Genomic DNA, 57,671 nt, shown 5'->3' on the forward strand with positions numbered 1-57,671 from the left:
ATATTTCTAGAATAAAGAATAAGTTAAAAGAATTAGGCCTCGAACATGTCATCACAACCAAAAGGGGATTAGGTTATGTCCTTCATTCAACTGATTACTAATGTGATACAAGATAAGAAAGTAATCATCTTTGTTTACATCATTAATACTTTCCTAATCGTATCTTTCTATGTGCTATTACTAGGCACTGAAGAGTTTTTATATCCGATTCTATTGAGTAGTGTCCTATTCATCCTTTATTTAGGATACGAAATTTATAATTATCATAAATTTGCAAACGATATCGAGGATGGTCGGAAAAGTCCTAACTATACCACTAATTTTATGAATAACAAAGCCAAACTTGTCTTTACTACCCTTCGCGAAGTCCATCAGGAATATAACAGAAAGCTCTATGACAATAAAGTGAAACAGAACCATAAGAATGCCCTATTTTCTCAATGGATTCACAATATGAAAACCTCTGTATCCGTCATTCACCTTGCTTGTGAAGTAAGCCTCTCCGAAAGAGAAAATGATGAATATATGGAAGATATCAAAGATGAAAATGATATTTTAAAAAAGAATTTGGAGGAAGCGTTAAATTTACTTAGAATTGAAGAATTTTCAAGTGATTTTATTGCTCAACAATTGCCATTAAAAGAGCTTGTCTATCAAGCGCTGAATGAAAGAAGAAGAGAAATGAGGTATAAAGGTATTCATCCTCTGGTATATATTCCAGATGCATTGGAAATCTTAACGGATAAAAAATGGGCTCAATATATGATTGAACAAATTTTATCAAATGCTATTAAGTATTCTATTGCAGAGAAAAACCAACCAATCGTTATTCAAGCAATAGAAGAAGAAGACTACGTCATTCTTTCAATTAGGGACGAGGGAATTGGTATAGATGAGAAGGATATCAACCGTGTATTTGATCCTTTTTTTACTGGCGAAGGTGGAAGACGCGACAGAAATGCTACAGGAATTGGGCTTTATATGGTGAAACTTATTTCTGACCGATTAGGACATAAAATAAAAATTCAATCACAAAAAGACAAAGGAACTACTGTGCAAATTACTTTTCTTGCAAAACTGTAAGATTGCGAGATGAAAATCGATTTTAACTTCCTGCTTCTCCCTATATACTTTAGGTAATCAATCTTTGAATTATTGGAGGATTTTACTATGGAAGTTTTAAAAGTAAATGATCTATCAAAAGTGTATAACTCATTTAAAGGAGCAAAAGAAGTTACTGCCTTAAATGGAATAAATCTTTGTGTGCATAGTGGAGATTTTGTTGGAATTATGGGACCCAGCGGAAGTGGAAAGACTACCCTGTTAAATTTATTATCGGGAATTGATCAATCCACTTCTGGAGAAGTCTTTATAGAAGATAAAAATATAACTGAATTATCAATGGAGGAAATGGCTTTATTTAGAAGACAAAGTGTTGGCTATATATTTCAAGACTTTAACTTACTTGATAGCCTTACTATTTCTGAAAATATTGCTCTACCTTTAATATTAGATAAAGTTGACCCCAATAAAATCAACATAAAGCTTAAAGAGCTTGTAGCCTTTTTTGAAATCGAACATATTCAAAATAAATATCCTTATCATATTTCTGGGGGACAAAAACAAAGAGCTGCCGCGGCAAGAGCACTAATTAATGATCCGGCGATAGTATTCGCCGATGAACCAACGGGAAATCTCGATTCGAAGTCTTCAAAAAACATTATGAACACATTAAAAAAAATTAATGAGGAAAAAAACAGCACGGTTTTGATGGTTAGCCATGACCCCTTCGCCGCATCTTTTTGCAAAAGAATCATTTTTATAAAAGATGGAGCTATTAAGATGGAAATTGCATCGAATGGAGACAGAAAGGAATTTTTCGATCGAATTTTAGAAGCAGAAAGTATGATTGGGGGAGGAAATGAATGAATTTCTCTTCCATCGTTTATAAAAATTTAAAATACAATTTAACCCGTTATATTTCTTTTTACCTAGTAAACAGCTTTATTGTAGCCGTTTTATTTATGTATGGGACTTTGTATTTTAACGATAGTATCCCTGTTAATATAAAAAACATTCTTAATTTTACATTTGTTGCTCTTGTGCTGTTTTGTATTATCTTTATTTCATATACACAAACCTATTTTGTGAAATTCAGAGGAAAAGAGTTCGGGGTATACTTGACATTGGGAATGACGACACGAGATCTCAAAAAAATGATTCGCCGAGAAAATATTATTATTATTTCTATCTCATTGTCAACAGGAATTGCAGCTGGTTTGCTTTTTTCTAGGATGTTTTATTTAATACTAAGTAAAGTGTTAGTAAATATTGAATATAGCATCAGCTTTAATACTTTTTTTCTTACAATCACTGTCTTCTTACCTATTTTTATTATCAGTACATTTTTTACAGAGAGATATTTGACGAAACTTTCAATTATTGAAGTTATTCAATCGAGCTCGAAAAAAGAGATAGCTACTGCTTCCAATCCTATTATAGGTTTTATATCCATTATCGTTTTTGCTATAGCATTATATCTCTTGCCGAAAATATACACAGGTGACATCTTTGATGGAAAGAAAGTGATTTTTACATTTTGTGCCATAGCGACATTAGTTGGACCATTCTTTATTATCGGTACGCTGATCAGTACACTTCGTTCGGTCATCCGTAAATACCCAAGCAGTTACAATAATAATTTGTTGGTTCTTTCCAATTTGGAGCACCGTTTTTTATCATACCGGACGATTCTTTATGTCGTTACTCTGATGGTGTCTATCGGCATTTTTTTGATTGGAACCGGTTATACGATTCATAAAAATACGGTTACATTTAATGATTTGGAAAGGCCATATGACTTTATGTTCGTCGAAAACGATAAATATAATCATATTTCGCAGGAAGAGATACGGAAAGTAATCGAAGATAATGGAGGAGAGATTAAGGATTATACTGTCTTAAACTATCTTTCATTACCGATATACAAAATGAAGGATCATAAAGTGCAGACGGGTGAACGCACGTATTCTAACAGTGTGATTATTAGTGAAAGCAATTACAACAAGCATATGGGGACAAACAAAGACATACAAAGAGGATACATGTTAGATGTTTTTCTTGATGGTGGAGAGATTCAAACAAAACCTACTGAAGATATAATGTTTTTAATGAATAGAAAAAGTATTCAAAGCCCAGGTAAACAATTTAATGATACAAATATTACGATGGATTCTTCAGACTTCTTTCATCGTGTTCCTGCTTCGGATCTATTTATTGTCCCTAAAGAACATATATTGAATGAAAAAGCTCAATTGACAAATTTAGAGTATACCAATGCCTATTCAACATATCACGCTTATGTAGTAAATGATAAAGACTATGAAATGATCAAAAGAAAAAGCGATTATAGCGATCCTTCTAAGTATCATTTAATAAATCTTTCTAACGGTGATAACTACAAAGTTTTCTCTGGAATACTCGATGCATTACGAAAAGTAAATCATGCTGATGAAGAAATATGGAAGAACAAATCTTTTTTAGGCGGACCGATAAATGAAAAGACCATGCTGGAAGCATATCGACCTTTCTCTAAAATGGAAAAAGTAGAAAGAGATAAAGAAGTAAATGGCGTTTTTTATTTCTCGATGGCCTTTTTAGGCTCATTACTTCTAATTTCTTCAAGTATTGTGCTACTTTATAAAATTGTAACAGATATAGCCGAAGAAAAGTTGCAAATCACTATTCTGAGAAAAATCGGAATCACCAACCGTGAGATGAAAAAGCATTTGACCAAACAGTTGAAACTTATATTTTTTGTGCCAACCCTGTTTGGTATCACTATGGCAATGTATTATATTGCATTAATTAATACCAACTACTCAAAAATCAATTATACGATGATGCAGGCATTATTAGTGGTAGGAATGTATATTTTGTTGCAGATCCTATTTTACTTTGGATTAAGGAGGCAGTATCTTTCTAATTTAAACGAATAGCAAATTCTTAAAAAAGTAATTCTCATATCAAGCCTACAGTAATAATCTTACTCAATCGAGCCCTTTCCTGGAGTAACGAAAAAAGCCCAATTTACAATTTTACCTGAGAAATTGGGCTTTTAATATAGGAATCGAGTTTCATTATTAGAAGCAGCTGAAGATATTGATATTATTATTCATTGTGCGGCTTATTTAGGCGAGGATATAGAGAAAGCGATGAATTCAAATGTAATTGGTTGGAAAATTTAGCGAGTGTAGCAATAGAAGCAGGTATAAAGAGATTTGTACCTATATCAACTTTATCCGTTTACGGCGAGCCAATAGTGGGATATTTTGATGAAAATTCACCAATTAAAGAAAGTCATCCGGAAGTATACATTAAGACTAAAGCCCCATCTGAAAGAATTCTAAATAACTATAAAGAGAAGGGACTCAACTTAATCATTTTAAGACCGGGAGCGATTTGAGCAGAGAAAAACTCCGATTGGGGAGATAAACAAGTTGAATGGATGATAAATTCCGACATTGTTAACTGGGTAAATCCAGATGACCTTATACCAATTTTCTAACAATATAAATACAATCTGAATATATAGTTTTATTAATATTCATATGGAAATTGTTACAGGCTGCGCAAAGCTATTACTAGAAGATTCTAAAAACAATTTACAAACCGATGGTCGGTATGTTATATTCGATATATTGATTTTACATTACGGAGGGTTGATTTTGAAGCAAGATGAGCGAAGACTGCAAACAACAAGACTTCTGCTTGAGAAGACTAAAGAGCTGATACGGGAAAAAGGCTGCGATTCGATTACGATGAAGGACATCATGGACAGATCAGGCTTGTCGAAGGGGGCCATTTTCCATTATGTGAAGAGCAAAGACGAACTTTTTGTGTGGGTGCTACAAGAGCGGTTAGAAGAAACGAATGAACTTTTTATGAACGTGGTGGAGCATGGAAACCGATCATTTGACGAGCCATATCAAAAAATATTTGAGAGTATTTTGGCCTATGCAGATGCGGATGTAACGAACAATCTGCTGATGTATTTGTTTGGAAAGGAAGAGAAGCCGGTTATTTCAGAAGCGCTCAAGAGGTATTATGAACGTTCTGTATTCTTATCTAGACAGTGGATTGAGACAGGTCAAAGGCATGGCGTTATTTTGGAATCAGTTGATGCAGGCAAAACAGCTGAAATGTTCGTTCTTCTGACAATTGGGCTTCGTGTCCGGTCCACGATACCATCTGTTTCCTCTGTTTTTAGCGCCGCAGATTTCTCATCGTTTATTATCGATATCTTAAAATCCCCATAAAGGGAGTGAAGGGATGATCAAGATGAGCTTATGGTTAACGGTGCACTAACGGGAGTCGTATTGATGGTTGGAAATATAATTATGGCTGCCTGTTGGAAATTAGGGAGAATTTGACGAAGAATAGAGTTGAAACTCATAGCGCAGTCAAAAACGTACTGCTGACCAATTATATATTTACGGTTCTAGCTCTTCCACTCCTTAGTGGCTCGGGGAGTATAATGGCTGCACGCTCAGGAAAGCCATTGCCAGGGTTAACTGACTTATATTGTCGCTCTTATTTATTAGTTTTAACAGGGATAATTTGGGCTGAATTCTTATTCTTCAGCAGCTTAAAATGACTCATTCCGTGAGGAATGCACCGAAAACGGCATTCTCTCTAAGGCATATCAGGATGCTTCTTACTTATAGCCGTCTGCGGTTTTATTACAACGCTAATGCACTCGTTACTTTATATCTTATAATAACTAAAGGATTCTAAGGGGGATTTACATGATACCATTTTATGTACTTGTCGCAGCTTTTTTGCTGTTCAAGGCTATGGGCTTGATTGGAGTACTCTATTTCGAAGGATGGCATGCCTCGCTTCAAGGGGCAGTTGCCGTCATGCTGCTAGTTACCGCATCTGCTCATTGGGGGACAAAGCGTCCGGATTTAATCCGTATGGTACCGCCTGTTTTTCCCAGACCGGATTGGATTGTGACGGCTACAGGACTGCTTGAAATAGCCGGAGCAATCGGGATTTTGTTTCCGGCCACATCCAAAGTAGCATCTTTAGGATTAGCGGTGCTGCTATTGGCAATGTTCCCCGCAAACTTCCGGGCGGCCAGAGACAAATTAACGATAGGGGGGAGACCTGTACCTAAGCTGATTCCCCGAACGGTTCTTCAAATCATTTTTCTTACGGCCGTCCTTTTGGCAGGTTGAACCTACTATGTGAAAAAACAGCTCCATTTGAAGGGTCTAAAAAACAGCTATAGACATAGAACTCCTTCTTTCACTAGTGTGGAATAGTTAAAATCCAGCTCCAATTTGGCTGCCTATTCTTATTCGCTAAAGGGAACTTAGTTTTATAAGAGATGACATAAAATTAAACTGGCTGTAATATAACAAGACTGCTGTTATGTAGTCTTGTTTTTATGAAATAAAGGATGGATTTCCAAAATTATATTAAAAATTATGCTTAAATCACTTACGGACACTGTAATAGATGAAAAAAGCCTTCTTGTATCACAAACGGAGGTTAGTTTAAGCTGGTATAATAAAGAAATCTAAATTATTTTAAGGAGCTTTAATAATTTTGAATGCGAAATGTATTAAATTCTACGAATTCGGCAGTCCTAAAAAAGTGTTAAAAGTTGAATATAAAAGCATACAACCACTAAAAGATAAAGAAATCCTTGTACGGATGCTAGCGCGACCTATAAATCCTTCTGACTTAATTCCAATTAGAGGAGCATATTCACATCGAATTTCTTTGCCTAATATTCCCGGTTATGAGGGAATTGGGATTGTAGAAGAAGTAGGTCCTTTAGTTTCCAAAAATTATATTGGGAAACGTGTTTTACCATTACGAGGGGAAGGTACTTGGCAAGAACTTGTAAGGACGTCTGCAGAATTTGCAGTTCCAATACCTGATTCCATTGATCATTTTACCGCATCACAAATGTATATAAATCCCATTACAGCGTGGGTGACTTGTACGGAAATTTTAAAACTAAATTCCAATGATGTTTTGCTGGTTAATGCTTGTGGGTCTTCTATTGGGCATATTTTTGCCCAATTATCCAAGATATTAGGTTTTCGATTAATTGCTGTGACTAGAAATAATAAACATACAGAAGACCTACTACAACTTGGTGCATCATATGTTATTAATACTTCTAAAGTTCCACTTTATAGTACAATTATGGAGTTAACAAATGGAATTGGTGCGGATGCTGCCATTGACTGTGTTGGAGGTTCATCTGGAAACGATTTGGCTTTTTGTGTACATCCTAATGGGAATTTTTTAAGCATAGGGCTTTTATCTGGAATACAAGTAAACTGGGCAGAAATTGTAAATAAAGCTAAAGTGAATGCTAATATGTTTCATTTGCGTAATTGGAATAAGAATGTCCCTACAAAAAAATGGCACGAGACCTTTAGTCACTTGATAAGACTATTGGATCAGAGAAAATTACATTTTAAGAAGGTAGATTCTATGCACGACTTTCTGGATATAAAAACGGCTATTGACGTTGTTGAATCTTCCAAAGAAAGAAAGGGGAAAGTATTTTTAACAAGCTTCTAAGTTAATTCTTCTTCAATTAAGGGGGCTTTGTAATTAGAGAAAAGGCTTTTTTCTTATTAAAATAATGGCAGGATACTCTAACTAAATATATCCACAAAGTACCTATAGCATTAAATATTAGAGATATTTGAAACCTTATATGTTATTATTCCGTATACTACTTATAGGAAGGACATTTCCTTTTTATATCACAAAAGTAGCTTTATTAACGTTTGATTCCATTACACTGACGATACGGATTGTAACAGTTTAACAATCGAGTCTGTTAATTGAGAGTTTTCTAGTGGGAGGTGTTAATAGTATGTCTAGGTCCATTACAAAATTATTTCTTCACCCAATGTTTCGTTTTTTCTTTTGGTCAGCAGCTGCTTTCTGGCTAATTTTTCTAGGAATATCGTCAAGCGGCTTGAATCGTTGGATAGATTTTTTATTATCTTTAATTTTCCTTGGTACAGCAATTGAATATGCAGTAAAAAGTGTTGCGTATTATAAAAAAGAACAATTAAATAATTGAACATTTTTATAAAAATTATAAGTGTTTCATAAAGAATCAATTCGTTTTGAAATCTTTTTTCAAAACAAGTTCATTTAATTTAACTTAAAAAGTGAATTTGTAAATAGTTTTTGAGCCAACAATATTTGAAAGCTACAACAAACTGTTTTCAATAATTTTAATAATTAAAAGTGTGATAAAATGAAAATTATTGTTGATTGGGGGAGTAACTTGCGTAAGGTAGAAGTATTGTCATATGATGAGAAATGGAAGCAAATGTTTAAAGAGGAAGCGGCAAAATTACAAACAATTTTCGGAAATGAAATTGTAGATATACATCACATAGGCAGTACCTCTGTTCCAGGGTTAAAGGCAAAACCAATAATAGACATAATGCCTGTCGTTAGAGATATTAACACCGTTGATAAATATAAAATTTTTATGCAAGAAATTGGCTATGAGCCGAAAGGAGAAAACGGTATACCTAAACGGAGATATTTTCAAAAAGGTGGGGAAAATCGCACTCATCACGTTCACATTTATCAAACTGGAAGTTATGAAATAAAAAGACACTTGGCTTTTCGTGATTATTTAGTCTTACATACAGACGAAATGGAGAAATATGCTGACAGAAAAGAAGAATTGGCTCAACAATTCCCCTATGATATTGAATCATACATAAATGGAAAGAATTATCTTGTTAAGGAAATTGAACGAAAATCATTGAATTGGTATGAGACAAACCAAAAATTAATAAAATAGCTAGAAATAAGCTAAGTTGCTACCTAATTTAGCATTTAATATCACAATGGATATACGTATTACGCTTATACTAACCGGTGTGTTCGCTTTATAAGGTTAACCAGTTTTTGCTGGTTGACCTTTTTTAATAGAGTCTATTTTATCAGTAGGTAGTTGTAAGGTGTACGAGGGTCATTGATCCATCAACTAAACTGTCCGCCTCCGACTTGTAGAAACATGTTGGACTAGTTGGGACGAAGAACTAGTTTAACAAGCAAAGCTATGATACTTCAAAAAGGAATAAGGGTCACTGGTGAGTAATTGGTGAGAGGAAAATAAACAATTAATCCATGAGTTGGTCTGGATGTTTAGTTCATAAAGAAGATAATTATTTTTATTAAGGAAAATAAGGATTTATAGAGACTGATACAACCAGTCATCTTCATTTCGTGAATATAAGAAAGATTTTCAACTATAAAAGAGATTAAAATTTTATATATTGCTCTTAGTAGTGACATAAATAGTTTTTATGATCTTGGCAAAAATAAGGGAGGAAATAAAAAGGAGAGAATGAATAAATGCCAGAATTGCCAGAAATGGAAAACTATAAAATCTTATTGAATAAATTGATTACCACCCAAACCATTACCTCGATAGCCGTTAACCGAGAAAAGTCCATTAATATTACGAAACAATCCTTTGAGAATCAATTAGTGAATACTACTATTCTTCGCGTGGAAAGGCGTGCGAAACATCTACTCTTTTACTTATCCAATCAAAAGGTTCTGCTATTGCATTTAATGTTAGGTGGATGGATGTTTTTTGGAACCGAAAAAGAAAAACCAAATAGAACCATTCAAATCCAACTAACATTCGGAGAAAGACACTTATATTTTATTGGACTCCGATTAGGTTATCTACATTTACTAACTCTTGAAGAATGTAAAGAAAGGCTGAACGACTTAGGTCCAGATCCTTTTGAACCTCTTTTTACTGAAAACAGCTTTCAAAACATGATTAACTCTAGGAAGGGGACAATAAAGCTTAAATTAGTTGATCAACATTTTATCTCAGGTATTGGCAATTGTTACTCCGATGAAATTTGTTTTGATGCGCAAATCTTACCAACTCGAAAATTAGAGGATTTAAAAGAAATGGAGCAAAAAAAGCTCTATAATTCTATTCTGCAAATATTAAGAGCGGCTACTAATATGGGTGGCTATATGGAGCATCCCCTTTATGCAGGAGATAAAAAAACCGGAGGATATGATGAGCTTTGCAAAGTATATGATAGAGAAGGAGAAATATGTCCAAGGTGTCAGCACAAAATAGTATTTATAAAGGTATCTTCTAAAAAGTGTTTTTATTGTCCAGGTTGTCAGTTTTAATTAATTATGCGGATAATTCTGCAATTCCTGGAGATAATATACATTTAGCAACTCAATGCACTTTTATCAAGGAGAAATATAAGGAGTGAGAAGATGACTTTATGGAAAAAGGGAATAGTAGTAGTAATGTTATTCTCTATATTCTTGTCTGGAAGCACACCTAACACATTTTCACCGAAAGTATTCGCAGCAGAAGACCATAAAAAAGCAACATTAGCCACGGCACTTGAATCACTGTTAAATATAGAACCAGAACTAAAAGGAAGTTTAGCAGGAATCAGTATTCGCGAACAAGAAACAGGAAAAATTATTTTTGAACATATGGCTGATTTGCGACTAACGCCTGCTTCTAATATGAAGTTACTAACTTCAGCAGCAGCATTGAACATTTTAGGAGAAGACTATCAATTTATTACGGAAATTTATGGAGATGGAAGAGTAGAAGATGGTCATTTAAAAGGAAACTTATACATAAAAGGGAATGGGGATACAAGCCTTTTAGCTTCTGATTTAGAAAAACTCTCAAAAGAAATTAAAAGAAAAGGGATTAGTTATATAGATGGAGACATAATAGGCGATGACTCCTGGTATGACAACATCCCTTTTTCAAGTGATTTGGCATGGAGTGATGAAGCTGCCTATTATGGGGCCAAAATTTCCGCTTTAACACTATCACCAGATAAAGAATATGACGCAGGGACTGTATTGCTTGAAATAAAACCTGGTAAGAAAAAAAATGAACCAGTAATAATCAATACTTTGCCAAGAACAAGCGAAATTAAAATTGTCAATAATGCTATTACAGCAGATAAAGAATCTGCTGCAAGTTTAAAAGTTAACAGAGAACATAACAGTAAAGTAGTAACAATAACAGGAAACCTGCCAATTGACACTCCCTTAAAAAAAGAGTGGGTATCTGTTGATGATCCTACAAGCTATACATTAGATGTGTTTCAACAGGCATTAAAGAAAGAAGGAATACAATGGAAAGGGGTTGTCAAAAAAGGAAGAACACCACAAATCGCTTCTATCCTTACTACTCATTCTTCTATTCCTCTCCGGGAATTACTACTTCCTTTACTGAAATTAAGTAATAATACAATTGCTGAGACATTAATCAAGGAATTGGGAGTAGTCAAAAAAGGGGAAGGAAGCTTTGCAAAAGGGATCGAGGCTCTAGAAGAAGAATTAGCGGCTTTTCATCTTGATCCAACTAAGATGCTTATCCGTGATGGATCAGGTATATCACCAATAGATTTTATTTCAGCAACCGACTTAAGTTTGTTTTTATATGAAGTACAAGCACAACCATGGTTCTCCACATTTTGTCAATCATTACCTGTATCAGGTCACGAAGAAAAAATGATTGGCGGAACACTGCGCCATCGATTGAATTCTGAGAATACTAAAGGAAAAATACTCGCTAAAACGGGGACTCTTACCTCTGTAAGTTCATTATCTGGCTACATGGAAAGCAAATCAGGTAATAAATATATTTTTTCCATTTTATTAAACCATCTAACGGATGAAGATAAGGGAAAAGAGATCGAGGATAAGATAATGGAAACGTTGGTTGAATTTTGAGAAGACTGCTTTGAAATATCAGTTCCTATTTAAAAAAATAGGAACTGATATTTTTTTATAAATTATTTTTCGCCAATTTTGCTAAGTCTGTAATGTACGCGAAAAAGTCATCTCTCTTTACATCATATACAACAGAAACAGGACGGCCAGTGTCACTTATTAAAGTTCTCCCTTGGGACGGCGCTTCTGTTATAGCAATTGATTTAACTTCTTTCATTTTAACTAGCTCTTTTTTTCCAATTGTTGCTGTTGTTAGTACATCCCAAAGATAATAGGTAGAGTTCGTTTCTACATGAACAAGAGGGGGACATGCAGCATAGCATTGACCAACAAAATCAACTCCAGTAAATTTTCTTAATGAAGCCCAATGATTGCGGACAGAAATGGTTAGTGGAACTTGATTTGTACTTTCTAACGCCACCATTTCGATCTGTAAATCACTAGCCCAAACAGCTGCTACTGCCCAAGGATCCCAAAAAGCATTCCATTCAGCAGTCCCGTCATGTTCAGGTTCCTGTACATTACCAACCTCTAAGAATGTTCCGCCCATCCAGACTAATTTTTCAATTTTTTCTTGAATATCTGGAGCAATTTCAATTGCTCTTGCTAAATCTGTCAGCGGTCCAGTAAATAAGAGTGTTGTTTTATCTGGATTTTCCCTTACTGTTTTAATTAAATGTTCATGTGCTGGAAGTTCACTTTCAGGGGTAATTACTTCACCGCTTTCATTTAAAATCGGCAAGGCATCTACATAAAACGTGTGCATTCTCCATTCTTTCGGAAATGGATTAACTCCGCGAGAATTAGACCTGGCAACTTCTACTGGTCCGTGACCGAATCGATCTATAATCTTTCTACTTGCACTGATACCTGGTTCTAAATAGCCATCTGCTGGAATAACTGATACACCAATTAAGTCTACTTCATCCATTTGTAATAGAAGAAACAGAGAAACTAGATCATCAATTCCGGCATCATGATTAAAATATACCTTCTTTGTCAAAAAAATTCACTCCTATGTAAATTAACATTTATCCCCGTCAAACGGGAAGTAACTTTATAAACTAGCTACTTTCTCTATCTATTCTATAATACTATCAGACCAATGTGAATAATTAGTAAATTAAATAGAATATCTCACCATAAATAATATTATTTAAACTTTAATTTAACGAAGAATAGAAAAAGAACTTGGAAAACCACCAAGTTCTTCCCATCATCTATTATATCTATTAACAACAGCCTTACTTACGACCGAAGTCTGCTTTGATTTCACCATACTTATTCGTATCCCATTTTAGAATTTTATTTGAATAGTTATTTTCCTTCAGCCATTTTTCGGCACGTTCAATTAATTGCCACAATTCTTCTGTACGCTTATCTCTTACTAATGTTGTATTTGCCTTTTTATTACGTACCCAAGCTAACGCCGTCATACTATCACTGTATATGGTGGTGTTCTTGCCTTGTTTTTGCAAAAGACTTAATGCATGTACAATTCCTAAAAATTCGCCAATATTATTCGTACCGAATACTGGACCATAATGGAAAATTACTTCTCCTGTTTTCGTATCAACGCCTCGATATTCCATCATTCCAGGATTACCACTACAAGCTGCATCAACAGAAATGCTATTTTCCTCAATCGGCGCCAATGTTTGAATAGATTGTTTTTGAGTGGAAGTACTTTTGGATGCTGATTTTGATATATTCCCACCTTGTTTAAAGGCTTTTTCTGCTTCCTCCAAAGTTGGAAAAGATTTAAAAGAAGCACCTTTAAAACCTTTTATTTGCATTTCACATTCCGCCCAAGTTGAGAAAATCCCTGTTTTTCTACCATTCCATACAACATAATATTTTTTTGCTGCCATAATTTCATCCAACCTTTCACTGCTATTAAATAATCATATCACAGGAAGGGATCAAAACGAAAATGTAGAGAGAGCGTAACAACATACTTGAAAAGGCTTTCTATAAATCTAGGAATTTACTATAATGATGTTGAGTAAAATAGGAAGGGGGGAATAAATTGCTCCAATTACTTCCACTAATGATTGAACGAGTCGGTATTTTAGTTATTTTTGCCTTCTTATTATCAAGAATAAAGATTTTCCGATCGATTATTCATCATGAATCACAATGGCACGATAAACTCTCGTTAATACTTATCTTTGGCGTCTTCGGAATAATTAGTAATTATACTGGAGTCGAAATATTAAAAGGAAGTATTAGCACCCATACATGGCAGCATGAATTAGATGTTTCAAGCGCTATTGCTAACACAAGAATTATGGGGGTAGCCATTGGCGGAATGATTGGCGGCCCATTAGTTGGCCTTGGAGTAGGATTAATAGCTGGCCTTCATCGCTTAACATTAGGAGGATTCACTGCAATTGCTTGTGGATTATCTACCATTGCTGCTGGATTATTGACTGGGCTGCTTGGAAGGAAATACTCCATTAAACAGGATTCTGCAAGCAAAGCAGTGATTATCGGCATCGCCATGGAAATTATTCAAATGGTATTTATCCTTTTGATTGCAACACCTTTTGAGCTTGCATTCGAACTCGTCAAAATTATTGCTTTTCCAATGATTGTCATTAATGGGTTTGGAATGCTGATTTTTATCTACATCATTCAAAACATTCTGTTAGAAGAAGAAAAAACGAAAGCAGCACAAACCAATATTGCTTTAAATATTGCTCAATCTACGCTTGCTTATTTACGTCAAGGACTGAATCCTGAATCTAGCAAGCAGGTTGCTAAAATTATGTTAAAAGCTACCAACGCTGATGCAGTATCCATAACTAATAGATCCATTGTTTTGGCACATGAGGGGCTAGGCGGGGATCATCATATTCCATTAGAGAAAACTTCTACCAAATTAACAGAAAAAGTGTTAAGGGAAGGGAATATTCTTATTGCGAAAAAGAAAGACGAGATTCAATGCAGCAATCAAACATGCCCGCTGCACGCTGCCATTTTGTTACCATTGAAAGCAAACAATAAAACTGTCGGTACCCTTAAATTATATTTTGCCAATCCCAAAAACATTCAATTAGTAGAATATACTTTGGCAGAAGGGTTAAGCAAGTTATTTTCCTTACAGCTTGAATTAGCAGAAGCAGAATTACAACAAAAGTTATGGAAGGATGCTGAAATTAAAGCATTACAAGCACAAGTTCATCCTCATTTTCTGTTTAACAGCATGAACACTATTTCTGCGCTAATTCGCACAGATGGAGAAAAAGCGCGGCAGATGATCCAACGATTATGTACTTATTTCCGCAGCAACATACAAGGATCTAAAAATATGCTGATTCCTTTAAGTCAAGAATTAGAGCATGTCCATGCCTTTTTAGCATTAGAAGAAGCGAGATTTCCTAATAAGTTTATTTTAAAAGAGTCTGTAGAGCCCGAACTAAAAAAGGTCCTTATTCCGCCGTTTACATTACAGCCCCTAGTAGAAAACTCCATTCGTCATGGCTTTTCCAAAGGTACAGTTGGGACTATTACAATATGTGCATATAAAGAAAAAGATAGGATGGTGTTAATTACAGAAGATGATGGGAAAGGAATGAGTGAAGATACTCTATACATGATTGGCCAAAAAAATATTTCCTCCAGTACAGGAACTGGTACGGCGCTTTGGAATATTCAGGAACGAGTGAAAAAGTTATATGCGGAGAAAGGGAAATTCACCATTGAAAGTGAAACGAATAGAGGAACGAAGGTGATGATTACATTGCCTTCTAAGGAACCAAGTATATGGAGGGAAGTAGATGATTAAAGCATTAATTGTCGAAGACGAACCATTAGCAAGAGATGAATTAAAGTATCTCTTGAAAAGAAGCAGCAAAATAGAGATAGTGGCCGAGTGTGATGATTTGGAGACAGCTCTGTACATAATTGATAATCAAAAAATAGACGTTATTTTCTTAGATATTCAACTTGGAGAAGATAATGGAATGAATTTAGCGGAACAGTTAAAGCACACCGCAAATCGTCCGGAAATTGTCTTTGCAACTGCATATGATGAATATGCACTTCAAGCGTTTGACGTAAATGCTGTCGATTATATATTAAAACCGTTTGAAGAAGAACGAATTAATCAAACTATTTTAAAGCTGCAAAATAAGCGGAGTCAAACTACAGAAGAAACAATAGGAAAAAGCGTAAACAAATCGCCCCTTCAAAGTAATAAGTTAGCTGTCACAGCCAATGACAAAATAAAGATTATTGATTTAGATAAAATCGTCTATATAAGTGCACAAAATGGTAAAACATTACTTATTACAGAAGAAGAGGAATTGGTCATTACTTTTACATTAACACAATTAGAGCAAAAGTTAGTAAATAGTCCTATTATGAAAGTACATCGGTCTTATTTAGTTAATAAAGAAAAAATATGTGAAATAGAACCATGGTTTAACTCTACGTATTTACTGTGCATGAATAATGGCGAGAAAGTGCCTTTAAGTAGAAACTATACAAAAGAGGTGAAACAATTATTCGGATTTTAAGTAAATTTCATTTATAATCATACAGACTGGATATTGTATTTTATCCAGTCATTTTTGCATTTCAGCTAATTTTCTTTGCATTTTACCATGAAAACGTTTTTTTATCCTTTACATTTTTTATAATAAAATCATTAAAGGAGGTAGATAAAAATGAATGCGGTTACAATCGTTATAGCATCTGCTTGTATTTTAATGATTGCTTATCGTTTATACGGAACTTTTATGGCAGTAAAAGTATTAAAGCTTAACGATAAAGAAAAAACACCAGCACATGAACTAAATGACGGAAAGGACTATGTACCAACCAATAAATGGGTTACCTTTGGACATCATTTCGCAGCAATAGCAGCAGCCGGTCCTCTTGTAGGACCTATTCTAGCTGCACAGTTCGGGTATTTGCCTGGATTGATTTGGCTATTAATTGGGGCTGTTATCGGAGGAGCTGTCCATGATGCAGTGGTATTATTTGCGAGTATGAGAAAAAAGGGCAAATCATTATCTGAAGTAGCAAAGGAAGAACTCGGCCCTGTTGCAGGTTTTTGTACAGGACTTGCTATGTTATTTATTATTACCATTACTATGGCTGGTTTATCGATGGTAGTTCTACATGCTTTAGAGAGAAATCCATGGGGAACATTTTCGGTAGGGATCACGATCCCGATTGCGATGGGAGTAGGCATATTTTATAAGAAAACAGGTAATCTCAAACTATGCACAACCATTGGATTTATTCTGTTAATGATAGGTGTGTTTGTGGGACCAATGATCCAAGATACCGTACTGGGAAATTGGTTAACACTTGATACAAAAACATTAGCTATTATTCTTCCTATTTATGCATTCTTTGCAGCTGCACTACCTGTATGGCTGTTATTGGCACCGCGAGATTATTTAAGTAGCTTTATGAAAATCGGTGTATTTATCGCCCTTATTATTGGTGTATTTATTATTAACCCCGCTATTGAATTTCCTGCATTTACGGAATTTGTAAATGGAGGGGGACCAGTTATCGCAGGACCAGTATGGCCGTTTATTTCCATTACGATTGCATGTGGTGCTATTTCCGGATTTCATGCCTTTGTCGGCTCTGGCACAACACCAAAGATGCTTGATAAGTGGAGTGATATTAAAGTCGTTGGTTTTGGTGCGATGCTTGTCGAATGTTTAGTAGGGATTATGGCCCTTATTGCTGCAACTGCTCTTCATCCAGGAGATTATTTCGCAATAAATTCCAGCCCAGAAGTATTTCGAACACTTGGTATGAGTGTTACAAACTTACCAGAACTAAGTCGTGAAATCGGCATTGATTTAGAAGGAAGAACGGGAGGAGCAGTTACCTTAGCTGTTGGAATGTCATATATTTTCACAGAAATTTCTTGGTTCTCCCATCTAGCATCTTATTTCTTCCAATTTGTGATTATGTTTGAAGCTGTCTTTATATTAACAGCCATTGATGCAGGGACGAGAACTGCACGCTATTTAATTCAAGATTTTCTTGGTGAGTTCTACAAACCATTAAAAAAAGTGGATTGGCTGCCTGGTTCTATTTTCGCAAGTGCATTAGCATGTTTAATGTGGGGATATCTCTTATTCTCAGGAGATATTAGCTCGGTATGGGCACTATTTGGTGTCTCTAATCAGCTCATGGCAACGATCGGGCTGATTGTTGGAGCAACCGTTATTTTAAAAATGGCTGATAAACGTAGATATATGCTGACTTGCCTCATACCGATGGCATATTTATTTGTAACAGTAAATTATGCTGGGGTGTGGATGGTTAAAAACGTTTATTTAAACCCAGAAGCGTCAGGTTATAATGTGCTTAATGCCGTACTATCAATTATCATGCTAATATTAGGGGTTATCATTATTATAGCTGCAACAAAAAAATGGTTTGACACCTGGAATACGCCCCGTGTTCATGTGGAATCAACGAATCTAAATTAAGATAGAATGGTTTAAACTAAGTTTTCCTGTCAAAGCTATACCCAAATAATCTACGAATCTTGCTGAGTTATTTCGTATGATTGTTTGGGTTTTTTATTCGTGTGAAAATTGAATTTCCATCTGACTTATATTTAAAAATGGAAGTGAATATTAAAAGATTTTGATTTGGTTTTACTCCCATGTCCATTTCCACATGCATATATCCTCACTATCTTCCTCCCATAAAGAGATTTCAAAAATAAAAATAATAAACGAATCCTAATAAGTGTATTCTAAGTAAACATATATTTAAAATTTTATTGTCAAGAGTTTAACTTTATGGAATTATGGATAATAAGGGAGAAGTATTTTTGTTCCATACATATTTGTTTTAATAAAAATTCTATTGACATAAATATGATCAATTAAAGTAAGGAGTTCTTCTATGGATTATAAACACAGTGAAACAAAATGGATGGTGGCCATTTGTTTTTTTGTATTTTTATCTGTGATTTTAAACATCTTTGCTGCATCGATAAATAAAGAGCTGTTTATTCTGCTGCAATTAATTATTACTAGTGGCTTATTATATGTTTTTTATCAATTAATAAAAAAGTTCACCTACATACTCGGCGAATTTGCTCAAAGCAATAAAAAATTACAATCTATTTTTGACACTTTGGATATTGCTATTTGGTTTCATGATTTAAAAACAAATAAATTAATGGTCACTGCAGGGATTGAAGCTATTTATGGTTATTCATCAGAGGCATTTTATAAAAATCATAATTTGTGGAAAGACGTTATCCATCCAGCTGATCAAGACGTGTTAGTGGAACGAGCGGAGCTTCTAACCCATCAAGATGTCGTTGTCAGCACTTATCGTATTATTAAACCAGATGGGAAGATTCGCTGGATAAAGGATAGAGGCATCGCTGTGTTTGACAAATCGACTAGGGAGATGACTGAGTTTACAAGCGTGTTAATTGATATAACAGATAGCAAAGAAAACGAAGATAAATTTAGTAAATTGGTCGATATATCACCAGACATTGTTGCAGTAACAGTTGATTACAAGTTTCATTATATAAATAAGGCTGGCATCAAAATGTTAGGAAAAGACTATAATTCCATACAGGGGCTTGCAGTAAAAGATTTACTTTCTGAAGCCACTTATCAAAATATCGTTCGACAATATAAAAAAAGCAAAAAATTAAATCAAAATGTAGTCGAGATGGAAGTTGAATTAACGAAAGACTTAGCGGAAAACGTATTCTTAGAAATCAATTGCATGCCAATTCTTTTTGGAGGACAAGAAGCTGTTTTGATTGTTGGAAGAGATATCACATCCCGGAAACAGGCGGAATTAAAAATTAAGGAATTAGCATTTATAGATACGCTGACAAAATTACCGAATCGAAACAGTTGTATGCATCATTTAAATGATCGACTCTATAACCAAGAAGTGGAAGCAATGTCCATATTATTTTTAGACTTAGATCAATTTAAACGGATAAATGATACGAAAGGACATGGACAGGAGATATCATTTTACAAGAAGTATCTACTACCCTTCAATCAGCTATCGACAAAAATGATTTTGTTGCCCGTCTCGGGGGAGATGAATTTTTAATCATATTAGAAAACAAAACAAAATTAGAAACAGCTGAGACTGCCCAAAAAATAATAAACCAATTTTCTTACCCTATTGTAGTGAAACAAGATGAATTCTTCGTTACACCAAGTATTGGCATCAGCATGTTTCCATCAGATGGAAAAGATCAAGAATCATTAATAAAAAATGCTGATACAGCCATGTATGTTGCCAAAGATCACGGGAAAAACAATTTTCAATTTTACTCCGCTTCCATTGCAGAAAAAGGCGCAAGAAAGATGGAATTGGAGATGGCACTACGCAAAGCTATTCTAAATAAAGAATTAGAATTATACTATCAGCCACAAATAAATATCCATACAGGCAGCATATTTGGTGTTGAAGCTCTCCTACGTTGGAAACACCCGGTATACGGCTATTTGTCTCCAGATGAATTTATACCAATTGCTGAAGAATCCAATTTAATATTAACGATTGGAGAATGGGTCATAACGGAGGCATTTGCGCAGAAAAAGAAATGGGAAAGAGAAGGAAAAAAAGATTTAAAACTTGCTATCAATATTTCTGCTCGACAATTTCAATACATTGATTTCATTTCTTTTCTACAAAAAGAAATAGTAAGATTAGAAATAGATCCAAAGAAAATCGAGTTAGAGATAACGGAAAGCATTATGCAAAATATTGAATTAGCCCAAATAGAATTAGCTAATATTAAAAAGCTTGGCTTTCAAATATCGATAGATGATTTCGGCAAAGGTTATTCTTCGTTAAGTTATTTGAAATCACTGCCTATTGATACCATTAAAATTGATAAAACGTTTATTGATGATATCAGTCATCCTATTCACAAAGGCTCTTTAGCTAAAGTCATTATCGATATGGGTCATAATATGAATTTCCTTGTCATTGCAGAGGGAGTAGAAACAAAAAAACAAATCGATTTTCTCATAAACCACCAATGTGATATCGTACAAGGATACTACTTTAGCAAACCATTGACTTCATCTGAATTAGAAAAATTCTATCTATAAATCAGAAACCTTTTTCATTTTTTGTTTCTAAGGATATACTAATCTTATTAAGAAATTCTTTTTTATATTTTATAAAAAGGGATGTAAAAATTTTTCGTAAAGTTGGTGAAAAAATGCCTTGTCAATCTAATGAGGAATTAGAAAGTATATTGTTAGAAGCAAAACAATATACACATAATGGGAAAGTTGCTGATTATATCCCAGCTCTCAGCAAAGCAAATCCTGATGATTTATCTGTAGCTATTTACCACCATGATGGTACTTGTTATTCAGCAGGCTGCATTCATGAGAAAATTACTTTACAAAGTATCTCAAAAGTCATTACTTTAGCATTAGCACTAATTGAATCAGGAGAAGAGTACGTTTTTAGTAAAGTTGGCTATGAGCCTACTGGCGATCCATTTAATTCTATTGTAAAACTAGAAATGAGTAACCCGTCGAAGCCGTTAAATCCTATGATAAATGCAGGTGCCCTTGCAGTTACCCATATGATAAAGGGGAACTCCGTGGATGAACGCTTCCAGAAGATTATTGAATTTGTTAAGCTCTTATCAGGAAATAGTGATATTGGTTATTCAGCGGAGGTAGCTGAATCAGAGTTTGAAACATCTCATTTGAATAGAGCACTTTGTTTCTTTATGAAACAACATGGCATCATTAATGAAGATGTGGAGGAATTATTAGATTTATATACAAAGCAATGCTCTATCGAAGTAAATTGTTTAGATTTAGCGCGAATCGGAATCGTATTTGCTTTAGATGGAAAAGAACCTGTCACAAACAAACAGTTAATGCCAGCACATGTAGCTCGCATTTCCAAAACATTTATGGTTACATGCGGAATGTATAATGCTTCTGGAGAATTTGCTGTTCGAGTCGGAATCCCTGCAAAAAGTGGTGTCTCCGGTGGAATATTAGGGGCCGTTCCTTCCCGTTTTGGAATTGGTATTTCTGGTCCTGCGCTTGACGACAAAGGCAATAGTGTTGCAGGATTAAAACTATTAGAAATCCTTGCAAAAAAATATGATTTAAGCATGTTTTAATAATAAAACTTATCACTAATTCTTCTATGGAAATAGGAAGGATTAGTGATTTTTTGGTTATTCCCCAATCTGTTCGGGTAACATAATTGTACCAATTGTTTAAAAGGGGGATAAACATGAGTTTAACACCTCAACAGCGTATAGAATTACATGGTTTTAACAATTTAACAAAGTCATTGAGCTTCAATATGTATGATATCTGTTATACTCGAACAAAAAGGGAACGAGAGGCTTATCTTCAATATATCGATGAGCAGTACAACGCTGAGCGTCTGACGAAAATCTTGAAAAATGTTTCCGATATTATTGGCGCACACGTTCTAAATATTGCAAAGCAAGACTATGAACCACAAGGAGCAAGCGTAACACTGCTCGTATCTGAGGGCCCAGTTGCTGAAGCTTCAAAAGAAGTATTTGAGGAATCTCCTGGACCACTTCCAGGCTCAGTGGTAATGCATCTCGACAAAAGTCATATAACGGTACATACATATCCTGAATATCATCCAGATGAAGGAATCAGTACCTTTCGTGCTGATATTGATGTTTCAACGTGCGGGGAAATTTCGCCATTAAAAGCTTTAAACTATTTAATCCACTCTTTTGACACAGACATTATGATAATGGACTATCGTGTAAGAGGATTTACCCGAGATATACATGGTCATAAACTATTTATCGATCATGATATCAATTCCATTCAAAACTATATTCCCGAAGAGACAAAATCACAATTTGATATGATTGATGCCAATATCTATCAAGAAAATATATTTCATACAAAATGCAAGTTAAAACAATTCCATTTAAATAATTATTTATTTGGCTGCAAAGAAGAAGAATTATCTGAAGAAGATCGGATATTGATAACAGCAAAACTCACACAGGAAATGAATGAAATTTTTTATGGGAAAAATATAAAGTGATTTATTACAAAACTGGCGACGTCTTTTAAATAAAAGCGAAGCCAGTTTTTTCATTAAGTTATCAAACATCATATTTAGGAAAAACATGGTAGATTCCATTGCATAATTATACTTTATATATTATTTTTAAACATGTTTTTCTAGCTTTTTTTTTTAAAATTGGTAAACTATTATTGTAGAAAGATAGAAAGGTGCGAAAATGATGAAACAAATCATCCTAGATACAATTAATGAAAACGAAGCAAAATTTAAAGATATTAGTATTTATATTGGAGAAAATCCTGAGTTAGGCCATGAAGAATTTAAAGCATGTGAAATTTTAACTGACACCTTAAAACAGCATGATTTTAACGTAGAAATAGGAATCTGTGATTTACCTACTGCCTTTAAAGCAACCTTTGACAGCGGCAAAGCTGGTCCAGTTATCGGCTTTATGGCAGAATATGATGCACTTCCTGAACTTGGACATGCATGTGGACATAATTTGATCGGTACTATGGGAATTGCTGCCGGAATTGGTCTTAGTAAAGTTTTAAGCGAAACAGGAGGAAAAGTGATTGTTTACGGCACGCCTGCTGAGGAAACGAAAGGCGGCAAAGTAACAATGGCAGAGGCAGGAATTTTTGAAGAGCTAGATGTAGCGATGATGGTGCATCCATTAGATAGCTATATGAAGAGCGGCGATTCTCTTGCAATGGACGCTATCCAATTTGAATTCTTTGGCAAAGCTGCTCATGCAGCAGCAAGCCCACATTTAGGCATCAATGCACTAGATGCTGTATTACAGACCTTTAATAGTATCAATGCTCTAAGACAGCATATAAAGTCAGATGCTCGTATTCATGGTGTAATCACAGAAGGTGGAAAAGCGGCAAATATCGTCCCTGACTATGCTGTTGCACAGTTTTATGTCCGAGCAGGAAAAAGAGAAGAAGTAAATAAATTAGTAGAAAAAGTGATACAATGTGCAGAGGGAGCTGCCCTGCAAACAGGTGCTACAGTTAAAGCTAGTTTCTATGAATTCTCCTATGATGATATGATTACCAACCAAACTTTATCTGATTTATTTACAAAACAACTTGTTGATTTAGGCGTAGAACCATCTGAAATACAGGAGCAGCGGGATGGTTCAGGATCCCTTGATATGGGCAATGTAAGCCAGGTGGTACCATCTATTCATCCCTATGTAAAAATCTGTAATGAGGCATACGCTTGTCATACTCATGAATTTAGAGAAGCTGCTATGTCTGATCAAGGTAGAGATGCCATGATTTTAGGTGCAAAGTCAATGGCCCTTACAGGTTTAGAAATTCTTACGAATAAAGAATTACTTGCAGAAATAAAAGCGGAATTTATAAAAACCAAAAACTAATACTTTTCCCCTTACATTCAAATGGTAACTCAATTTGAATGTAAGGATTTTTTATTAAATTAAGGAATTTTATGACATTATCTTTCTTTCGATATAAAAGAAAAAGATTCCTTTATGAAAAACAGGGAAGGGAGGAACGGGTTATGAAAACTTAGTATCGAGTATAAATTAATTTGTCATCTTTTCTAAACTAGATTTTAATAGGAGCCTTCTTCCATTGGTTTTCCATAAAATGCTTTTCCTCTATCTCCTTGTATAGTAAACAGTACTTCGAAATGTTGACCTTGCCCAATGAAATATTTATCGTTTAATCCCTATTAAAAATTCCATAATAAGGCGATTTTTTAACATATTACCATCAATCATCTTTTGTTCTTTTATTGTGTGACTCCACGTATAAGTCTATTGTAATAATATTCCCAGTGAAAAAGAGAAGACTACTCCATAATAAAGAAAGTGCAGTTCATTTAGTAAGACCTTAACTAAAAAGCGATAAAACTATTTAAAAGTTATGTAGGATAGAGCAGCCAAGTAAACTCACCGCTCTATAATCTTTTTAAATTATATAGTTTTGCATTAGCCACATCGTTTACACTATTACCATAAAAATTTCCCATTTTTTCTTTCGTTAATTTTTCTAGTGTTTTTACAGCCTTTTGAAATTCTATATCTGTCATTTGCCCAGTAGCAAGAAGGGAGCATAAAATAGCAAAGCCTATTGCTGTCGTATCAATATTTACTTCAACTGCCAAATCAACATCTGAATTTCCACTACTTTTTATAGTGTTAAACGATTCATTATCATTGTTAATTCTATTAAAAGTTTTAGAAAAACCCCAGGACCTTAATCTTTCTTCATTTCGAATAGAATTGTTGTTTTTTTTAACCATATTATCATCCTTTAAATAGTGGGGTACTTATGTACCCCACTTCACTATTACTTAATCAAAATCGATATCTGTGTTTTGGTCTTGATCATTATCTTGATCAGTTTCTTGATCTGCTCTAACACGTGCGTTGCTTCTGCTATTCAAACGGATATCTACACGTGAGTTCCCAGAGTTTGTAACACGAGCAGTATTGGTATTCTTATTTCTAACTTCTGCTTCAGCATCTGAATCTGCATCCGCACGTACATCATTATCTAAGTCAAAATCGTTATCAACATTCACCTCTGTTCTGCCATTATTTCTTCTATTTTTAGAAGAACCCTTAAAGTAACTTTGGTTACCAGCGCTGTCATAATCTCTTCTTGACATTCTATTCACTCCTTTCCTTTTCTTAATTTCAACTTATTCATAATAAGATAAGAAAGCATAGACAATTTCTCTACTGTTATCGCCTTTTTTTTGAGAATTGGTCTTGAATATAAGTAGATAAAGAATAATCAGCATGAAAATAACTATACAATTGTTTTAAATTTGTTGAATTAGTAATACATCCATCATAGAGAACCCAGGGTCTAGGTAAAATGCTAATGACAAAAAAAGATGAAACGTTGAAAATAAGACTAAAATAATAACAACTCAAATCAAAAATAATTCCGCATATTCACTATATGAGTCTTTATATTGGAAGTACTTTTTTTATATTTAATAATTCTATAGTAATTAAATTTTAGTAAAAATAAAGAATAGAAAATATTTACTTTTTTTATAATATTCTTTTTATACTCTTTTTCAACTATGCTTGAAAAATAATATTTTTGGGTAGTATTACTTCATATGAAAGCTTCTCAATAATTTTCATTGTGAGAAAAGCTACAAATTTTATGGAGTAGGAGAAATGATAGATGGAAAATCAGACATTGATGCAATTTTTCGAATGGCATTTAGACGCAGATGGTCAACATTGGAACCGATTAAAAGAAAAAGCAGGAGAATTAAAGGAAGCTGGTATTGATTCCATTTGGATTCCACCTGTGACGAAAGCTGCCTCCAATGAAGACAATGGATATGGCGTTTACGATGTATATGATTTAGGAGAATTTGATCAAAAGGGCAGTATTCGTACAAAATATGGAACGAAAAAAGAATTACTGGAAGCTATTGAGGCATGTCATAATGTCGGAATCCAAGTCTATGTGGATGTGGTAATGAATCATAAAGCAGCAGCTGATGAGAAAGAAACATTTAAAGCAATTGAAGTGAATCCGGAAAATAGAGAAGAAGAGATATCAGAACCACATGATATCGAAGCATGGACAAAATTCACTTTTCCAGGAAGAGGAGATACTTATTCATCCTTTAAGTGGAACTTCCAGCATTTTAACGGAACCGATTATGATAATAAAACAAAAAAAGAAGGGGTATTCCGCATTGTAGGCGATAATAAAATGTGGAATTCAAACGTCGATGATGAATTTGGAAATTATGACTATTTAATGTTTGCAAACATTGACTATAATAATGAGCTTGTCCAAAATGAAATGATTTCATGGGGAAAATGGCTTTACCAAACACTAAATTGTGATGGCTATCGATTAGATGCCATAAAACATATAAACCACGATTTTATAAAAAAATTCGCCACTTCCTTGCTGAAAGAAAAAGACGATTTTTATTTCGTAGGTGAATTTTGGAAAGCTGATCTGCAAGAATGTCAGGAATTTTTAGAGCAAATGGATTACAAAATCGATTTATTTGATGTCCCGCTACACTATAAATTGCACACTGCTTCTATGGAAGGAAGTAACTTTGATTTATCAACGATTTTCGAGGGAACGTTAGTAAAAGAAAATCCTCTTAATTGTGTAACATTTGTTGATAATCATGATACACAGCCAAATGAATCTTTAGAATCATGGGTAGAAGATTGGTTCAAACAAATTGCCTATAGCCTTATTTTACTTCGAAAAGACGGCTATCCAACTATATTTTACGGAGATTATTTTGGAATTGGCGGGGATGCGCCAATAGAAGGAAAAAAGGCAGCCATTGATCCCTTATTATATGTTCGCAAGAAAAAAGCTTACGGCAAACAGGATGACTATTTTGATAATCCAAATATAATTGGCTGGGTTCGCCATGGAGAAGCTGAAATAGAAAAATCCGGTTGTGCTGTTGTCATATCCAATAAGGATGATGGATTCAAGAAAATGTTTGTTGGTGAATCACGAAGGGGAGAAGAATGGATTGACTTTACGAACACAAGAAAAGATCACGTGACAATAGATGAAGATGGATACGGTGAATTTCCTGTTGATGCGAAGAGTGTTTCCGTATGGGGATTAGCTGATTAAAAAGATAGGGCATGTTGTTTTACGCAGCATGCCCCATCTTTTATGAGGAAAAGAATAATTTCATCATTCCTTGATAACCAAAGTACACGCCAAATATAACTAAGGAAGCACCAGAAATAATGGAAATGCCTCTTAAAGTTCCAATTGTAAGAAAACGTCTAAAGCTATTAGTTAAAGCAGCTACAATCAAGTCCCATAAAGTAAGACCAAGAAAAATCATACTGCTGTAGATCAATAAAGAACTAGTCCCATTTTCTTGGGCCGTTTTTGCTAATATCGAGCCATATATACCTAGCCAAAATAAAATAGATAACGGACTAGTTATAGACATGATAAATCCTGTTAAAAAACATTTAAACAAAGAATCTTTTCCTCGAAGGGAATCCAATTTAAGATGTTGGGCACCTACAATACTTTCCATCCCCGTATAAATCAAAACAAAGCCCCCAAATAGCCAGAGAAATATTTGAATGATATCTATTTCAAGAAAATGAACCATTCCTATGTACACCATTATCATAAAAACACCATCTGCAAGCATGGATCCAAAACCAACTATCCAAGCATGCCAAAAACCATTTTTTATTCCTTTGTCAATTCTCGCGGAATTTACTGGACCAATCGGAGCAGCTAATGTAAATCCTAGCAAGATATAGCTAAGTAAGATGGTGACACTGAACATTCGTCTCTCCCACATCCTTTCTTGTACATGCTATGTAAAAGAAAGCGATGATATGTAATTTTAATTAGAAAAATGAAAACTTATTTATAACGAATGAATCACTTCACTATATTAGTAAATACATCCAATAAATAACTAAATATAGATAATCGAGACCGTAAAAAAAAGAATAAACCATCTCGCTGTTCTTCTTTTTTATTTAGCGTTAATAATGGAATTTCTTTTACTTAGTACTTTATTTAGCATATAATAGTATACGCGAAAAAGATTCGAGAACTGATATAAACAAGGAGAATATACATGATAGTAAAAAGTGAACAAGACATTAACGGTTTAAAAGAAATCGGGAAAATCGTAAGCATTATCAGAGAGGAATTAATTAAAAATACAGTACCAGGAGTGACTACAAAAGAATTAGATAATCTAGCTGGAAAGTTATTTGCCGAACATGGTGCGGTTTCTGCTCCCCAAGATATGTATGATTTTCCAGGGTATACTTGTATATCTGTAAATGATGAGGTTGCACATGGAATCCCAGGAGATCGTGTCATTCAAGAAGGTGATTTAGTTAATATTGACGTTTCCGCAAGCAAAAATGGCTATTTTGCTGATACTGGAAAATCCATTGTAGTAGGAAATGGCGATCCTAAGCTTATTAAACTCTGTGAAGTAGCGCAAGAAGCTTTTGAAGAAGGACTTAAATGCTTCAAACCAGGTGCGAAGAAGAATCGAATTGGAAAATTCGTATACAACACAGCAAAAAAGAACGGATTTACGGTAATTAAAAACCTGACAGGACACGGTATTGGAACATCTCTTCACGAGAAACCAGATCATATTCTAAATTATTTTGATTCTTGGGACACAGAATTGCTTCGTGATGGAATGGTTATTGCCTTTGAACCTTTTATATCTACCGGTTCGGAGGAAGTATATGAAGAAAATGACGGCTGGACATTCTCTACCAAAGAAAAAAGCTATGTTGCCCAGTACGAGCACACTGTAATAATTACAAAAGATAAACCAATTATTACAACTTTATAAATAGAAAGAAGCAAGCACTGTTTCAAAATAGAGCATCCGACCATAGACAAACACCTTTAAATTCAAGGTCTTTGCCTGTGGTCTTTTATATTCCTTTTTACTACAACTGTTTACTAAGATAAGAATAAGTATGAATTATTTGTTACGGGGAAGAAGCTGAAAAAGTGCAATTGGAGTTTTTAACATATTCCTTATTATATGTTCAGTTATGAAAAAATTGGTGATACAATGTATTTATATGCTTACGCATACAAATATTGTAAATTAAAAGTTCGAACTAGGGAAAAGCACCGCTCCGTGAAATTCTGATTGGAGTGTTCTTGTATTACTTATTAAATGAAAAGGAGAGTATTTTTTGAAAAAGAAGAAGTTTCTAATCACCTGCTCAGTCTTCCTTATTGTTATTTTTTCCAGTGTTTATGTATATGCTTCGACTCTTTCCATTTCTGGTAAGTCAGACAATGGCATGTGGAAGTATACTTATAAGAAAAATATAGACCCAAGTGAGCCAACAGGCTGGCAGGGTAAATTAAAACAATTAGATAAACAAAAAGTGGAAGTAAAAGAATTAACATTTACGGATAACGATGAGATATTAGCACAAACTGATTCCTTTGTGGAAGGAACAGATATAGATGGGTCAGTCACTACTCTGCATCCTTTTGCTACAGAATTTTATTTAGGGAATAGTCCGGAAAGAGGGCATATTTATAAAATGACTGTAAAATGGCAGAAAGAGGGAGAGACATATGAAGATACTTTCACGATTCATTAAACACTTGAACGATGTAATAGATTAATTTTAATTATAGATTTCATCGTAAACTCCACATTTCTAAACAAACAAGCTCTGTTTTCAAGCAGAGCTTGTTTGTTTAGAAAAATTTAAAATTGACAATGTTTTTTAGAGAGCTCTTAAAACGATGAAAGAACCATAATTGCGAATTTAGCGACATTTCCTTCTATTTATATATCCATTGACATTGATGGTCATATCTCGTAACCTAGTACATGTAATTTCATAATAAAATCCTTATCAGCTCGAGATGAGGTAGAGGTCGCGATTTTTATTAGTAAAAAGAGGGAAAGCCAGAGAGCTTATTGATTGCTTTTGAAAGGAAATATCGCCGAAGCACTATTATTCTCTGATAATAGTAGCTGGGTCTGCATACGAATAGGTGCAGAACTGTCATAGGATCTTACTATGATGAACTATCCTGTTATCTGATGGTGTTTTCGAATTTCACACCATTTAAAGGTGTGTTTTTTTTATGCCTTGGAAATAATAAAAATACAATTTATTGTATACAGATATAAGGCTTCAAGTAAATCTCCTATGTCCTAGCATGAGCAAAATACATCATAAAGGAGACAAATATGAACACAAAAGGAAAATTAGGACTGGGGATCTTAATATCCTTAGTCGTTGGAAATATGGTTGGCTCAGGAATATTTATGCTGCCACGCTCATTAGCGGAAGTTGCAAGTCCAGCTGGCGTTATTCTTGCATGGTTATTAACCGGATTTGGTGTGTTAGTCACAGCCTTAGTATTTGGAAATTTAGCCATACGCAAACCAAAATTAACAGGTGGACCACAAATTTATGCGAAAAAGTTATTTAAACGAGGATCCAAAAAATCTACTTTATCTGGTTTTATGTCAACATGGGGATATTGGATTGGAAATTTAGCTGGTAATGTTGCCATTATTACTACTTTTGCTGGCTATTTATCCACTTTTTTCCCTATTCTAACAAGTGAAGCAGCATTATTCCATGTTGGCTCTTTTACCCTTTACGTGGGAAATGCGTTAACCTTCCTTGTTTGTACCATTTTATTATGGGGAACCCATTGGATCATTTTAAACGGGCTAGAAAATGCCGGGAAATTAAATATACTTGCTACATCTGCAAAAGTAATCGGTTTTATGCTATTTATTATTATTGCTTTATTTGCATTTGAAACAAGCAATATCCTTCCTTTTGCTGAACCGAAAGTTAATGCAGCAGGTCATTCGGTTGATCTATTCGGACAAATCAACAGTGCAGCTATAACAACATTATGGGCATTTATCGGGGTAGAGTCTGCCGTCGTTTTTGCCTCACGTGCAAAAAAACAGTCAGATGTTAAAAAAGCAACCATTATTGGACTATTAATTGCATTAGCAATCTATATTGGAATTAGTACACTTGTTATGGGAATCCTTTCTCAAAATGAATTAATCGCTTCGCAAAAGCCTTTAATCGATGCAATCGAAGCTGTTCTAGGACCAATTGCCGGTAAAATACTAGCAGCTATCGGATTAATCAGCTTATTTGGCTCTACAATCGGATGGATTATGTTAAGTGCAGAAGTACCTTATGCTGCTGCTAAACAAGGAATTTTTATTCCTGCTTTCTTAAAGGAAAATAAAAAAGGTATTCCAACCTTTTCTTTAGTCGTGACCAATATTTTAGGTCAATTGTTTATTTTCTCCACCGTATCAAGAAGTATTTCGCAGGCATTTGACTTTATCATTTATATTGCCACATTAAGCTATCTTGTTCCTTATTTAATTTCGTCAATCTTCCAATTAAAATTAGTTATTTCAGGAGAAACGTATACTTCCATGAAATCGAGAAGAGTAGACTTTGCTATTGGAATCATTGCAACCATTTATTCTATATGGGTAATTATTGCGGGAACTGCAGATATTAAAACATTTAGCTTCGGAGTACTTTTACTATTAAGCGGAATTCTTTTCTATAACCAATTGAATAAAGGGTCTAAACCAGAATAATACACATATCCGAGCGGCAAAAATCTTGTTTTTACCGCTCAGTTTCTTTTTGTAAAGGATTAAAGTGATTCACTCACTGTACTATCATCCCATTCCACTTCATGCTCTTTCGCAAGTTTATCTAGTTCATTCATATATTGTCGAATTAGTTTACGAGCTTCCTCCAGCATAGCATTTGCCTCTTCTACAAGTGTGATATCCTGTGTTTCTAGCGCTGTAAGTATTTTCACAAATGCATTGTATTGTGTGTCAGCGCCTTCGATATATATTTCATGAATTTCTCTTAATTCCTCTGTTTCCACTTGTACTGAATTCAACTCTTTAATAAATTCATTATAATTGGGAATAACGGTCGTTTGGATTGTATCATACATAGTCCAATCATCCGTATAATTAATACCTGAAACTGAATCGTATGCAGAAACAGCCTTTACCTCTAATTCAAATGCTGTTTTCATATCCTCATTTACATATTCAAGTAAATCCTCTCGAACTGGATCGGCTGAACAAGCAGTAATTAAAAACAGAAAGGGTAAAAACAAGATTTTAATAACTTTTTTCACTACTCCACCTCCTTCTCCTTACTGTATGAACGAGTGGAAGTCCACTATGAAAGCTAATTGGAAAAAGATGAGCCTAATTTTTAAAACTATCTTGCAATGCAAAATACTATATGGTAAGATATGTTTAAAGATAGAATCTTGCTATACAATATAGCCGCTATCTTGTTAAACAATATAGACTGAATAGAAAGGATATATGTCCATGTCAAAAAGTCAGATGTTAAAGGGAGTTTTGGAAGGATGTTTACTTGCGATTATTTCAAAAGGAGAGATTTATGGCTATGAAATGATTGAAAAATTAGAAGCTTATGGATTTACCATGATTAGTGAAGGAAGTATTTATCCTGTACTTTTACGGATGAAAAAGGAAGAGCTTGTTACAGTAGAAACAAAAGCATCTCCATCTGGTCCAAAGCGCAAATATTATTCCCTTTCGGATAAAGGAGCTAAAGTCTTAGATGAATTTGCTGACACGTGGACAGAACTGGCAACAAGTGTACATTGGTTATTAAAAGATATAAGGGAGGAGAAGTAAGTGAAATTATCGAAAGAAGCAGAAACTTTTGTGGAAAATTTACATCTATATTTATTAACAACGGGAAAAAAAGAAAAGGAAATAAAAGAGATTGTCGAAGAATTGACCGATCATTTACAAGAAGCAGAAGCAAATGGAAAGAATATATCGGAAATAACAGGAAATTCCCCGAAAGCATATATGGAAAGTTTAGCAAATGAAATGCAGACGGATTTAATCGAATGGGGGAAACTATTACCACATGTATTTATTAGCTTAATTGCCTATACCTTAATCGGGAAAATTATCTTAGGGGAAAATCAATTATCTTTATTAGTTGGATTAGGTTCTCTATTTATAAGTGTTTTCATGCTTGGGATGTACGTTGTCATATTTCGTTACATTTCATCAAGAAATAGCTCAAATAAAAAAGCATTTGCCTTAATATTTCCCTTACAATTATTGATTATAGGAATGTTTTTTGTGTTAATGTTCTACGGGAATAATTATGGTCCAGTATACATGATTGATACGGTAACTAAACAACTCCTTTTCTTAATTGTTCCTTTTGTTTATTTATGCTGGTTTGCTTGGTGGAGTAAATCATGGGTTGTCTTTTTCCCTGTTATTCTCTATCTTCCAAACCTTCTAGTAAAACCTTTGCCTATGTCAGAAGAGATGAAGACTTTAACTTCGTCCATTATTTTCTTTGTTTTCATGTTTGGGTATTTTATCTTGGTAATTTGGCAAGGAAAAAAAGCAAAAAAAAATACTTAATAACCTCTTAAAGCATATCAGAAAAAGATATGCTTTTTTTATAAAAAACAATTGAATATTAATTCATAATAATGTATAAATATAATTATGAAGATTCGGCGATTAAAGGGGAAAAGAACCATGAAATATTTTATAACAGAAGAGCTGCCATCATTCACAAAGTTTGCTCAATTACATGAGGACAGCGGTTTATTAAATAACAAAAAAGGAAACTATACCAGGGAGCAGTTGTATGAAGCAGCAAAAAACAGCTGGTATTCTGTTTCTATTTATAATGATAATGATAAAAAACTTATCGCCTTTGGTCGTATGATATCAGATGGAGTATATCAAGCATTAATTTGTGATGTAATGGTTGATCCTAATGAGCAGGGCAAAGGATTGGGGAAGCAAATAATCGAAAAGCTCGTATCTAAATGCCAACAATCAGGTATTCAATCCATTCAGTTATTTTCGGCTAAAGGAAAACATCCCTTTTATAAAAAATTAGGATTCATAGAAAGAGAACAAGACGCTCCTGGCATGTCTCTCCATCTTTAAAAACCGCATTTTGGATGTGGTTTTTTATTTTTTCTTGTGCATATCCAACCTTATTCTGGTAACACTATTTACGTACATAAGGTGGAGGCATGTAAAGAAGAAGTACAATCACTTTTTTCTAGAAAAAGTCTGACCCAATAGATAAAGTCATCCGCTCGATTAAAACCAGCAAACCGAAGAACTCTTATCAATATTGATCTAATTTCCTTTCCTTGTTACTTACAACAAGTTACATAGTTTAAAATAATTTCTTCCATTTGATATCTTTAAAAATATGTTTTCATTCCTATACCAGAATTTGCATGTATATAAATAGGTTAATCAAGAAATTAATGGGTAAAAGTAAATAGACAAAAGCATGTAATACACTTAATATTTCATGCTTTTGTTCGTATCATGTAAGTTTTTTGAGAAAGATAGTAAAAAAATAATACAGTAACCCCAATATTTATTTAAATAGTTATACCCATCCTTTACTTCCAATAGCATGAATTAGCATATATTGGATACAACTAATAATGACTAAATACTAGGAGGTTATTTTTTTGGCAGAGAAAAAAGATATGAATAATGAAAAGGGGCAAGATCAGGATCGAGAAACCTTAACAACAAGACAAGGACATCCTGTATTAGATAACCAAAACATCCGTACTATTGGGAATCGCGGCCCTGCTACACTTGAGAATTACCACTTTATTGAAAAGATCTCCCATTTTGATCGTGAAGAAGTGCCAGAGCGTGTCGTACATGCACGAGGCTCTGGAGCATTTGGTTATTTTGAAACTTACGGAAAAGTAGGAAATGAGCCGGTAGAAAAGTATACTCGTGCAAAAGTATTTTCCGGAGCAGGGAAGAAGACACCATTGATGGTTCGTTTTTCTACTGTTGCTGGGGCGAAGGATTCACCTGAAACAGCACGCGATCCACGTGGATTTGCTGTAAAAATGTATACCGAAGATGGAAACTGGGATTTGGTTGGAAATAACCTTAAGATATTCTTTATTCGTGATGCCATGAAGTTTCCAGATATGATACATGCCTTTAAAGCAGATCCAGTTTCAAACGTACCAAACCCGCAACGTATGTTTGATTTTGTTTCCCGCACTCCTGAGGCTACACATATGATAACCTTCCTCTTCTCACCATGGGGTATTCCAGCTACATATCGTCATATGCAGGGTTCTGGGGTAAACACTTATAAATGGGTAAATGAACAAGGTGAAGCAGTATTAGTAAAATACCATTGGGAACCAAAACAAGGCATTCGCAATTTGACGCAAGAGGAAGCAGAATCTATTCAAGCCAAGAACGTTGGCCATGCGACACAAGACTTATATGAAGCAATCGAGCGTGGTGATTATCCAGAATGGGAGCTTTACGTGCAAATAATGGAGGATGATTATCATCCAGAACTAGATTTTGATCCTCTCGATGATACGAAGCTTTGGCCAGAAGATAAATTCCCATGGTTGCCAGTTGGGCGTATGGTCCTCGATCGTAATCCGGTCGATTTCCATACCGAAATTGAGCAAGCTGCTTTCGGTACTGGTGTACTTGTAGATGGAATGGATTTTTCTGACGATAAGATGTTACAAGGGCGCACCTTCTCTTACTCTGATACTCAACGCTATCGTGTTGGTGCAAATTATCTGAAAGTACCAGTAAACGCACCAAAAGCACCTGTGCGCACAAATCAACATCGCGGCCAAATGGATGTACGTGATCCGAAAGAATCTGGGGAAAACCCACATATCAACTATGAACCATCTATGCTTGGTGGTTTTAAAGAGGCAGGGAAAGAAGAGCGGGTACCTCATCAGCCGACCTATAATGCTGCGGCGATGAGTGCACCAATAGACCGACCTAATAACTATGGACAAGCTGGTCACACATACAGAAGCTTTGAAGATTGGGAGCGCGAAGAATTAATAAAAAACCTATCGGAAGCACTGGCAATCTGTGATAAAAAAATTCAAGATGCGATGATTGAACACTTTACACAAGCAGATGAAGATTATGGCCGCCGTGTGAAAGAGGGCATCGAAACGAAAATGAAAGAGATGAAAGAAACGGCAAAGGATAATGTTCCAGGGCGTGAAGCAGGTCAATCAAAATATGGGCAAGGAACAATAGATGCCAATGAAGCAACAAAAGATGCAGTGAAGAAAAGCCATGAAGCTGACCCTTATTAATAAGTGGAATGGTAGATAAAAAGGTAGCTATTAAAAGTTCTTATTAAGTTGATGGAGACACATTTAAAATTGTGTCTCCTTTTTGGTATTTTTAGGCCTGTTAACCACCAATTTCACAATCCTTAGTGGCAATTATATTCCATAAAGTTCTTATGTGCCAACCACATCAATCATTCTTTTCCTCTATAATAACATTAATTGACATCCCTTATGAAATATGATATTTAATTAATAGATTAGCACTCATCACATTTAAGTGCTAATATTATTACATAAGATAAAGAAGAAAGGGTGCAGGAAAATTGATCGAAACGAAAGAATTTAAAGCGGAATCCAAACGTTTATTAGAAATGATGATCAACTCCATCTATTCGCAGCGGGAAGTATTCTTACGTGAGTTAATTTCAAATGCTAGTGATGCAATTGATAAAATTTATTATAAAGCTTTAACAGATGACTCTATTAATTTTGAAAAAGATAATTATTTTATTAAAATTACTGCTAATAAAGAAAACCGTACGTTAACCATTTCTGATACTGGTATTGGAATGACAAAGGAAGAATTAGAAGCAAATTTAGGTACAATTGCTAAAAGTGGTTCCCTTGCTTTCAAAATGGAAAATGAAGCGAAGGATGGCCATGATATTATTGGGCAATTCGGTGTAGGTTTCTATGCAGCGTTTATGGTCGCAGATGAAGTAACCGTTATTACTAAATCACTGAATAGTGATACAGCTTATAAATGGGTGTCAAAAGGTGCTGATGGTTATACCATTGAAGAAACGGAGAAATCAACAATCGGTACCGATATTATCCTTACAATTAAAGAAAATGCAGAAGAAGAGCAGTATGATGAATTTTTAGAAGAATATCGTTTAAAATCGATTATTAAAAAATACTCTGACTTTATCCGTTACCCAATTAAAATGGATGTAACGACAAGTAAGCTAAAAGAAGGCACAGAAAATGAGTATGAAGAAGTTAGCGAAGAACAAGTCATTAACAGTATGGTTCCCATTTGGAAAAAGAATAAAAATGAGTTAACAGAAGAAGACTATCAAAATTTCTATGAAGAAAAACGTTATGGCTATGATAAGCCATTGAAGCATATTCATGTTAGTGTAGACGGAGCAATTCGTTATAATGCAATACTTTACATTCCTGAAAAAACACCGTTTGATTATTATTCTAAAGAGTATGAAAAAGGACTAGAGCTCTATTCAAATGGTGTCTTAATTATGGAGAAATGCGCGGACTTGCTGCCAGATTACTTTAGTTTTGTCAAAGGGATGGTTGATTCTGAAGATTTATCCCTTAACATTTCAAGAGAAATGCTGCAGCATGATCGTCAATTAAAACGGATTGAAAAGAACTTAACAAAGAAAATTAAGAGCCAGCTCCTCAGCCTTTTAAAGGATGAAAGAGAAAAGTATGAATCCTTCTATAACTCCTTTGGAAGACAAATCAAATTCGGAGTCTATAATGATTTCGGGATGAATAAAGAAATGTTACAGGATCTTCTCTTATTCTATTCATCTAAAGAGAAAAAACTAGTATCATTAGATGAATATGTAGAAAGAATGCCAGAAGATCAAAAATTCATTTATTATGCAGCTGGTGACTCGATTGATCGTATCGAAAAACTTCCACAAACAGAATTAGTAGCAGATAAAGGCTTTGAAATTCTTTATTTAACAGATGATATTGATGAATTTGCGATAAAAATGATTGCAGCATATAAAGAGAAGGAATTTAAATCTGTATCAAGTGGAGATTTAGGACTTGATCAAGAGGAAGAAAAAGAGGAAAAAGAAGTAACGGAAGAGAACAAAGCGTTGTTTGATTACATGAAGGAGATTCTCTCTGGCAAAGTCAAAAACGTAAAAGTGTCTACCCGCTTAAAATCACATCCTGTATGCTTAACTGCAGAAGGGGAAGTTTCGATTGAAATGGAAAAAGTGTTAAGTATGATGCCGGACAATCAAAATATCAAAGCAGACAAAGTGTTAGAAATTAATAAAAATCATGAAATTTTCCAATCATTAAAAGAGGCTTATGAAAAGGACAAAGATAAAGTGGCTCTTTATACAAACCTTTTATATAATCAAGCCCTATTGATTGAAGGTCTGTCTATTGAAGATCCTGTCGAATTTACGAATAATATTTGTAAATTAATGAAATAAGAAAAAAAGCGGCTGGGACTAAGTTTTCCAACCAAGATAAACTCGAACGATTATACGGAGAATACTAAGAGGATTTTCGGATAATCGTTTGGGTTTTCTTTATTTTAAGAAAGGAGTTTGGAGGAATCGTCTGCAAACTGAAAACACTTCTTTTACCATGGAGCGAGCGCCGAGCCGCTTCGATTTTTAACCTATTTATTTCTTCGCCTATTTCAAATCTAAACATCATCCCCATACTTACAAATTTATATTTTACTAATTAAAACGAAAACGCTATACTTATAAAAAAACTATCAGAGATGGGGAACAATATTATGGCAGAATTAAAAGGAATAGAGATCTTGACGATTGAAAAAAATTCCTTTGTCATTCACCCAACCCTTATATGGGATGAAAAACAAACCTTATTAATCGATACAGGAATGCCTGGGTTTATGGAAGATATAAATGTAGTGATGGCTAAAGCAAATAAATCCTTGGAGGACTTAACGGGAATTTTGTTAACACACCAAGACATTGATCATATAGGTAGCTTACCAGAGATATTAACCGCTTGTACGCAGTATTTAACAATTTACGCACATGAAGGAGATATACCTTTTATTGAAGGGGATATACCTTTATTAAAAGCAAATCCTGATAATTTTAGCGAAAAAGAATGGGAATCACTTCCTGATCCATTTAAATTTATTTATCTTCATCCACCAAAGGCAAAAGTTACTGCTTCTCTACATGATAACCAACTATTAGACATAGATGGAGGTATAGAGATTATTCATACACCTGGACATACGCCAGGACATATCAGCCTGTTTCATAAAAGATCCGGTACTTTAGTTGCTGGAGATGCCTTACTTGCTGAAGATGGCCGATTACAGCATCCAGATCCAGTAAACACACCAAATATGGAGCTTGCGATTCAATCCCTAAAAAAGCTTTTAGCTTATCCGATTAAACAAATAGTTTGCTTTCATGGAGGAATGGTTACAGAAAATATCCAAGAGCAATTAGAAGGTTTGGTTCAATCGAAAGCTCTTTAAGTAGTGCACTATTAGAAATGATCCTAAAAATTGCCTTATATAATGTTAGGAGACATTTCTAATAGTCACTTTTCATTTCAAATAGTCTATTATTTAGACAACATTTCTCTATATAGTAAAGGAATTGATTCTGCTGGAGAATAAAAGAAACAGCTGCAATTATAAAAAGAACTGAATTCCCCGAATCCCAAAATATCCTCCAAATAGAATAAGAATAAGTCCAGAAATTCTACTAACAATAGTGATTAGCTGTTCAGATACGACATTTCGGAAAAAACTAGCCAGCACAGATACGGTAATATCCCAAATCGCTACGCCAAATAACATGCATCCCGTGTATAGAAGTACCGTACTTGTACTAAAATTATGTATAGTAGAGGCTAAAATAGATCCATATATTCCTAGCCAGAAGATAATCGATAGCGGATTCATAATACTCATCAGTAATCCAGTAACAAATGACCGAAACATAGAATTATTGTCTTTACCACTCCTTGATATAGTGCTAGTTTTAGTCATGACACCTTCTATCCCTGTATATATGAGGACAAATGCACCGAACAACCAAAGAAAAGTTTGAACAATGGGGATATTAGCCAATTTTGCTACGCCAAAGTATACGAGAATGATAAAAAATACATCACCTAGGAGAGAACCTAACGACAGAACCCACGCATGATGAAATCCATATCTAAGCCCTCTGTTTATAACAGCAGCATTCACTGGTCCTATCGGAGCTGCTAAAGACAAACCCAAGGCAATATAGTATAAAATACTATCCATAAAGATCCTCCTAATATAAACGTCTATAATTAACGTATTCAATAAGGAGAGCATGTACCACATTTTTAGAAAACTTTTTTCTATTTATAATAGAATTGTATATTTGGCAAAAAACAAAATGAAATAGTCCATACTTCTCTTGAAAAAGAGGAAATCTTTTAATAATAGACTGACAATGATATAATAATTTTTAAAAAAAAATACAGAAAATACCTATTTGCCTATAATTATTTTTGGTAGGGGACATAACCATGAATGTAAATGATACGCCATCTCTTGATTTTTTTCGTATACTTGTTGAACATGTTAGTGACTGGATATGGCAATTAAACGAACATTGGCAATTTACGTATTCCAATTCAATTGTTGAGGAGATATTAGGTTACTCATAAAACCATGTCTGAATTAATAGAATTCCAGAATGAAAGCCATTCATTTGCTTTACTATTTATAGACATTGATGACTTTAAACAAATAAATGATTCATTAGGGCACAAATACGGTGATCGAGCATTAAAACTCCTTGCAGCGAGAATGAAAGGATCAATAAGAGAAACTGATTTTTTATGTCGTTTGGGTGGAGATGAATTTATTCTTATCATTAAGGATATGAATACAGAACATGAATTAGAAAATTACGCTAAGAGATTACTTGCTATTTTTAATCATCCTCTTCGAATGGACAATAAACTTTATTCTATTTCTTGCAGTATCGGTATCAGTATCTATCCATATCATGGGAGGGATATCGAAACATTAATGCAAAACGCTGATAAAATTATGTATCAAATGAAAAAATCAGGAAAAAACGGCTATCAAATTACTAAACAATAAAAAATTGAATTCAAAGGCAATGTCTTTGAATCTTTTTCTTCATAGGTATAAGGACTCAACATTAAAACTATCCTTAATTAATTTCGATTATTCTTGGAAAAATCAATTGACAACACGGCTGTTTGCAACTATTTTCATATAATAAAAGTTGCAAAATTATCCCAACTCATCTAACTATTGAAGGATTTTGTAGAATATCATCGAAAAATAATGAAAAAGAATGTATAATAGATACTTAGGAAACTAGATTCTGAAAGAGGGAGGATCTTTAAAATGGAATGGACACTAGCCATATTGTTTATTGCAGCAGCCATTTTGCTCATTACTTCCGTAATTAAAGCAAAACAAACGTCAAAATCAGAGCAACGTGAAATAGATGTAATTCACCTTTCTGTGATGGAAGAAATAGCACAGTTGCAAAAACAAATACGCCATCTTGAGTTGGACATAGAAATATTAGAAAAACAAACAGGCGTTCAGCTAGCTTCTAAAGACCGAATGGTTTTACGAGAAGTGCTTGACTTGCATAGACGTAAGTATTCAGTTGAAACAATTGCAGCTCAAAAAAAGCTTACTCAAGCTGAAGTAGAAGAAATGTTAGCTCCTTACTTAACTGGAAAAGAGGAAAGGAGAAGTGTTTTACAATGAAGCCATCAATAATTACAAGTTTCGCAGCGGGAGTTCTTTTAGCAACTTCTGTTAGCGGCATTGTCTATTTCTCTACGAAGGATGATACAGCGAATGCTGAAACAAACAATAATGTCCAAAAAGTAGATAAAGTAGCAAGTGATGCAGCAAATACGCCAACTGTTGAAGAAATGAAAGATATCTTAACAAGCAGTGGTTATGTTGTACAAACTTCTGAAGAAGCAAAGAAAAAAGAAGATGATGTAAAGAAACAAGCATCTGAATCTAATACTTCTGAAGAAAAGAAAGATGACAAAAAAGAAGAAGATAAGAAAAAAGAGGAAGTTAAAACAGTTACTGTTACAGTTTCAAGTGGTATGACTAGTTATGATGTAGGAAGCATTTTACATGATGAAAAAATCATTAAAGAAACCGCCTTGCAATTCTCGCAAAAAGTAGATAAAAAAGGCGTAGCAGAATACTTAAGGCTGGGATCGTTTAAAATTAAAAGCGATATGTCAACCGACGAAATTATTTCCACTATCTTCAAAAAACGAAGCTAACTTATAAAAGCTTGTCCGAAGTATTCCTTTGGACAAGCTTTTATTGTTTATGAAACAATTTTTCATATAGAAGTTTTCTTTTTTTAGATTGATTTCCCAAGCTATTTTTTACAAGCTTCATAATCTATATAGAAGGGAGAATCAGAGAATGCAAAAGAAAAGAAGGAAAACGATTAAACTATGTCTGCCTGGCGGTTATCGATATTGCGGTCCCGGCTGCAGTGGTCCTGGTGCACCTATCAATTATGTTGACTCCTGTTGCCAAAGGCATGATCAATGTGTAGAGACATATGGTTCTTGTCGCTATTGTGACGAAAAATTACTTCATTGTGTCCAATCAAAATCTAGAGAACGAAATCAAGAAGGGAAGACTGCTAGACTTATCTCTGATTTCATGCGATTTCGACTTGAAATCAATGGCGGATGGAGAGGCAGACACTTATAACTTCCTATAACGCGACTTCGAAAAATTATTATGTGATTTCCAAATTTCTAGATTTAAAAAACGAACATCTTACTTTCCGAATTATTCGTTAGTAAGATGTCCATTTTTTAATGTTTCCACAATACATCTGTCAGGTTGCTGTCAAATAGATTAGTATCTATATTACATGTTTCATCATTAATACCATATTGCCATCCATATGCAAGCGACTCTTCCGGTGCATCCACTTTAAATTCGGGGGCATCTTCTTCTGTAGTTATCCCAATATTAGGAGAGGCAGACCATAGAAATGTATTATCTTTTATTTCCGCTTTGTTTTTTACAGCTTGATTAAAGGAAGCAGTTAACGCTTCATCTTTATCAAAAATACCATAAATAGCAGGCTCATAGGTAGATTTACTAACTTCGGCATACCATCCTTCTATAAAGGCGGCATCCACAGGATAATTAGGTTCTATGTCCGCAAAAATGGCGACACCATCTGGAGCTTCAAGCTCCTTAGCCAACTCAATTGCCTTCTTTGCTTCACTTACACCATTATCATATCCTGTTGCGTCTGTAAACCCATTATATATGAGTAAGATATCCGCTTCATTGGAATGAATTAAATCGACTTGATCTGCCGTTAAGCCATGAGAAACACCTTCATTTGTTCCTAGATAGCGCGCAATCACTTTAGGATCTCCAAAGTTATCTCTTACACAAGCAAGAAAATCCTCTGTTGTTTCACTAGCAGAATCAATTCCCCATAAATAGGATGTTTCTTCCTTGTTGTCCTTATTTCCGTTTGATTCGTTCCCGTCGTTTTCTTTCTTACCATTATCTTCTTTATTATTCTCGTTATTGTTTGTATCCCCATTTTCATTATTGGATGATTCTTTCTTTCCATTGGTATTAACTTCATTGGAGACATTAACATCCACATTTAAATCTAAATCATTCAATATATTATTCGCTAGCTCTGCTTTGTTACTAGAGAGAATATTATTCGTAATATTATTATTTGTCGTACCATTTATCTGACCTTTTAACAAGTTTTCAATAGTATTATTAATAGTGACAGATGCTTCTTTTTCTGTTTTATTATCAATGCTATTGTCAATAGCAGCATCCTTATCTTCTAAGTCATTTTTCACCTTATTTTCAATTGTTGCTTTAGATTCGCCACCCACTATATTCTGGATATTATTTGTTACTGAAATATTAATATCGCCTGGAGCGCTTTCTGTTGTGGCATTACTCTCGGAATTGACTGAATTGCCTTGCTCTTTATCTGCTTCCACTTTATTTGTTTGAAAAAGCAAAACAGTAACAATTCCAGAAAAAAGAATCAAGAAAGTAGCAGCTGCTATAAGAAGGTATTTCTTCCAATCCATTCTGTCACACCTTTCCTAATTTACTTACTTTATAAAGTATGTAAATTAGAGAATTTGGGTGTGGGCTATTTTTGGATAGAAATATCTCTTCATTTCAACAAGCAGAAGGTTTAGAGTGTTAGGTAAAGTGAGGCTTAAGAATATCTTTTAAAATAGCAGCACTTTGCTGAAATTTTTCTTGTTCATCTAAAGCTAATTCCAACTCGATAACTTCTCGTATTCCCTCTCTATTTATAACGGCGGGAACACCAATATAGACATCCTTTTCCCCATATTGGCCATCCAAATAGGCAGAAACCGTTAATACACTATTTTCATTACTTAAAATTGCTTTTGTTATCCGTACAAGTCCCATCGCAATCCCATAATAGGTTGCACCTTTTCCTTCAATGATCTTGTAAGCCGCATCCCGAACATTCACAAAAATATTATCTAAATCTTCCATTTTATAATGAGCAGCTCTTTTCATTAACTTATAAACTGGAATACCAGCAACATCTGCCGCACTGTAGACAGGAAGTTCACTGTCCCCATGTTCTCCAATAATATAGGCATGAACGCTAGTAGGAGCAACTTTAAAATAATCTCCTAGTAAATAGCGAAATCTTGCGGTATCCAGTATCGTACCAGAGCCAATGACTTGATTTTTCGGCAAACCACTATAGCGCCAAGTAGCATAGGTTAGAATATCTACTGGGTTTGTAGCAACTAAAAATATTCCATGAAATCCACTTGCCATTACTTGTTCGACAATGGATTTAAAGATTTTTAAATTCTTTTCCACTAAATCAAGACGGGTTTCTCCTGGTTTTTGATTGGCTCCTGCACATATGACAACTAAATCCATTTCAGCACAATCTTTATATTCCCCATATTTAATACTAATTGGATTAGGGGCAAATACCTTGCCATGATTCAAATCCATCACATCGCCAAATGCTTTGTCCTTATTTAGATCAATTAATAATAATTCATCTACAATTCCTTGATTCATTAAAGCAAAGGCATAGCTAGATCCAACAAATCCAGCGCCAATTAAAGCTACGCGACTAACTTTATTACTTAGCATTTTCTACTCCCCTTTAAAACTATTTATTAAATAGCGTTTGTCTATCCCCTGCGAATTATGTATTTTATAAAAAATGTTACCGGAATTATAAAAAAGAAGACATCATACAAATGATATCTCCTATACAATATCTAACGCTTTCTTTTTTTATTATCTACTGCAAGTACGGCTTTTTTTACCACCTTTTCAAATTCCACATTTACTTGATATACCTCTTCTTTTAATTGATTCACGGAAAGGACTTTGCCTTTTCGTCCTTTTATTTTTACAGGTTGATCAATATTCGGTATGTCTTGCCGTAATTGGGTCAATACATTGGTACTATTTTCAAAATAATGGACAGTAATCATTCAATAACACTCCTTTAAAGGAAGTTTTTTCGGATATTAAAATTAATATGGATAAAAGAAATAATTTAGAACGATAAACATGCTAGTCATTAAAAAGACAAACCTTCCATTCATTTTAAATATTTTTAAACAAACTTGCTTAATCTTCGCTTATAATAAGAAAAGAATAAACAAAGGTGAGGGAACCAAATATGAACATTTCCTTTAAAAAAATAGATAATCCAACTGATCAATTAATTTCTTGTTTAAATAAGTGGGAAAATGACCCAAGACTTATCCCGTTCATTCATCCTTGCAGAAATAAAGAGGATTTAGAAAACTACGTACTTGTTACAAAAGAGGAAATAACAAAACGATTAACCAATTACCACATGTATGCTATTTATTTAGATGATATTCTTGTTGGAGAAATGAATTATACGATTGATCCCATTCATCTATATAGGAAAGAACAAGGGACCGCTTGGATCGCTATTACAATTGGCGAAGAAGTTGCAAGAGGAAAAGGTGTCGGATCAACATCATTAATCTATCTAGAAGAGCAGATCAAAAAACAAGGGTTTAACAGGATTGAGTTAGGCGTATTTGAATTTAATAAAAACGCACATAAATTATATAAAAAGCTTGGATATCAAGAAATTGGCAAAAATAAATTCTTCACTTATTACCAAGATAGAATGTGGGATGATATTCGCATGGAAAAATATATATAAAAAAAAGGAGAGAAGTGCTGCATATAAGCAAACATTCTCTCCTTTTTTTAATACTGTCTATATACATAAGGGTCATCTGGCTGATTAATGGACTTCCAATCTGTAACTTTAAGAATCGGAATGGTTTTCTTAAATGGTTGATAGTACACTGTTTCAAGCTTACCTGTTACTTGGAGCCATTGATCATTCTCTCTTTTCAATTCATCCGGAATATCAAGAAGCATTCCAAAAACACCAGCATCAGCAATACAATGGATAATCCCAAAGCGCAGCAGGAACAGCTGATTATTGGTTAAATCCTCTTCCTTGTAAGTAAATCCTGTCAACGTAATTTTTCTATCCATAAATTGACCTGGATAATTATAGATTGTTTCCAAATCATTTAAAAAATTATCTTCCCCTAATTTAATTTCAGGGAGATTCTTTATTTTATCTAAGCCTTTATCCATCACTTCTGCATAGCCTTCTTTGCCATAATAGCTACTCGTATTTGGCTGCAGGAATTGATGCTGACTATATTCATCTCCTTCATCATATGCAGGGAAATAGAGTCCCTTTTTCTCCACAATATTCGAATCAAGGGTAGCCACTGGAAGTATTAAACCAGTAAGAATAGGAATAAGCAATGTTATAATCGTAAATCCACGTTTCCACCAGCTATTTTCTTCATGGGAATGATCATGTCCACAATGATTACACGATGCATCATGTGTATGTTTATCCTTTTTTACATAGTTATAGACACATATAATTGTAAAGAGTACAAATATATAGATAGCAGACTCTGAAATATAAGCATATTTCATATTAATATATTTAGATATATCGCCAGTTGCATGTAAATGTAGAAATAAATAAGTAAAGCCTATTAACACGAATATTCGAAACATGTTTTTTTCACCTCTTTATAGAAAAATTGTTACGAGAAACACGCAAACTGTAATTAGACCAGTTAATAGAATGACAAACTTAGCTTTAAATGTGCTTAGCATCATCAATGTATTTTTGATATCCAACATAGGACCAAACACAAGGAAAGCAAGAATAGATCCTTCAGAAAAGCTGTTTCTAAAGCTCGCTGCAACAAATGCATCTGCTTGGGAACAAAGACTTAATATGTACGCAAGTCCCATCATAACAAGATGAGAGGAAGCCTGACCGTTTCCTATTGAAACAAGGGTAGAAGTCTTAACTAAAGTTTGTACTGCTGCAGCAATAAACGAGCCAATAACTAAGTATTTTCCAACAGAGAAAAATTCATCGATCGAATGCTTGAACATAGCTTCGATTCGGTCTTTAAAAGAGTGAATGTGCACGTGTTCAATCACATGACTTTTCAGCGGCGATTGCTTTACTGATTTATGCAGAGCAAGTCCAATAAGAATAGAACAAACAAGCGCCAATACAGAACGAAGAATTACCATTCTCCAGCTATTCCCGAAAGCAATATACGTCGAGAACATAACTACTGGGTTAATAATTGGTCCGGTAAGCATAAAGGCGATACTGGCAGGAACCGGTACACCTTTTAAAATTAACCGCCTTGTAATAGGAATAATTCCACATTCGCATGCAGGAATAATGCTTCCAACTAAAGAAGCAAATAAAATGGCCAGGATTGGATTTTTCGGCATCATTTTTGCAATAAGTTCCTCTGAGACAAAAATTTCGATAATACCCGAAATAAGAACCCCAATTAGAATAAAGGGCAATGCCTCAATGATAATACTGATAAAGATCGTATTTAACTGTAATAAGGTTTCCATATTCATTTTTTAAACACCTACTTTTTTGGTAAAAATCAGAAAGTCATCATTATAAAGAAGATTTATTAAAATCAGATGAGAATAAGGGAGAATCACTACTATTAATTATTAATTATTGCAAACGAATACACGAACCTTTACATTAAATAGTAGGAAAGCAGAAAGGAAGTGAACGAAGCTGAAGAGAAAGCTTTTGCTTTTTTTGGTCGCACTATCACAATGTGTTTTCATCGTAGCCTGTAGTGCTCCGTTACAAAAAGAAGCAGAAAATCTTAAACAGAGTCATATAAATCCAGAACAAAAGAATAGGCAGCTAACTGCTGACTATATAACTGTTCTAGTAGAAGCAGCAAATAGAGGCATGACGGATACAAGTTCCTTTAATATCTTTACAAGTACCATCGAACAAGTAATTAGCCAATGGGGGGAGCCGGATCAAACAGATCAAGTAGGAGAAGGGTACTATGCCATCTATAAGGATAAGGATACCGTATTTGGATATACTGCAAAAGGCAATATTTATGATGTTCGTTCCAATAAAAAGCGATTAAATAGATTATCTCTATCGGATTTAAAAAAGAAAATAGGGGAACCAGCAGAAATTAGAGTAGGGAACGGTGAACAAATAATTGTCTATAACCTTAGTGAAGATGTTCAGCTTAAGTTTATAATTTTAAATAAAACCAACAGAATAGACCATTTATCTGTCTATCACAAAGTTAGAGGGGTACAAGAGAAATATGCCTTAACTATCCAAGGCGAATCTAATCAACTTACCACTAAACAATGGGAAACGATGCAAAACTGGAGGAGGGAAATCGTGAAATTCCAAGAGAATAATGCGAATGTATACATCAATGGGCGGAATGAAAAGAAAGTTTCTTTGACCTTTGATGATGGTCCTGATGATATCATTACCCCAAAAATCATTGAAATATTACAGCAATATAAAGTGAAAGGGAATTTTTTCTTTATCGGCAGTGAAGCAGAAAAACATCCGCAAGTTGTAAGAAATGCTTATAAAAACGGGAATTTAGTTTTGAGCCATAGCTATCATCATGTTGACTTATCTGGTTTAGATAAGAACCAACAATTAGAGGAAATAACACGGGCAGGCAATACTCTTCAATCGATAATTGGAAAAGAACCTGCAATGATTCGCCCACCATATGGAGAAACAAATGAAACGCTAATGAAAAACGCCGAACTAAAAGGATATTCTATTATCATTTGGTCCATCGATACACTTGATTGGTCACAAATGGAGGCAGAGAATATTATTAGAAATGTCACCAATCATTTGCGAAACGGCGATATTATTTTAATGCATTCAGATTCAGAAAAAACAGAAACTGCAAAGGCATTACCAAAAATAATTGAAACTATTCAGGAAAGAGACTTTGAAATAGTCGGTCTCGATGAATTACTAGGGATAGAGGCATACCAGTAAATAGGAAGGGAGTTCTCCTTAATAAAAGGAAATTCCCTTTAAAACTTGTTTTCTTCTCTCTCTTTCTATATAATCAATTATAGACATTAAAGATCTTTAATATATCCGTAAAGAGGTAGTATTATGAAGTATTCAAGAGCAACGAATTATGCATTACACACTATGGTATATTTGACACTTGCACCACAAGGGAAAGCTGTAGGGGTAGATCAATTAGCTAAAATCCAAGATTTATCTCCAACATATCTATCGAAAATCTTAACTAAACTTGTTAAAGCTGGCTTAATTGAATCAACACCAGGTGTTAATGGTGGTTATCGTATTATAAAACGTGCCGAGGAAATTTCCTTTTTAGATGTAATTACGGCTATTGAGGGAAACACATCTTTGTTTAGCTGTTCATTAGAGCATGATAATAGAAAAAATGGCGAGTGCTTAATTGAAAATGTCATGTTAGAGGCTGAAACAAAGATGCGTGAACATTTAAGCCAAAAATATATACGCGATATTGCTAATCAAATTGAACATAATGCTAAGTAAAAAATAAAGGTGATAACTCATCTTTATTTTTAGTCTAATTACGGATATTAAGAGTCCTTAATATATGTTATTAAAAGGAGGAATAAGCATTGTTAGATTGTATTGTTATAGGTGGAGGACCCGCCGGTTTAAATGCCTCACTTGTTCTTGGAAGAGCACGAATGAAGACGATCGTATTCGACGACGATAAACCTCGAAATTCCGTTACCCAAGAATCACATGGCTTCATAACAAGAGACGGTATTAAGCCTTCCCAATTTAAACAAATTGGGAAAGAAGAATTAAAAAAATATCCCGATGTATCCTTTAAAAGCCAGCGAGTAACAGACATTAAAAAGGTAAATAAACACTTCACCATTTTTACCGATCAAAATGAATCTTATCAGGCAAAGAAAATTATATTATCTACTGGACTGATTGATATTCTGCCCGATATTGCTGGCTTGCATCATTTTTATGGAAAAAGCATATTTAGTTGTCCTTTTTGTGATGGTTGGGAACTTAAAGATCGAGCTTTAGCAGTATTGGCAGAAAAAAATGATCATACTTTTCATTTAACCAAATTGCTTTTTAATTGGAGTAGAAACATTATCGTTTGTACAAACGGCAAGAAGATACTTACGAATGAGCAACTTGACACGCTAAATAACAAAAATATTAAAGTAATCGCACATGAGATAGACAGACTGCAAGGCGATAACGGACAATTGCAAAAGATTATCTTTAAAAATGGGGAAGAGATCGATAGAGAAGGTGGTTTTGTCACAGCCGAACTTCAACAAGCCGTTCCCTTTGCTGAATCACTTGGATGTATATTAAATAAGATGGGTGGAGTGGAAACCGATGCTCTTGGGCGGACAAATATAGAAGGAGTATACGCAAGTGGAGATAATACTCTATTAACACCACCACAGTTGATAAACGCTGCAAGCCAGGGAAGCAAAGCTGCTTCAGGAGTAATAGCTGACTTAATTAATGAGGGCTTTTAATTAAGAAATAAATACTTGTTTTAGCAAGACATTCATAAACATGAGAAAACAAACGGGCAAACAAGGCGAAAATCAACTTGTTTGCCCGCTAATTAGTTTTACGGGGATTTCATAACGGTCTTCCTGATCATTTACTCCGTCTATTTTTTGAATAAGAAGCTCTACACAAAGCTTAGCCAATTCTCCGAGAGGCTGCTTCACCGTAGTTAGTTTAGGGAAATAATCCTCTATAAAGGAAGTTCCATCATATCCGACTAGTTTAAAATCTTGTGGTGATGTTAAACCAAGTTTTTCCGCTTCATTTATAACTAAAAGTGCTTTCATATCATCTGAACAAAAGATTCCCTCTGGCTGCTCTGTTTTAAGAATTTTAGCTATCTCCACCGATTTTCTCAAGGGAGTAAAGCTTCCGTTTATGGAAAATATTCTTGGTTGTAAACCAGCATTGTTCATTTCATCTATATAGCCCTTTGTCCGTAAATAGGTTGGTGATTTAACATCATTGCTTCCAGTTAACATGATTATTTTTTGGATACCATGGTTGAGCAAGGAGCGTGTCGCTAAAACACCGCCCTGATAGTTATCACTGCTTACAATGGGAATATTAGGTGCAAGGAAACGGTCAAAGCTTATAATAGGGGCCTTGATATTCGTGTAATCATCATGGTTTAAATTATGTGCACCTGCAATGATTCCTTCTACTTGATTTGCTTGGAGCATTTGAATGTACTCCCGTTCTTTATCCGAATTATGTTCGCTATTACATTGGATTGTTTTATACCCTGCACGGAAAAGTTCTCGTTCTAAATGATCAATCAATTCTGCATAGAAGACATTATTCAAAGCAGGAAAAATTAATCCAACTAGCTTTGTGGACTTCCCCTGCAAACTGCGAGCAAGATTATTTGGTTGGTAATGAAGCTCTCTCATTGCTTCATGAACCTTAGCAATTGTTTTTTCTGATAGATAGCCTTTTTTATTAATAACACGGCTGACCGTCGTAGGACTCACCCCAGCTAATTTGGCTACATCGGTTAATTTTGCAACCATTTTAATTTACCTCTTCTGATTATTTAGTCTCCATATTGTACCGCTGAGATTACGTTTAGAATGCAGGTAAATAAATGTTTGTGATTCATCTGGAAAAACACGCCCTGTAATAACTCGTTCTCCTTCATTTACAAAGCACTCAAAAACGGAGGTATCAGCAAATATATTTACTTTAATTTCTGTATTCTTCGAAACATATGCTTCTCGCTGGAAACCATATTCTTGCGCAAAACGTTGGCCAGCATATTCTCTGTCTACAGAAACTTTACCATTTACCGAATCGAGTGTAAAGGCTAAATAACGGGTTTTATCTACATTTGAAAAGAGCAATATTTTCACAATTTCATTTGCGGGTACGCTTACTTCAAGTTCAAATCGATTGGTCTTCGCGTCAAATGACTCATAAAATGAATTCTCTATTTCACGCAATTTAATTGTTTCTTTAACTGGATATTGTTTTAGCTTCCCATCCTGTAATGTAAGTTCCTTCACTAAACTTAATAAACCTTGATAACCTTCTTTATCTGTCGGATAATTAATTTCCGGTAATCCAATCCAACTAATCGCAAGGGCCCTGCCATCAGGAGCATTAAATGCTTGTGTTGCATAGACATCGAAGCCTTCATCTAGATTTTGCAAATTTGTTGTCTTAGTGATTGCCGCCTTAACCGGGTCAAACGCTTCTCCAACGGTATACATATTCGGATAAATATTTTCATATGATTGAATTTTTTTAGATAATCCTTGTGGACAGAATAAGAGAACAGGTACCTCCTCAATAAAAATAAGATTCGGACATTCAATCATAAAGCCAAGTTCTTGATCAGAAAATGCTAATTCACTAACCAATGTCCAATTTTTAATATCATTTTCTAATGCTTTGTAGAGAAAGATAGCCCCTTTTTTATCTGATTGTTTTTGAGCACCAATAATCATATACAATTGATCTTGATAACAAAAAATTTGCGGATCTCTAAAATGATCTGTTGTTTCATTTGGCTGGTTAATCAATGGTTTAGGAAATTTATGAATGGTTCCGTCTTTATACATAAAAGCCCCATTTTGGAAGCTGTATCGATTCCAATCTTTGTCCCTAACATTTCCAGTGTAAAAAAGGAAGAGCTTGTCTTCATCAATGGGATAAGCTGAACCTGAATAAACCCCATGTGAATCATAATTATTGTCAGATTGTAGGGCAATCCCATTTTCTTCCCAGTGTATTAAATCCTTGCTTTCTAAGTGATACCAGCTTTTTAAACCATGTACAGCTCCGAAAGGATAGTACTGAAAAAAGAGCTGCCATTTCCCATTAAAGAATGAGAAGCCATTTGGATCATTTAACAAACCGGTTTTGGGCTCAATATGATACCCAGTACGCCACTTGGAGTTTTCCACTGATTTACTTAAAGCGTTCTTATAGTCAATGTCCCATTCTGAATAGGGTTTATATCTAAGATCTCGTGTCCAATTGTTAACAATATCTGTCATGTAATTAAAACTCCTTCATTGTAGTTCATAAGTGTACTTAAGGGCATTTTAAAACGTTCTCAAAAATATGTCAAACGTTTTCCTATTTAATTTAACTACATTTATTATAATTATTTAAATCAAATAAATTTTTATGATAAACGTTTGACATAAAATAAAAACGATGTTAAATTAATCGTGCAAAAGGTTTTGAAAGCGATTTAATAGAAAGGGGAATTCACATGAAACACAGAGAAGTAGCTGAACGTGTAGCCAAAGCGTTGGGTGAAGATAACTTAATTGCTGCTACACACTGTGCAACTAGATTAAGACTTGTTGTAAAAGAAACAAAAAAGATTGACCAAAAAGCTTTAGATGATGATCCAGATTTAAAAGGAACATTTGAAGCGAATGGTCAATTCCAAATTATCGTTGGTCCTGGTGACGTAAATGAAGTGTATAAAGAATTAATCAGCATCACTGGTGTTGGTGAAGCAACAAAAGCTGATTTAAAAGAAGTAACGGCACAAAAGGAAACGAATCCTGTCATGAAATTAGTAAAGCTCTTATCCGATATCTTCGTTCCGCTAATTCCAGCTTTAGTTGCAGGCGGGCTGCTAATGGCCTTAAATAATGTCTTAACAGGAGAAGGTTTATTCGGGCCAAAATCTATTGTTGAAATGGTCCCCGGTATTAAAGGTTTTGCAGAAATCGTCAACTTAATGGCCTCTGCACCATTTGCCTTCTTACCAATTTTAATTGGTTTTTCTGCAACAAAACGTTTTGGCGGAAATCCTTATCTGGGAGCAGCAGCAGGGATGATGCTTGTTATGCCTGAACTGGTAAATGGCTATGGGGTAGCAGAAGCTGTTGCTACAGGGCAGATGCCACATTGGGATGTATTCGGCTTACATATCGCTCAAGCCGGCTATCAAGGCCAAGTATTACCCGTGATTGGAGTAGCTTGGATTTTGGCAACACTTGAAAAGTTCTTCCATAAGCATTTAAACAATGCAGTTGATTTTACATTCACACCATTGTTTTCCGTAATTATTACTGGTTTTGTCACATTTGCATTTGTTGGGCCATTATTACGCGGTGTTTCCAATCAATTAACAGATGGATTACTCTGGTTAATTAATACACTTGGTGGAGTTGGTTATGGTTTATTTGGATTGGGATATTCTGCAGTTGTATTAACAGGATTGCATCAATCCTTCCCAGCAATAGAGACACAATTGCTAGCGGATATTGCAAAAACAGGAGGAAGCTTTCTATTTCCAATCGCATCAGCTGCTAACGTAGCACAAGGAGCAGCATGTTTAGCGATCTTCTTCTTATCAAAAAACCAAAAGCAAAAGGGATTAGCGTCCTCAGCTTCTTTCTCAGCAATGTTAGGAATAACAGAGCCAGCATTATTTGGGGTTAATTTAAAACTTAAATTCCCGTTTTTTATCGGCCTTGTTGCAGCAGGTATAGGAGCAGCATTTATGGGATTCACTGGAGTGCGTAATGTATCTTTAGGTCCTGCAGGAATAATTGGCTTTATCGCTATCAGCCCAAAAGCAATTCCCATGTTTATGATTGGAGTTGTTATTAGTTTTGTGCTCGCTTTTGCAGCTACAATGCTTTATGGACGAAAAAAATTGAATGTTCCATCTTCTAATTCTCAAGGTACTGAAACATCTGAAACAGATACTACGATTAATAGAAAAAGAGCATTTAGTGAAGAGATTACGGCACCTGTTGAGGGGAAAGCGGTTGATTTAACGAGTGTAAATGATCCTGTTTTCGCTTCTGGTACAATGGGAAAAGGAATTGCCATTATTCCGCGTTTAGGAAAAATTTATGCTCCAATCGATGGAGTTGTGACAGTTACTAGTGATTCTAACCATGCATATGGAATTCAATCAGAGAAAGGTGCAGAAATTCTTCTGCATATCGGGATAGATACAGTAAAAATGGCAGGGGATGGGTTTAAAACCTATATAAAGCAAGGTCAAAAGTTGAAGAAAGGAGACTTGCTAGGAGAATTTGATATGGCGAAAATCAAAGAAGCAGGGTTTGATTCTACCGTGATGATGATTGTCACAAATTCTTTTGAATATTTAGAGATTAATAGTATTAAGGATTCAGATATTAAGGTAGGAGATAAAGCTTTAACCTTAATACAATCAGAAAGCAAATAATGTTCGATCCTTAATATTTAATGAGTGAAATAGACTGGTATAGATAGAAAAACGTATGCAAGGAGGTACTTCATTGCCTATATTTCTTGAAAAGGATGGCAAGACACTTCATTTACAAAACAAGCAAATAAGTTATGTCCTCTCCATAGAAAAAGATAAATATGTCTGCCATCGATATTGGGGAAGAAGACTAGAAAGTTTTAATGGAAGCACTCAGCTTCAAATGATAGATCGCGGCTTTGCCACTAATCCGTTTCCTGAAGAGAGAGTGTTTAGCTTAAACGCACTACCTCTGGAAACAAGTACACAACAAAGCGGTGATCATCGAATCGCGAATTATACAATACGTTCGCATACCAATCAAACACGCACTGATTTTATTTTTAAGAAATTTGATATCCTATCCGGGAAACAGCCACTGAAAGGTTTACCTACATTAGAAGGAGAGGATACTACTGTTACGACATTAATTATTACTTTATATGATGATCTTCAGCAGCTGGAAATGAAGCTTTACTATCATCTTTATGAACAACTGCCGGTTATAACAAGACATGTGGCTTTTCTTAATCACGGGCAACAAGATGTATTCCTTGATAATGCCGGAAGTCTTCAAGTAGATATCGCGGCAGCTACTTTTGATTTATTAACTCTTTACGGATCTCATACAAATGAAGCAAACATAAGTAGAAGGAAATTGCAAAATGGAATTCAAAAAATAGAAAGTACTCGTGGTGTAAGCAGTCCACAGCATCAACCGTTTTTAGCACTTTTAAATCCAAATACAGATGAATTCAGCGGAGAAGTACGTGCATTTCATCTCATTTATAGCGGGAATTTCCAAGCACAAGTCGAAGTAGAACAATATGGTTCAGCACGTGTACAACTTGGCATAAATACGGAAGGTTTTTCATGGAAGCTTTCACCTGGGGGCAGCTTTGATACCCCAGAAGCTGTGATGGTTTATTCTAATCATGGGTTAAATGAGATGAGTCATACTTTCCATACACTTTATCAACAGTATCTTTGCCCTAAGTCATTTCGAAATCAAGAGCGGCCAATTGTATTAAATACGTGGGAAGCTAATTATTTTGATATCTCAGAAGAAAAAAGTGAGAAATTAGCGGAGGCTGCAGCACAAATAGGCATAGAAATGTTTGTATTAGATGATGGCTGGTTTGGAAAACGAAATGACGATACTTCCTCCCTTGGTGATTGGATGGAGAATAAAGATAAACTGCCAAACGGGATAGCTGGTTTAGCCGAGACGGTGAAAAATAAAGGAATGAAGTTTGGTTTATGGTTCGAACCAGAAATGATTTCCCCAAATAGTGAGCTATTTAAAGCGCACCCTGATTGGGTTATCCATACCCATGGATATAAGCCCATAGAAGGAAGAAGACAGTTAGTCCTAGATTTATCTAATCCAGAAGTACAAGAGTTTTTAATAAATGTATTATCGAAATATTTAATAACAGGCAAAATCGATTATATTAAATGGGATATGAACCGACATTTAACCGATATTGGCAGTACCGCTTTTCCTAAAGATCAGCAGGGGGAGATTAGTCATCGATATATACTAGGTTTATATCGAATCCTCGATACATTAGTAAAGCAATTTCCGAATGTACTATTTGAAAATTGCTCAAGCGGAGG

At 34.6% G+C, this 57,671-nt stretch carries 52 protein-coding genes, 1 pseudogene and 1 riboswitch (2 of these 54 cut by a window edge); of the genes and pseudogenes, 39 read left to right on the forward strand and 14 right to left on the reverse strand.

Annotated elements, in window-relative coordinates; all coding sequences use genetic code 11:
- The 12 genes from MHH96_RS17750 to dacB form a co-directional block, all read left to right on the forward strand.
- Positions 1-101, forward strand: partial view of a response regulator transcription factor gene (locus MHH96_RS17750; RefSeq protein ID WP_047943465.1) — the 3' portion only. It extends 580 nt beyond the left edge of the window; only the last 101 of its 681 coding nucleotides appear in the window; the start codon falls outside the window, past its left edge; it ends in the stop codon at positions 99-101.
- Entirely contained in the window at positions 76-1,083 is a 1,008-nt protein-coding gene (locus tag MHH96_RS17755) for a sensor histidine kinase (RefSeq protein WP_341117784.1), read from the forward strand. Before MHH96_RS17750 ends, MHH96_RS17755 begins: the two co-directional genes overlap by 26 nt.
- A gap of 87 nt (positions 1,084-1,170) precedes the next feature.
- Positions 1,171-1,929 carry an ABC transporter ATP-binding protein gene (locus MHH96_RS17760; protein ID WP_047943467.1) on the forward strand — a complete coding sequence of 253 codons (759 nt, stop codon included), beginning with the start codon at positions 1,171-1,173 and terminating at the stop codon, positions 1,927-1,929.
- Complete coding sequence (locus tag MHH96_RS17765; RefSeq protein ID WP_341117785.1) at positions 1,926-3,998, forward strand: ABC transporter permease; 2,073 nt, start codon at positions 1,926-1,928, stop codon at positions 3,996-3,998. Before MHH96_RS17760 ends, MHH96_RS17765 begins: the two co-directional genes overlap by 4 nt.
- Positions 3,999-4,234: 236 nt before the next feature.
- Complete coding sequence (locus MHH96_RS25685) at positions 4,235-4,465, forward strand: NAD-dependent epimerase/dehydratase family protein (RefSeq protein ID WP_445668999.1); 231 nt, start codon at positions 4,235-4,237, stop codon at positions 4,463-4,465.
- A 262-nt stretch (positions 4,466-4,727) separates the two neighbouring features.
- Positions 4,728-5,318, forward strand: a complete 591-nt coding sequence (locus tag MHH96_RS17770) for a TetR/AcrR family transcriptional regulator (RefSeq protein WP_341117787.1) — start codon at positions 4,728-4,730, stop codon at positions 5,316-5,318.
- Positions 5,319-5,855: 537 nt separating this feature from the next.
- The gene (locus MHH96_RS17775; RefSeq protein WP_369988344.1) at positions 5,856-6,242 is read left to right on the forward strand and encodes a DoxX family protein; all 387 of its coding nucleotides are present in this window, start codon (positions 5,856-5,858) and stop codon (positions 6,240-6,242) included.
- A gap of 370 nt (positions 6,243-6,612) precedes the next feature.
- On the forward strand, positions 6,613-7,608 hold the full coding sequence (locus MHH96_RS17780; RefSeq protein WP_445669010.1) for a zinc-dependent alcohol dehydrogenase family protein: 996 nt from the start codon (positions 6,613-6,615) through the stop codon (positions 7,606-7,608).
- Positions 7,609-7,909: 301 nt separating this feature from the next.
- Positions 7,910-8,122, forward strand: coding sequence for a hypothetical protein (locus tag MHH96_RS17785; protein ID WP_047944635.1), 213 nt, complete (start codon positions 7,910-7,912; stop codon positions 8,120-8,122).
- A 210-nt stretch (positions 8,123-8,332) separates the two neighbouring features.
- Positions 8,333-8,863 (forward strand): GrpB family protein, encoded by a 531-nt coding sequence (locus tag MHH96_RS17790; protein ID WP_172885236.1) that lies wholly within the window; start codon positions 8,333-8,335, stop codon positions 8,861-8,863.
- Positions 8,864-9,420: 557 nt separating this feature from the next.
- The gene (locus MHH96_RS17795; protein WP_047944633.1) at positions 9,421-10,230 is read left to right on the forward strand and encodes an Fpg/Nei family DNA glycosylase; all 810 of its coding nucleotides are present in this window, start codon (positions 9,421-9,423) and stop codon (positions 10,228-10,230) included.
- Between the two features lie 93 nt (positions 10,231-10,323).
- The gene (gene dacB / locus MHH96_RS17800; protein ID WP_328282889.1) at positions 10,324-11,814 is read left to right on the forward strand and encodes a D-alanyl-D-alanine carboxypeptidase/D-alanyl-D-alanine endopeptidase; all 1,491 of its coding nucleotides are present in this window, start codon (positions 10,324-10,326) and stop codon (positions 11,812-11,814) included.
- A 55-nt stretch (positions 11,815-11,869) separates the two neighbouring features.
- Here the strand turns inward: dacB and MHH96_RS17805 are convergent, their stop codons facing one another.
- Positions 11,870-12,817, reverse strand: coding sequence for a nucleoside hydrolase (locus tag MHH96_RS17805; protein ID WP_047944631.1), 948 nt, complete (start codon positions 12,815-12,817; stop codon positions 11,870-11,872).
- 241 nt (positions 12,818-13,058) lie between these two features.
- Positions 13,059-13,685 (reverse strand): ribonuclease H family protein, encoded by a 627-nt coding sequence (locus tag MHH96_RS17810; RefSeq protein WP_341117794.1) that lies wholly within the window; start codon positions 13,683-13,685, stop codon positions 13,059-13,061.
- A 158-nt stretch (positions 13,686-13,843) separates the two neighbouring features.
- Here MHH96_RS17810 and MHH96_RS17815 point away from each other — a divergent pair, with 158 nt between their 5' ends.
- From MHH96_RS17815 to MHH96_RS17845, 7 genes and pseudogenes are all read left to right on the forward strand, one after another.
- Entirely contained in the window at positions 13,844-15,604 is a 1,761-nt protein-coding gene (locus MHH96_RS17815; protein WP_095257278.1) for a sensor histidine kinase, read from the forward strand.
- A complete protein-coding gene (locus MHH96_RS17820) occupies positions 15,597-16,337 on the forward strand; it encodes a LytR/AlgR family response regulator transcription factor (protein WP_047944629.1) in 741 nt (246 codons plus the stop codon). The genes MHH96_RS17815 and MHH96_RS17820 overlap by 8 nt, the downstream gene beginning before the upstream one ends.
- Before the next feature lie 150 nt (positions 16,338-16,487).
- Positions 16,488-18,284 (forward strand): carbon starvation protein CstA, encoded by a 1,797-nt coding sequence (gene cstA, locus MHH96_RS17825; protein ID WP_061795909.1) that lies wholly within the window; start codon positions 16,488-16,490, stop codon positions 18,282-18,284.
- Between the two features lie 634 nt (positions 18,285-18,918).
- Positions 18,919-20,906, forward strand: a pseudogene (locus MHH96_RS17830) (PAS domain S-box protein); the annotation flags it as partial.
- Between the two features lie 116 nt (positions 20,907-21,022).
- Positions 21,023-21,952: a glutaminase A gene (gene glsA / locus MHH96_RS17835; protein WP_328282891.1), complete on the forward strand. Its 930-nt coding sequence runs from the start codon at positions 21,023-21,025 to the stop codon at positions 21,950-21,952.
- Positions 21,953-22,068: 116 nt separating this feature from the next.
- Positions 22,069-22,875, forward strand: coding sequence for an adenosylmethionine decarboxylase (speD, locus tag MHH96_RS17840; protein ID WP_095257275.1), 807 nt, complete (start codon positions 22,069-22,071; stop codon positions 22,873-22,875).
- A gap of 202 nt (positions 22,876-23,077) precedes the next feature.
- Positions 23,078-24,247 (forward strand): M20 family metallopeptidase, encoded by a 1,170-nt coding sequence (locus tag MHH96_RS17845; RefSeq protein WP_186325685.1) that lies wholly within the window; start codon positions 23,078-23,080, stop codon positions 24,245-24,247.
- Positions 24,248-24,792: 545 nt separating this feature from the next.
- On the opposite strand, the gene MHH96_RS17850 is transcribed toward MHH96_RS17845, so the two are convergent.
- Both MHH96_RS17850 and MHH96_RS17855 read right to left on the reverse strand, forming a co-directional pair.
- A complete protein-coding gene (locus tag MHH96_RS17850) occupies positions 24,793-25,137 on the reverse strand; it encodes a hypothetical protein (RefSeq protein ID WP_235844415.1) in 345 nt (114 codons plus the stop codon).
- A gap of 51 nt (positions 25,138-25,188) precedes the next feature.
- A complete protein-coding gene (locus tag MHH96_RS17855) occupies positions 25,189-25,506 on the reverse strand; it encodes a hypothetical protein (RefSeq protein ID WP_053215806.1) in 318 nt (105 codons plus the stop codon).
- Between the two features lie 533 nt (positions 25,507-26,039).
- On the opposite strand from MHH96_RS17855, the gene MHH96_RS17860 reads away from it, so the two are divergent.
- Positions 26,040-27,488, forward strand: a complete 1,449-nt coding sequence (locus MHH96_RS17860; protein ID WP_047944624.1) for an alpha-amylase — start codon at positions 26,040-26,042, stop codon at positions 27,486-27,488.
- 40 nt (positions 27,489-27,528) lie between these two features.
- Here the strand turns inward: MHH96_RS17860 and MHH96_RS17865 are convergent, their stop codons facing one another.
- A complete protein-coding gene (locus tag MHH96_RS17865) occupies positions 27,529-28,170 on the reverse strand; it encodes a LysE family transporter (RefSeq protein ID WP_095257273.1) in 642 nt (213 codons plus the stop codon).
- Positions 28,171-28,470: 300 nt separating this feature from the next.
- On the opposite strand from MHH96_RS17865, the gene map reads away from it, so the two are divergent.
- The 3 genes from map to MHH96_RS17880 all read left to right on the forward strand — a co-directional run bounded on the left by map (position 28,471) and on the right by MHH96_RS17880 (position 31,992).
- Positions 28,471-29,214, forward strand: coding sequence for a type I methionyl aminopeptidase (gene map, locus MHH96_RS17870; RefSeq protein ID WP_095320109.1), 744 nt, complete (start codon positions 28,471-28,473; stop codon positions 29,212-29,214).
- Positions 29,215-29,569: 355 nt separating this feature from the next.
- Positions 29,570-29,989, forward strand: a complete 420-nt coding sequence (locus tag MHH96_RS17875) for a hypothetical protein (RefSeq protein ID WP_047944621.1) — start codon at positions 29,570-29,572, stop codon at positions 29,987-29,989.
- A gap of 269 nt (positions 29,990-30,258) precedes the next feature.
- A riboswitch (Lysine riboswitch) is annotated at positions 30,259-30,437 on the forward strand.
- A gap of 154 nt (positions 30,438-30,591) precedes the next feature.
- Positions 30,592-31,992: an amino acid permease gene (locus tag MHH96_RS17880; protein ID WP_341117796.1), complete on the forward strand. Its 1,401-nt coding sequence runs from the start codon at positions 30,592-30,594 to the stop codon at positions 31,990-31,992.
- A gap of 59 nt (positions 31,993-32,051) precedes the next feature.
- Here the strand turns inward: MHH96_RS17880 and MHH96_RS17885 are convergent, their stop codons facing one another.
- Positions 32,052-32,555 (reverse strand): hypothetical protein, encoded by a 504-nt coding sequence (locus MHH96_RS17885; protein ID WP_047944619.1) that lies wholly within the window; start codon positions 32,553-32,555, stop codon positions 32,052-32,054.
- A gap of 202 nt (positions 32,556-32,757) precedes the next feature.
- On the opposite strand from MHH96_RS17885, the gene MHH96_RS17890 reads away from it, so the two are divergent.
- The 6 genes from MHH96_RS17890 to MHH96_RS17915 all read left to right on the forward strand — a co-directional run bounded on the left by MHH96_RS17890 (position 32,758) and on the right by MHH96_RS17915 (position 39,801).
- Positions 32,758-33,090, forward strand: coding sequence for a PadR family transcriptional regulator (locus tag MHH96_RS17890; protein ID WP_047944618.1), 333 nt, complete (start codon positions 32,758-32,760; stop codon positions 33,088-33,090).
- The gene (locus MHH96_RS17895) at positions 33,091-33,846 is read left to right on the forward strand and encodes a DUF1129 family protein (RefSeq protein WP_061796113.1); all 756 of its coding nucleotides are present in this window, start codon (positions 33,091-33,093) and stop codon (positions 33,844-33,846) included.
- A 120-nt stretch (positions 33,847-33,966) separates the two neighbouring features.
- Positions 33,967-34,386 carry a GNAT family N-acetyltransferase gene (locus MHH96_RS17900; RefSeq protein ID WP_061796118.1) on the forward strand — a complete coding sequence of 140 codons (420 nt, stop codon included), beginning with the start codon at positions 33,967-33,969 and terminating at the stop codon, positions 34,384-34,386.
- 563 nt (positions 34,387-34,949) lie between these two features.
- Positions 34,950-36,578 carry a catalase gene (locus tag MHH96_RS17905; protein ID WP_235850031.1) on the forward strand — a complete coding sequence of 543 codons (1,629 nt, stop codon included), beginning with the start codon at positions 34,950-34,952 and terminating at the stop codon, positions 36,576-36,578.
- A gap of 305 nt (positions 36,579-36,883) precedes the next feature.
- Entirely contained in the window at positions 36,884-38,761 is a 1,878-nt protein-coding gene (gene htpG / locus MHH96_RS17910; RefSeq protein WP_341118129.1) for a molecular chaperone HtpG, read from the forward strand.
- A gap of 314 nt (positions 38,762-39,075) precedes the next feature.
- Positions 39,076-39,801 (forward strand): MBL fold metallo-hydrolase, encoded by a 726-nt coding sequence (locus MHH96_RS17915; protein WP_047940677.1) that lies wholly within the window; start codon positions 39,076-39,078, stop codon positions 39,799-39,801.
- Positions 39,802-39,960: 159 nt separating this feature from the next.
- Here MHH96_RS17915 and MHH96_RS17920 read toward each other — a convergent pair whose 3' ends face one another.
- A complete protein-coding gene (locus MHH96_RS17920; RefSeq protein ID WP_095320114.1) occupies positions 39,961-40,584 on the reverse strand; it encodes a LysE family translocator in 624 nt (207 codons plus the stop codon).
- A 396-nt stretch (positions 40,585-40,980) separates the two neighbouring features.
- Here MHH96_RS17920 and MHH96_RS17925 point away from each other — a divergent pair, with 396 nt between their 5' ends.
- The 4 genes from MHH96_RS17925 to MHH96_RS17940 all read left to right on the forward strand — a co-directional run bounded on the left by MHH96_RS17925 (position 40,981) and on the right by MHH96_RS17940 (position 43,053).
- The gene (locus MHH96_RS17925; protein WP_053215580.1) at positions 40,981-41,418 is read left to right on the forward strand and encodes a diguanylate cyclase domain-containing protein; all 438 of its coding nucleotides are present in this window, start codon (positions 40,981-40,983) and stop codon (positions 41,416-41,418) included.
- A gap of 273 nt (positions 41,419-41,691) precedes the next feature.
- Positions 41,692-42,066, forward strand: a complete 375-nt coding sequence (locus tag MHH96_RS17930; RefSeq protein ID WP_047940673.1) for a hypothetical protein — start codon at positions 41,692-41,694, stop codon at positions 42,064-42,066.
- The gene (locus MHH96_RS17935) at positions 42,063-42,608 is read left to right on the forward strand and encodes a hypothetical protein (protein WP_047940672.1); all 546 of its coding nucleotides are present in this window, start codon (positions 42,063-42,065) and stop codon (positions 42,606-42,608) included. The genes MHH96_RS17930 and MHH96_RS17935 overlap by 4 nt, the downstream gene beginning before the upstream one ends.
- Before the next feature lie 148 nt (positions 42,609-42,756).
- Positions 42,757-43,053 carry a Parvovirus coat protein VP1-like protein gene (locus MHH96_RS17940; RefSeq protein WP_095320116.1) on the forward strand — a complete coding sequence of 99 codons (297 nt, stop codon included), beginning with the start codon at positions 42,757-42,759 and terminating at the stop codon, positions 43,051-43,053.
- A gap of 107 nt (positions 43,054-43,160) precedes the next feature.
- On the opposite strand, the gene MHH96_RS17945 is transcribed toward MHH96_RS17940, so the two are convergent.
- The 3 genes from MHH96_RS17945 to MHH96_RS17955 all read right to left on the reverse strand — a co-directional run bounded on the left by MHH96_RS17945 (position 43,161) and on the right by MHH96_RS17955 (position 45,848).
- Positions 43,161-44,429, reverse strand: coding sequence for a glycoside hydrolase domain-containing protein (locus MHH96_RS17945; RefSeq protein ID WP_095257269.1), 1,269 nt, complete (start codon positions 44,427-44,429; stop codon positions 43,161-43,163).
- A gap of 118 nt (positions 44,430-44,547) precedes the next feature.
- Positions 44,548-45,498, reverse strand: a complete 951-nt coding sequence (locus MHH96_RS17950) for an L-lactate dehydrogenase (RefSeq protein ID WP_047940670.1) — start codon at positions 45,496-45,498, stop codon at positions 44,548-44,550.
- A gap of 131 nt (positions 45,499-45,629) precedes the next feature.
- Entirely contained in the window at positions 45,630-45,848 is a 219-nt protein-coding gene (locus tag MHH96_RS17955) for a hypothetical protein (protein ID WP_047940669.1), read from the reverse strand.
- A 191-nt stretch (positions 45,849-46,039) separates the two neighbouring features.
- Here MHH96_RS17955 and MHH96_RS17960 point away from each other — a divergent pair, with 191 nt between their 5' ends.
- On the forward strand, positions 46,040-46,561 hold the full coding sequence (locus MHH96_RS17960) for a GNAT family N-acetyltransferase (protein ID WP_047940668.1): 522 nt from the start codon (positions 46,040-46,042) through the stop codon (positions 46,559-46,561).
- Between the two features lie 47 nt (positions 46,562-46,608).
- Here MHH96_RS17960 and MHH96_RS17965 read toward each other — a convergent pair whose 3' ends face one another.
- Positions 46,609-47,451, reverse strand: coding sequence for a TIGR03943 family putative permease subunit (locus MHH96_RS17965; RefSeq protein ID WP_047940667.1), 843 nt, complete (start codon positions 47,449-47,451; stop codon positions 46,609-46,611).
- Between the two features lie 15 nt (positions 47,452-47,466).
- Positions 47,467-48,333 (reverse strand): permease, encoded by an 867-nt coding sequence (locus tag MHH96_RS17970; RefSeq protein ID WP_047940666.1) that lies wholly within the window; start codon positions 48,331-48,333, stop codon positions 47,467-47,469.
- 187 nt (positions 48,334-48,520) lie between these two features.
- On the opposite strand from MHH96_RS17970, the gene MHH96_RS17975 reads away from it, so the two are divergent.
- From MHH96_RS17975 to MHH96_RS17985, 3 genes are all read left to right on the forward strand, one after another.
- On the forward strand, positions 48,521-49,777 hold the full coding sequence (locus MHH96_RS17975) for a polysaccharide deacetylase family protein (RefSeq protein WP_341117799.1): 1,257 nt from the start codon (positions 48,521-48,523) through the stop codon (positions 49,775-49,777).
- A gap of 123 nt (positions 49,778-49,900) precedes the next feature.
- Positions 49,901-50,317 carry an RrF2 family transcriptional regulator gene (locus MHH96_RS17980; protein WP_061796148.1) on the forward strand — a complete coding sequence of 139 codons (417 nt, stop codon included), beginning with the start codon at positions 49,901-49,903 and terminating at the stop codon, positions 50,315-50,317.
- An 89-nt stretch (positions 50,318-50,406) separates the two neighbouring features.
- Positions 50,407-51,306, forward strand: coding sequence for an NAD(P)/FAD-dependent oxidoreductase (locus tag MHH96_RS17985; protein ID WP_341117800.1), 900 nt, complete (start codon positions 50,407-50,409; stop codon positions 51,304-51,306).
- A gap of 72 nt (positions 51,307-51,378) precedes the next feature.
- Here MHH96_RS17985 and MHH96_RS17990 read toward each other — a convergent pair whose 3' ends face one another.
- On the reverse strand, positions 51,379-52,356 hold the full coding sequence (locus tag MHH96_RS17990) for a LacI family DNA-binding transcriptional regulator (RefSeq protein WP_047940663.1): 978 nt from the start codon (positions 52,354-52,356) through the stop codon (positions 51,379-51,381).
- Positions 52,357-52,362: 6 nt separating this feature from the next.
- Entirely contained in the window at positions 52,363-53,844 is a 1,482-nt protein-coding gene (locus MHH96_RS17995) for a sucrose-6-phosphate hydrolase (RefSeq protein WP_144580019.1), read from the reverse strand.
- Positions 53,845-54,065: 221 nt separating this feature from the next.
- On the opposite strand from MHH96_RS17995, the gene MHH96_RS18000 reads away from it, so the two are divergent.
- The gene (locus MHH96_RS18000; RefSeq protein WP_341117801.1) at positions 54,066-56,012 is read left to right on the forward strand and encodes a sucrose-specific PTS transporter subunit IIBC; all 1,947 of its coding nucleotides are present in this window, start codon (positions 54,066-54,068) and stop codon (positions 56,010-56,012) included.
- A 73-nt stretch (positions 56,013-56,085) separates the two neighbouring features.
- A protein-coding gene (locus MHH96_RS18005) for an alpha-galactosidase (RefSeq protein ID WP_341117803.1) crosses the window boundary here: on the forward strand, positions 56,086-57,671 show its 5' portion. Its footprint extends 613 nt past the window's final position; the window shows 1,586 of its 2,199 coding nt (coding positions 1-1,586); its start codon is at positions 56,086-56,088; its stop codon lies off the right edge, out of view.

The organism is Niallia sp. FSL K6-0212 (assembly GCF_038007605.1).
Classification (GTDB): domain Bacteria; phylum Bacillota; class Bacilli; order Bacillales; family Cytobacillaceae; genus Niallia; species Niallia circulans.

Excerpts from the sequence above, each read along its gene's own strand:
- MHH96_RS17820 (WP_047944629.1), top strand. The coding sequence starts at position 15,597 with ATGATTAAAGCATTAATTGTCGAAGACGAACCATTAGCAAGAGATGAA.
- MHH96_RS17880 (WP_341117796.1), top strand. The coding sequence starts at position 30,592 with ATGAACACAAAAGGAAAATTAGGACTGGGGATCTTAATATCCTTAGTC.
- MHH96_RS17920 (WP_095320114.1), bottom strand. The coding sequence starts at position 40,584 with ATGGATAGTATTTTATACTATATTGCCTTGGGTTTGTCTTTAGCAGCT.
- MHH96_RS17760 (WP_047943467.1), top strand. The coding sequence starts at position 1,171 with ATGGAAGTTTTAAAAGTAAATGATCTATCAAAAGTGTATAACTCATTT.
- map (WP_095320109.1), top strand. The coding sequence starts at position 28,471 with ATGATAGTAAAAAGTGAACAAGACATTAACGGTTTAAAAGAAATCGGG.
- glsA (WP_328282891.1), top strand. The coding sequence starts at position 21,023 with ATGCCTTGTCAATCTAATGAGGAATTAGAAAGTATATTGTTAGAAGCA.
- MHH96_RS17935 (WP_047940672.1), top strand. The coding sequence starts at position 42,063 with ATGAAGCCATCAATAATTACAAGTTTCGCAGCGGGAGTTCTTTTAGCA.
- MHH96_RS17860 (WP_047944624.1), top strand. The coding sequence starts at position 26,040 with ATGGAAAATCAGACATTGATGCAATTTTTCGAATGGCATTTAGACGCA.
- dacB (WP_328282889.1), top strand. The coding sequence starts at position 10,324 with ATGACTTTATGGAAAAAGGGAATAGTAGTAGTAATGTTATTCTCTATA.
- MHH96_RS18000 (WP_341117801.1), top strand. The coding sequence starts at position 54,066 with ATGAAACACAGAGAAGTAGCTGAACGTGTAGCCAAAGCGTTGGGTGAA.
- MHH96_RS17965 (WP_047940667.1), bottom strand. The coding sequence starts at position 47,451 with ATGTTTCGAATATTCGTGTTAATAGGCTTTACTTATTTATTTCTACAT.
- MHH96_RS17845 (WP_186325685.1), top strand. The coding sequence starts at position 23,078 with ATGAAACAAATCATCCTAGATACAATTAATGAAAACGAAGCAAAATTT.
- MHH96_RS17925 (WP_053215580.1), top strand. The coding sequence starts at position 40,981 with ATGTCTGAATTAATAGAATTCCAGAATGAAAGCCATTCATTTGCTTTA.
- MHH96_RS17945 (WP_095257269.1), bottom strand. The coding sequence starts at position 44,429 with ATGGATTGGAAGAAATACCTTCTTATAGCAGCTGCTACTTTCTTGATT.
- speD (WP_095257275.1), top strand. The coding sequence starts at position 22,069 with ATGAGTTTAACACCTCAACAGCGTATAGAATTACATGGTTTTAACAAT.
- MHH96_RS17955 (WP_047940669.1), bottom strand. The coding sequence starts at position 45,848 with ATGATTACTGTCCATTATTTTGAAAATAGTACCAATGTATTGACCCAA.
- MHH96_RS17980 (WP_061796148.1), top strand. The coding sequence starts at position 49,901 with ATGAAGTATTCAAGAGCAACGAATTATGCATTACACACTATGGTATAT.
- MHH96_RS17905 (WP_235850031.1), top strand. The coding sequence starts at position 34,950 with ATGAATAATGAAAAGGGGCAAGATCAGGATCGAGAAACCTTAACAACA.
- MHH96_RS17795 (WP_047944633.1), top strand. The coding sequence starts at position 9,421 with ATGCCAGAATTGCCAGAAATGGAAAACTATAAAATCTTATTGAATAAA.
- MHH96_RS17850 (WP_235844415.1), bottom strand. The coding sequence starts at position 25,137 with ATGGTTAAAAAAAACAACAATTCTATTCGAAATGAAGAAAGATTAAGG.
- MHH96_RS17990 (WP_047940663.1), bottom strand. The coding sequence starts at position 52,356 with ATGGTTGCAAAATTAACCGATGTAGCCAAATTAGCTGGGGTGAGTCCT.
- MHH96_RS17950 (WP_047940670.1), bottom strand. The coding sequence starts at position 45,498 with ATGCTAAGTAATAAAGTTAGTCGCGTAGCTTTAATTGGCGCTGGATTT.
- MHH96_RS17915 (WP_047940677.1), top strand. The coding sequence starts at position 39,076 with ATGGCAGAATTAAAAGGAATAGAGATCTTGACGATTGAAAAAAATTCC.
- MHH96_RS17865 (WP_095257273.1), bottom strand. The coding sequence starts at position 28,170 with ATGTTCAGTGTCACCATCTTACTTAGCTATATCTTGCTAGGATTTACA.
- MHH96_RS17855 (WP_053215806.1), bottom strand. The coding sequence starts at position 25,506 with ATGTCAAGAAGAGATTATGACAGCGCTGGTAACCAAAGTTACTTTAAG.
- MHH96_RS17900 (WP_061796118.1), top strand. The coding sequence starts at position 33,967 with ATGAAATATTTTATAACAGAAGAGCTGCCATCATTCACAAAGTTTGCT.
- MHH96_RS17930 (WP_047940673.1), top strand. The coding sequence starts at position 41,692 with ATGGAATGGACACTAGCCATATTGTTTATTGCAGCAGCCATTTTGCTC.
- MHH96_RS17890 (WP_047944618.1), top strand. The coding sequence starts at position 32,758 with ATGTCAAAAAGTCAGATGTTAAAGGGAGTTTTGGAAGGATGTTTACTT.
- MHH96_RS17765 (WP_341117785.1), top strand. The coding sequence starts at position 1,926 with ATGAATTTCTCTTCCATCGTTTATAAAAATTTAAAATACAATTTAACC.
- MHH96_RS17940 (WP_095320116.1), top strand. The coding sequence starts at position 42,757 with ATGCAAAAGAAAAGAAGGAAAACGATTAAACTATGTCTGCCTGGCGGT.
- MHH96_RS17970 (WP_047940666.1), bottom strand. The coding sequence starts at position 48,333 with ATGAATATGGAAACCTTATTACAGTTAAATACGATCTTTATCAGTATT.
- cstA (WP_061795909.1), top strand. The coding sequence starts at position 16,488 with ATGAATGCGGTTACAATCGTTATAGCATCTGCTTGTATTTTAATGATT.
- MHH96_RS17960 (WP_047940668.1), top strand. The coding sequence starts at position 46,040 with ATGAACATTTCCTTTAAAAAAATAGATAATCCAACTGATCAATTAATT.
- MHH96_RS17755 (WP_341117784.1), top strand. The coding sequence starts at position 76 with ATGTCCTTCATTCAACTGATTACTAATGTGATACAAGATAAGAAAGTA.
- MHH96_RS17785 (WP_047944635.1), top strand. The coding sequence starts at position 7,910 with ATGTCTAGGTCCATTACAAAATTATTTCTTCACCCAATGTTTCGTTTT.
- MHH96_RS17810 (WP_341117794.1), bottom strand. The coding sequence starts at position 13,685 with ATGGCAGCAAAAAAATATTATGTTGTATGGAATGGTAGAAAAACAGGG.
- MHH96_RS17995 (WP_144580019.1), bottom strand. The coding sequence starts at position 53,844 with ATGACAGATATTGTTAACAATTGGACACGAGATCTTAGATATAAACCC.
- MHH96_RS17775 (WP_369988344.1), top strand. The coding sequence starts at position 5,856 with ATGGGCTTGATTGGAGTACTCTATTTCGAAGGATGGCATGCCTCGCTT.